Source organism: Streptosporangium nanhuense (genome assembly GCF_059358815.1).
Genome location: NZ_JCADBG010000011.1, coordinates 1 through 55,886 on the forward strand (window position 1 = coordinate 1; position 55,886 = coordinate 55,886).

The 55,886-nt window shown below is 72.9% G+C and carries 51 protein-coding genes (1 of these 51 running past the window's edge); 20 read left to right on the forward strand and 31 right to left on the reverse strand.

What is annotated here, in order from left to right; translation table 11 throughout:
• Nucleotides 1-736: 736 nt before the first annotated feature.
• The 3 genes from AC5L38_RS21315 to AC5L38_RS21325 form a co-directional block, all read right to left on the reverse strand.
• The gene (locus AC5L38_RS21315) at nucleotides 737-1,477 is read right to left on the reverse strand and encodes an isocitrate lyase/PEP mutase family protein (protein ID WP_495244571.1); all 741 of its coding nucleotides are present in this window, start codon (nucleotides 1,475-1,477) and stop codon (nucleotides 737-739) included.
• A gap of 286 nt (nucleotides 1,478-1,763) precedes the next feature.
• Nucleotides 1,764-3,386, reverse strand: a complete 1,623-nt coding sequence (locus AC5L38_RS21320; RefSeq protein WP_495244572.1) for an ABC-F family ATP-binding cassette domain-containing protein — start codon at nucleotides 3,384-3,386, stop codon at nucleotides 1,764-1,766.
• Nucleotides 3,387-3,766: 380 nt separating this feature from the next.
• Nucleotides 3,767-4,714, reverse strand: coding sequence for a PLP-dependent cysteine synthase family protein (locus AC5L38_RS21325; protein ID WP_495244573.1), 948 nt, complete (start codon nucleotides 4,712-4,714; stop codon nucleotides 3,767-3,769).
• Nucleotides 4,715-5,069: 355 nt separating this feature from the next.
• On the opposite strand from AC5L38_RS21325, the gene AC5L38_RS21330 reads away from it, so the two are divergent.
• The 4 genes from AC5L38_RS21330 (at nucleotide 5,070) to AC5L38_RS21345 (ending at nucleotide 9,183) form a co-directional block, all read left to right on the forward strand.
• Complete coding sequence (locus AC5L38_RS21330) at nucleotides 5,070-5,675, forward strand: TetR/AcrR family transcriptional regulator (RefSeq protein ID WP_495244574.1); 606 nt, start codon at nucleotides 5,070-5,072, stop codon at nucleotides 5,673-5,675.
• 504 nt (nucleotides 5,676-6,179) lie between these two features.
• Nucleotides 6,180-7,283, forward strand: coding sequence for an aldo/keto reductase (locus AC5L38_RS21335; protein WP_495244575.1), 1,104 nt, complete (start codon nucleotides 6,180-6,182; stop codon nucleotides 7,281-7,283).
• 338 nt (nucleotides 7,284-7,621) lie between these two features.
• Entirely contained in the window at nucleotides 7,622-8,299 is a 678-nt protein-coding gene (locus AC5L38_RS21340; protein ID WP_495244576.1) for a sulfotransferase family protein, read from the forward strand.
• A 230-nt stretch (nucleotides 8,300-8,529) separates the two neighbouring features.
• Nucleotides 8,530-9,183 carry a TetR/AcrR family transcriptional regulator gene (locus tag AC5L38_RS21345; protein ID WP_495244577.1) on the forward strand — a complete coding sequence of 218 codons (654 nt, stop codon included), beginning with the start codon at nucleotides 8,530-8,532 and terminating at the stop codon, nucleotides 9,181-9,183.
• Between the two features lie 22 nt (nucleotides 9,184-9,205).
• Here the strand turns inward: AC5L38_RS21345 and nhaA are convergent, their stop codons facing one another.
• The 6 genes from nhaA to AC5L38_RS21375 form a co-directional block, all read right to left on the reverse strand.
• Nucleotides 9,206-11,104 carry a Na+/H+ antiporter NhaA gene (nhaA, locus tag AC5L38_RS21350; RefSeq protein ID WP_495244578.1) on the reverse strand — a complete coding sequence of 633 codons (1,899 nt, stop codon included), beginning with the start codon at nucleotides 11,102-11,104 and terminating at the stop codon, nucleotides 9,206-9,208.
• Nucleotides 11,105-11,374: 270 nt separating this feature from the next.
• Complete coding sequence (locus tag AC5L38_RS21355; protein ID WP_495244579.1) at nucleotides 11,375-11,647, reverse strand: hypothetical protein; 273 nt, start codon at nucleotides 11,645-11,647, stop codon at nucleotides 11,375-11,377.
• A 187-nt stretch (nucleotides 11,648-11,834) separates the two neighbouring features.
• Entirely contained in the window at nucleotides 11,835-12,383 is a 549-nt protein-coding gene (locus tag AC5L38_RS21360; RefSeq protein WP_495244580.1) for an NUDIX domain-containing protein, read from the reverse strand.
• The gene (locus AC5L38_RS21365) at nucleotides 12,380-12,730 is read right to left on the reverse strand and encodes a DUF952 domain-containing protein (protein ID WP_495244581.1); all 351 of its coding nucleotides are present in this window, start codon (nucleotides 12,728-12,730) and stop codon (nucleotides 12,380-12,382) included. Before AC5L38_RS21365 ends, AC5L38_RS21360 begins: the two co-directional genes overlap by 4 nt.
• Before the next feature lie 146 nt (nucleotides 12,731-12,876).
• Nucleotides 12,877-13,467, reverse strand: a complete 591-nt coding sequence (locus tag AC5L38_RS21370; RefSeq protein WP_495244582.1) for a GNAT family N-acetyltransferase — start codon at nucleotides 13,465-13,467, stop codon at nucleotides 12,877-12,879.
• A 107-nt stretch (nucleotides 13,468-13,574) separates the two neighbouring features.
• Entirely contained in the window at nucleotides 13,575-13,901 is a 327-nt protein-coding gene (locus AC5L38_RS21375; protein WP_495244583.1) for a DMT family transporter, read from the reverse strand.
• A 143-nt stretch (nucleotides 13,902-14,044) separates the two neighbouring features.
• Here AC5L38_RS21375 and AC5L38_RS21380 point away from each other — a divergent pair, with 143 nt between their 5' ends.
• The 3 genes from AC5L38_RS21380 (at nucleotide 14,045) to fumC (ending at nucleotide 18,541) form a co-directional block, all read left to right on the forward strand.
• Complete coding sequence (locus tag AC5L38_RS21380; protein ID WP_495244584.1) at nucleotides 14,045-15,007, forward strand: radical SAM protein; 963 nt, start codon at nucleotides 14,045-14,047, stop codon at nucleotides 15,005-15,007.
• A gap of 262 nt (nucleotides 15,008-15,269) precedes the next feature.
• Nucleotides 15,270-17,021 carry an NAD-dependent malic enzyme gene (locus AC5L38_RS21385; RefSeq protein WP_495244585.1) on the forward strand — a complete coding sequence of 584 codons (1,752 nt, stop codon included), beginning with the start codon at nucleotides 15,270-15,272 and terminating at the stop codon, nucleotides 17,019-17,021.
• Nucleotides 16,985-18,541 (forward strand): class II fumarate hydratase, encoded by a 1,557-nt coding sequence (gene fumC, locus AC5L38_RS21390; protein ID WP_495244586.1) that lies wholly within the window; start codon nucleotides 16,985-16,987, stop codon nucleotides 18,539-18,541. The genes AC5L38_RS21385 and fumC overlap by 37 nt, the downstream gene beginning before the upstream one ends.
• Before the next feature lie 28 nt (nucleotides 18,542-18,569).
• Here fumC and AC5L38_RS21395 read toward each other — a convergent pair whose 3' ends face one another.
• Nucleotides 18,570-19,262, reverse strand: coding sequence for an HAD family hydrolase (locus AC5L38_RS21395; RefSeq protein ID WP_495244587.1), 693 nt, complete (start codon nucleotides 19,260-19,262; stop codon nucleotides 18,570-18,572).
• A gap of 282 nt (nucleotides 19,263-19,544) precedes the next feature.
• Entirely contained in the window at nucleotides 19,545-20,744 is a 1,200-nt protein-coding gene (locus AC5L38_RS21400; RefSeq protein ID WP_495244588.1) for a L,D-transpeptidase, read from the reverse strand.
• Nucleotides 20,745-21,488: 744 nt separating this feature from the next.
• Here AC5L38_RS21400 and AC5L38_RS21405 point away from each other — a divergent pair.
• From AC5L38_RS21405 to AC5L38_RS21415, 3 genes are read left to right on the forward strand one after another with little or no spacing between them, the layout of a single operon-like run.
• Entirely contained in the window at nucleotides 21,489-22,163 is a 675-nt protein-coding gene (locus AC5L38_RS21405) for a response regulator (protein ID WP_389919760.1), read from the forward strand.
• Between the two features lie 7 nt (nucleotides 22,164-22,170).
• On the forward strand, nucleotides 22,171-23,655 hold the full coding sequence (locus tag AC5L38_RS21410; RefSeq protein ID WP_495244589.1) for an ATP-binding protein: 1,485 nt from the start codon (nucleotides 22,171-22,173) through the stop codon (nucleotides 23,653-23,655).
• Nucleotides 23,652-24,143, forward strand: a complete 492-nt coding sequence (locus AC5L38_RS21415) for a hypothetical protein (RefSeq protein ID WP_495244590.1) — start codon at nucleotides 23,652-23,654, stop codon at nucleotides 24,141-24,143. Before AC5L38_RS21410 ends, AC5L38_RS21415 begins: the two co-directional genes overlap by 4 nt.
• Nucleotides 24,144-24,357: 214 nt before the next feature.
• Here the strand turns inward: AC5L38_RS21415 and AC5L38_RS21420 are convergent, their stop codons facing one another.
• The 4 genes from AC5L38_RS21420 to vanY-N all read right to left on the reverse strand — a co-directional run bounded on the left by AC5L38_RS21420 (nucleotide 24,358) and on the right by vanY-N (nucleotide 28,204).
• Nucleotides 24,358-25,050, reverse strand: coding sequence for an aspartate/glutamate racemase family protein (locus AC5L38_RS21420; RefSeq protein ID WP_495244591.1), 693 nt, complete (start codon nucleotides 25,048-25,050; stop codon nucleotides 24,358-24,360).
• Nucleotides 25,051-25,113: 63 nt separating this feature from the next.
• Entirely contained in the window at nucleotides 25,114-26,493 is a 1,380-nt protein-coding gene (locus tag AC5L38_RS21425) for a UDP-N-acetylmuramoyl-tripeptide--D-alanyl-D-alanine ligase (RefSeq protein WP_495244592.1), read from the reverse strand.
• Nucleotides 26,490-27,446, reverse strand: a complete 957-nt coding sequence (locus AC5L38_RS21430; RefSeq protein WP_495244593.1) for a D-alanine--D-alanine ligase family protein — start codon at nucleotides 27,444-27,446, stop codon at nucleotides 26,490-26,492. Before AC5L38_RS21430 ends, AC5L38_RS21425 begins: the two co-directional genes overlap by 4 nt.
• A 200-nt stretch (nucleotides 27,447-27,646) precedes the next feature.
• On the reverse strand, nucleotides 27,647-28,204 hold the full coding sequence (vanY-N, locus tag AC5L38_RS21435) for a D,D-peptidase/D,D-carboxypeptidase VanY-N (RefSeq protein ID WP_495244594.1): 558 nt from the start codon (nucleotides 28,202-28,204) through the stop codon (nucleotides 27,647-27,649).
• 142 nt (nucleotides 28,205-28,346) lie between these two features.
• Between vanY-N and AC5L38_RS21440 the strand changes: the two genes are divergently transcribed.
• A complete protein-coding gene (locus tag AC5L38_RS21440) occupies nucleotides 28,347-29,102 on the forward strand; it encodes a helix-turn-helix domain-containing protein (RefSeq protein ID WP_495244595.1) in 756 nt (251 codons plus the stop codon).
• A gap of 68 nt (nucleotides 29,103-29,170) precedes the next feature.
• On the opposite strand, the gene recD2 is transcribed toward AC5L38_RS21440, so the two are convergent.
• Entirely contained in the window at nucleotides 29,171-31,387 is a 2,217-nt protein-coding gene (gene recD2 / locus AC5L38_RS21445) for an SF1B family DNA helicase RecD2 (RefSeq protein WP_495244596.1), read from the reverse strand.
• A 337-nt stretch (nucleotides 31,388-31,724) separates the two neighbouring features.
• Between recD2 and AC5L38_RS21450 the strand changes: the two genes are divergently transcribed.
• The 4 genes from AC5L38_RS21450 (at nucleotide 31,725) to AC5L38_RS21465 (ending at nucleotide 36,264) form a co-directional block, all read left to right on the forward strand.
• Nucleotides 31,725-32,666, forward strand: a complete 942-nt coding sequence (locus tag AC5L38_RS21450) for a DUF4394 domain-containing protein (RefSeq protein ID WP_495244597.1) — start codon at nucleotides 31,725-31,727, stop codon at nucleotides 32,664-32,666.
• Between the two features lie 231 nt (nucleotides 32,667-32,897).
• Nucleotides 32,898-34,451 carry a hypothetical protein gene (locus tag AC5L38_RS21455; protein ID WP_495244598.1) on the forward strand — a complete coding sequence of 518 codons (1,554 nt, stop codon included), beginning with the start codon at nucleotides 32,898-32,900 and terminating at the stop codon, nucleotides 34,449-34,451.
• 128 nt (nucleotides 34,452-34,579) lie between these two features.
• The gene (locus tag AC5L38_RS21460) at nucleotides 34,580-34,996 is read left to right on the forward strand and encodes a YciI family protein (protein WP_495244599.1); all 417 of its coding nucleotides are present in this window, start codon (nucleotides 34,580-34,582) and stop codon (nucleotides 34,994-34,996) included.
• Between the two features lie 20 nt (nucleotides 34,997-35,016).
• A complete protein-coding gene (locus tag AC5L38_RS21465) occupies nucleotides 35,017-36,264 on the forward strand; it encodes an RNA polymerase sigma factor (RefSeq protein ID WP_495244600.1) in 1,248 nt (415 codons plus the stop codon).
• Between the two features lie 174 nt (nucleotides 36,265-36,438).
• Here AC5L38_RS21465 and clpX read toward each other — a convergent pair whose 3' ends face one another.
• Nucleotides 36,439-37,725: an ATP-dependent Clp protease ATP-binding subunit ClpX gene (gene clpX, locus AC5L38_RS21470; protein ID WP_495244601.1), complete on the reverse strand. Its 1,287-nt coding sequence runs from the start codon at nucleotides 37,723-37,725 to the stop codon at nucleotides 36,439-36,441.
• Nucleotides 37,726-37,778: 53 nt separating this feature from the next.
• A complete protein-coding gene (locus AC5L38_RS21475; protein ID WP_495244602.1) occupies nucleotides 37,779-39,014 on the reverse strand; it encodes a cytochrome P450 family protein in 1,236 nt (411 codons plus the stop codon).
• A 105-nt stretch (nucleotides 39,015-39,119) separates the two neighbouring features.
• Between AC5L38_RS21475 and AC5L38_RS21480 the strand changes: the two genes are divergently transcribed.
• Nucleotides 39,120-40,280: a TetR/AcrR family transcriptional regulator gene (locus tag AC5L38_RS21480; protein ID WP_495244844.1), complete on the forward strand. Its 1,161-nt coding sequence runs from the start codon at nucleotides 39,120-39,122 to the stop codon at nucleotides 40,278-40,280.
• Between the two features lie 140 nt (nucleotides 40,281-40,420).
• Nucleotides 40,421-41,158, forward strand: a complete 738-nt coding sequence (locus tag AC5L38_RS21485) for a sulfite exporter TauE/SafE family protein (RefSeq protein ID WP_495244603.1) — start codon at nucleotides 40,421-40,423, stop codon at nucleotides 41,156-41,158.
• Between the two features lie 30 nt (nucleotides 41,159-41,188).
• Here AC5L38_RS21485 and AC5L38_RS21490 read toward each other — a convergent pair whose 3' ends face one another.
• Nucleotides 41,189-43,006: a sensor histidine kinase gene (locus AC5L38_RS21490; protein ID WP_495244604.1), complete on the reverse strand. Its 1,818-nt coding sequence runs from the start codon at nucleotides 43,004-43,006 to the stop codon at nucleotides 41,189-41,191.
• Nucleotides 42,996-43,784, reverse strand: a complete 789-nt coding sequence (locus AC5L38_RS21495; RefSeq protein WP_495244605.1) for a response regulator transcription factor — start codon at nucleotides 43,782-43,784, stop codon at nucleotides 42,996-42,998. Before AC5L38_RS21495 ends, AC5L38_RS21490 begins: the two co-directional genes overlap by 11 nt.
• A 126-nt stretch (nucleotides 43,785-43,910) precedes the next feature.
• On the opposite strand from AC5L38_RS21495, the gene AC5L38_RS21500 reads away from it, so the two are divergent.
• Entirely contained in the window at nucleotides 43,911-44,558 is a 648-nt protein-coding gene (locus tag AC5L38_RS21500) for a hypothetical protein (protein ID WP_495244606.1), read from the forward strand.
• A gap of 188 nt (nucleotides 44,559-44,746) precedes the next feature.
• Here the strand turns inward: AC5L38_RS21500 and AC5L38_RS21505 are convergent, their stop codons facing one another.
• The 7 genes from AC5L38_RS21505 to AC5L38_RS21535 form a co-directional block, all read right to left on the reverse strand.
• Nucleotides 44,747-45,283, reverse strand: coding sequence for a GNAT family N-acetyltransferase (locus AC5L38_RS21505; protein WP_495244607.1), 537 nt, complete (start codon nucleotides 45,281-45,283; stop codon nucleotides 44,747-44,749).
• 282 nt (nucleotides 45,284-45,565) lie between these two features.
• Nucleotides 45,566-46,228 carry a response regulator gene (locus AC5L38_RS21510; RefSeq protein ID WP_495244608.1) on the reverse strand — a complete coding sequence of 221 codons (663 nt, stop codon included), beginning with the start codon at nucleotides 46,226-46,228 and terminating at the stop codon, nucleotides 45,566-45,568.
• A gap of 17 nt (nucleotides 46,229-46,245) precedes the next feature.
• A complete protein-coding gene (locus AC5L38_RS21515; RefSeq protein WP_495244609.1) occupies nucleotides 46,246-47,328 on the reverse strand; it encodes a sensor histidine kinase in 1,083 nt (360 codons plus the stop codon).
• A gap of 143 nt (nucleotides 47,329-47,471) precedes the next feature.
• A complete protein-coding gene (locus tag AC5L38_RS21520) occupies nucleotides 47,472-48,362 on the reverse strand; it encodes a glycosyltransferase family 2 protein (RefSeq protein ID WP_495244610.1) in 891 nt (296 codons plus the stop codon).
• Nucleotides 48,359-48,985 (reverse strand): class I SAM-dependent DNA methyltransferase, encoded by a 627-nt coding sequence (locus tag AC5L38_RS21525; protein WP_495244611.1) that lies wholly within the window; start codon nucleotides 48,983-48,985, stop codon nucleotides 48,359-48,361. The genes AC5L38_RS21520 and AC5L38_RS21525 overlap by 4 nt, the downstream gene beginning before the upstream one ends.
• 41 nt (nucleotides 48,986-49,026) lie before the next feature.
• Nucleotides 49,027-50,010: a PIG-L deacetylase family protein gene (locus AC5L38_RS21530; RefSeq protein ID WP_495244612.1), complete on the reverse strand. Its 984-nt coding sequence runs from the start codon at nucleotides 50,008-50,010 to the stop codon at nucleotides 49,027-49,029.
• Nucleotides 50,007-50,987, reverse strand: coding sequence for an acyl-CoA dehydrogenase family protein (locus AC5L38_RS21535; protein WP_495244613.1), 981 nt, complete (start codon nucleotides 50,985-50,987; stop codon nucleotides 50,007-50,009). Before AC5L38_RS21535 ends, AC5L38_RS21530 begins: the two co-directional genes overlap by 4 nt.
• A 166-nt stretch (nucleotides 50,988-51,153) precedes the next feature.
• On the opposite strand from AC5L38_RS21535, the gene AC5L38_RS21540 reads away from it, so the two are divergent.
• On the forward strand, nucleotides 51,154-51,564 hold the full coding sequence (locus AC5L38_RS21540; protein ID WP_495244614.1) for a VOC family protein: 411 nt from the start codon (nucleotides 51,154-51,156) through the stop codon (nucleotides 51,562-51,564).
• A 391-nt stretch (nucleotides 51,565-51,955) separates the two neighbouring features.
• Here AC5L38_RS21540 and AC5L38_RS21545 read toward each other — a convergent pair whose 3' ends face one another.
• On the reverse strand, nucleotides 51,956-53,437 hold the full coding sequence (locus tag AC5L38_RS21545) for a cryptochrome/photolyase family protein (RefSeq protein WP_495244615.1): 1,482 nt from the start codon (nucleotides 53,435-53,437) through the stop codon (nucleotides 51,956-51,958).
• 17 nt (nucleotides 53,438-53,454) lie between these two features.
• Complete coding sequence (locus tag AC5L38_RS21550) at nucleotides 53,455-53,679, reverse strand: hypothetical protein (RefSeq protein WP_495244616.1); 225 nt, start codon at nucleotides 53,677-53,679, stop codon at nucleotides 53,455-53,457.
• Between the two features lie 186 nt (nucleotides 53,680-53,865).
• Between AC5L38_RS21550 and AC5L38_RS21555 the strand changes: the two genes are divergently transcribed.
• A complete protein-coding gene (locus AC5L38_RS21555; RefSeq protein WP_495244617.1) occupies nucleotides 53,866-54,378 on the forward strand; it encodes an HAD domain-containing protein in 513 nt (170 codons plus the stop codon).
• A 151-nt stretch (nucleotides 54,379-54,529) separates the two neighbouring features.
• On the opposite strand, the gene AC5L38_RS21560 is transcribed toward AC5L38_RS21555, so the two are convergent.
• Both AC5L38_RS21560 and AC5L38_RS21565 read right to left on the reverse strand, forming a co-directional pair.
• Entirely contained in the window at nucleotides 54,530-55,471 is a 942-nt protein-coding gene (locus AC5L38_RS21560) for an NADP-dependent oxidoreductase (RefSeq protein ID WP_495244618.1), read from the reverse strand.
• Nucleotides 55,472-55,586: 115 nt separating this feature from the next.
• Nucleotides 55,587-55,886 carry the 3' portion of an MmyB family transcriptional regulator gene (locus AC5L38_RS21565; protein WP_495244845.1) on the reverse strand. Its footprint extends 180 nt past the window's final position, so the window shows 300 of its 480 coding nt (coding positions 181-480); the start codon falls outside the window, past its right edge — the gene reads right to left on this strand; its stop codon occupies nucleotides 55,587-55,589.

Consider the following 55,886-nt stretch of genomic DNA (forward strand, 5'->3'; position numbering starts at 1 on the left):
GCGGGCCCGGCCGGGACGAGGACCGCTGCGAGGGCGATGACCGCCGCCATCAGCGCGCGTGGGAGTGCTGAGCGCATGACCAAGCTCCTTGTCAGACCTGAGACGACAACACTGTCATTCTGCGGGCCGCCAGGGGTTCGTCCGTAGTTTCCAGACCAAAAACATCGAGTAGCACGGCCTGGCGGCCGGGGGATGTCCTCCGGCCGCCAGTTCACTGTCAGATGCTTCGGTGTGGTCTCAGTAGTTCCCCACGCCTCCGCCGAGGCCGTGGAGCTGGTGGGCTCGCGCCTTGGACTCGCACTTTCCCATGATCCACCCCCACGTGTCGTTGCCGCCTTCCCGGTTGGACCGGTGGCCGAGGATCAACCCCCTGCGTTGTTCGTTCTCGCTGTACAAGGGCGATTAGGGCCGCTTGTCGGGTACGGCTACCGGCTACCGGCTACCGGCTACCGGCTACCGGCTACCGGAAGGCGACATCGCCGAGCAGAGCGAATGTGACAGGTCAAGCATGGTTTGGTGTGTTCGCCTGCCGGTGTCGAGCGGTTTCGGACACCTGGGAAGGTCCGCCTCACTCCCCTGCCGCATACGGGCGTACGGGCGGATCGTCCCGCGCCGTCTGGGCGACGGGCTTGCCGCTCCGCTTGGCGGCGGGGGCCGTCACCCCGGCGGACGTGCGGCCCGGCCGTGCGCGCATGGCTGGGTGCGGGCCGCGTCCGCGGGGTGTCCTGGGTGGCTGTCAGGCGTTGTAGGGGTCCTGGCCGGAGCGGATTCGGCCGGTCATGGATTTGAGGGCCTCCAGGGCCGTGAGGTAGGTCATCGGGCCGAAGGACACCCGTGCCACGCCGAGCGCGGCCAGCCTGCCCATGTCCATGCCGGGCAGGAAGGTGACGTTGACCGGTCCGTCGATGGCTTTGACGAGGTCGGCGATCGTCTCCTCGGAGGGGGCCAGGATGGGGAAGACGCAGTCGGCGCCGGCTTCGAGGTAGCGGCGGCCGCGTTCGGCGACCTCCTCCACCGAGGGTGAGCCGGTCAGGAACAGGTCGATCCTGGCGTTGATCACCAGGTCGGGGCTCGCGTCCCGCAGTGCCGCGATGCGGGTGGCTTGTGTGTCCACGTCGAGCAGCCTGCCCGCGTGGTGGTCGGTCTCCTCGATGTTGAACCCGGCCGCGCCGATGGCGGTGAGCCGTTCGACGAGTTGCGCGGGTGGCAGGCCGTATCCGGCTTCGGCGTCCACGGTCACCGGTACGTCCACCGCGTGGATGATCTTTGCTGCGATGTCCAGCATCTCGTCCACGGGGGCGCCCTCGTGGTCGTCGTAGCCCAGCATGGCCGAGATGGACGCGCTGGCGGTGGCCAGGGCGGGGTTTCCCGCCTGGGCCACGATGGTGGCGGAGGCGGCGTCCCATACGTTCGGCAGGATCAGCGGGTCGCCGGTTTTGTGCAGGTCGCGAAGCAGGGCGGTCCGGGTGTTCGTCATCGGCCGTTCCTTGTCGTCGGGGTCGGTGCGTCATAAGTACGAAGAATTCGGGCCTTTGTTTGTGACAGGACCGCGATGTGATTGGCGCCACAGCGGCCGACTCTCCGGGCGGTCGGTCGCCCGGGTGGCCGGGGTGAGCTTCCACGTCGAGGGTCGTCTTCTCCTCGCCGTCGTCGAGCGCCCCGGCATCGCCACCGCGCCCGCACAGAGTCCTGTACGGGCGCGGTGCCTTCGCGATCGCCTCGTCCGCGCCGGTGGGGCCGGTGTCGGTGCCTGCCCGGCGCCTTCACGGTTCGTGGGGCAGGCGGAGGTGGCGGCCCTGCCAGTGTGAGCGCAGCCAGCGGTCGTGGCTGGCGACGACGATCGCGCCGGGTCCCTCGGTGCCCAGCGTCGCCTCCAGCTCGTCGGACAGGCGGGGTGAGAGGTGGTTGGTGGGCTCGTCGAGCAGCAGCAGCTGGGGTGGGTCGGCCACCAGCAGGGCCAGCGCGAGCCGGCGGCGCTGGCCGACCGACAGCTCCCCCACCCGCAGGTTCATGTCGCGGGCGCCGAGCAGGCCGAGCGAGCGCAGGGGCACGGCTTCGGCGCGTTCGGTACCCAGTGCCAGCTCGTAGGTCTGGCGCACCGTGCGGCCGGGATGGTCGAACGTGGTGTCCTGGGTCAGCAGGCCGATGCTCAGCCCGTGCCTTCGCCGTAGCCGTCCCTGGGCGTCCAGGCGTCCGGCCAGTACCGCCAGGAGGGTTGACTTGCCCGCTCCGTTGGGGCCGGTGATCAGCAGCCGCTCCCCCGCTGCCAGGTCGAGCCGGTCGATCGAGAGCCGTCCGGGTACCCGTACGTCGCGTAGTGACAGCAGGGGCTCGTCGGGGGTGGTGGTGTCGGGGATGTCGGTGGACAGGGGGCGGGGGTGGAAGCGCAGGGGTGGCGGTGGGGCGGGGAGCTGGTCGCGTTCCAGTTCGGTGAGCCGGCGGGCGGCGTCGCGTACTCGCCGGGAGATCTGTTTTTGCACGCGTCCCCCGGCGTGCCCGTAGCCCATCTTCTCGTTGTCGCGTCTGAGTGCGTCGGCCGGTGTGCGGCGGGCCGTCACCGTGACGGCGCGGCGTAGTTCGTCGAGTTCTCGTTGCTCGTCGGTGTGGCGTCGTTCCCAGCGTTGGCGTTCGGCGTGCTTTTCCGCCAGGTAGGCGCTGTAGCCGCCGCCGTAGCGGAGGGGGCCGTCCATCGCGGGGTCGAGGTCGATCAGGTGGGTGCAGGTGGCGTCCAGGAAGGCGCGGTCGTGGCTGGCCACGATCACCACTCCGGTCATGGCGCGCAGCTGTTCCTCCATGAACGTCGCGGCGGCGTCGTCGAGGTGGTTGGTGGGCTCGTCCAGCAGGAGTGCCGTGGGGCGTCCGATCAGCAGGGCGGCCAGGGCGAGCCGTCCGCGTTGCCCGCCTGACAGGGAGGACAGGGGGCGTTGGTGTGGTGTGCCGCCGAGGCCGAGCCGGTCCAGGACGATCTCGGCGCGGCGGTCGGCGTCCCAGGAGTCGCGTCGCTGGGCCTGGTCGAGTCTGGTGCCGTACGCGTCGAGCAGGGTGTTGTCGTCGGGGTGTTCGGCGAGCGCCCGGGTGAGCCGGTCGAGTTCGGCCAGGTCCGTGCGGGCCTCGCGCAGGGCGTCGTCGAGGACGTCGGTGATGGTGGCTTTTTCGTCGAAGGGCGTCTCCTGGTGCAGGAAGCCCAGGTCGGCGGGCCGGGTGACGGTGCCGGAGTCGGGTTGGTCGGTGCCTGCCAGCAGGCGTAGCAGGGTGGACTTCCCCGCGCCGTTCTCGCCGATCAGCCCGATGCGCTGGCCGGGGGCGGCGGTGAGTGAGACGCCGTCCAGTACGCGGCGGGTGCCGAGGGTGCGTACGAGGTCGTGGGCGAGCAGGGCGTCGTTCATCGGCGGGCCTGGTGGTCTTCGGTGGCCGGGTGCCGTGTGCCGGTCGGGCTCGCGCCACCTGGGGCGACGTCGGGCCGGGGGAAGGAGCCGGGAAAGAGCGGGGTGGAGCGGGTGGTGGATGCGTCAGGCATGTGGGAGACCTCGTGCGTACGTGGTCCGGGCGTGCCGGAGCCGCCCGGCGCTGCGACAGGGATTCAGGCAGTGACGACCCGGCCACGTCGGCGGCGGTCGTGTGCGCCTGCCGGGGCCGATCGGTCTCCGGTCTCACCCGGAGATGTCGTCGTCGCCTGCCATGTCTGGTCTCCTAGTTTTCGGTCCCGCGCATTTTACATCGTTACGGTCGTCCGGTGGTGGTGGGCGTGTGGCGGGGGACATCGGCGTTATTCGTGGAAAAGGTCACCGCTGAGGTATTTGAGTCCGGTGTCGACGGCGACGGTCACCACCGAGTGGCCGGGGCCCAGCTCGCGGGCGAGTTCGATCGCGCCCGAGACGTTCACCGCGGAGGAGGTGCCGGCGAACACCCCTTCCCGCCGGGCCAGCGGCAGGGCCAGGGCGCGTGCCCGCTCCTCGTCGACGGCCCTGGCCTCGTCGTAGGCGTCGGATGTGAGCAGGGGCGGGATCATGCCGGTGCCGATGCCCTCGACGTGGTGCGGGCCGCCGTGACCTCGGGTGAGGATCGGCGAGGTGGCGGGTTCGAGCGCGATGACGCGGGCCGGGTGGCCTGCGGAGCGCAACGCGGCCGCGACGCCGGTCAGCATGCCCGCCGTGCCGACGCCGGCGCAGAAGGCGTCCACCCTCGCTCCCCCGGCGGCGGCCTGGTCGAGGATCTCGCGGCCCATGCGCTCGTAGCCCCGCAGGGCGTCGGTGTTGTGGAACTGGTCGGTCCAGAAGGCGTCCTGGCGTTCGACGATCCGGCCGACTTCTTCTCGCATGCGGTCGAACAGCGCCGGGGTGATCTGTCCTCCCTCGCTGGGCAGCACGGTCAGGTCGGCGCCGAAGGCCCGCATGGTGTGCAGTTTCTCGGGGGCGAACGCGTCGGAGGTCACGATCGACAGCGGGTAGCCCTTGACCGCGCAGACGAAGGCGAGTGAGGAGCCGGTGCTGCCGCCGGTGAACTCCACCACGCGGCGGCCGGGCCGCAGCGCACCGCTGCGCTCGGCTCCCTCGATCATGGCCAGTGCCATCCGGTCCTTGTAGCTGCCGGTGGGGTTGCCGCCCTCCAGTTTCACGAGGACCTGTGCCGCTCCTTGGGGTACGAGGTGGGCGAGCCGTACCAGCGGGGTGTCGCCGATCGTCTGGGTGACGGACGAGGAGATGGCCGGTGACATCGATGAGCTCCCGGGTTTCGTCGTGAAGTTGTGGTGGGGTTGTGGTGGGGGCGCGGGGTCAGCGCTCGGTCAGGCTCGGGATGTTTTCCTTGGTGAGCGTTCGCCGCGATCTGCCCTCGCGCGAGCCCCCGAAAGCACATACCTGGAAGTGGGCGGGGCTCCTGCCCCGGTGTCCTCGGCCGCCTCCTCACGGCCGCGTGCGAGCCCTGGTTGCGACGATATCGAAAGGGTCGGGCGCCGCCCGGTCGCGGGGGCGCGGGAGGTCGCCGGGGGGCGCGGGGCCGGTCGCGGCCTGATTCGTGCCGCCGGGCGCCCGCACTAGAGTGGGTCGGGAAAGTCCAGCCCTGGGGGTGCCATGCGCTCGCTGACCCGTAAGGGGGCCGCGACGCGCCGGCGCGTTCTCGAGGGGGCGGCCGCGCACATCCGCGAGTACGGGGTGGCCGCCACGACCCTCGACGACGTGCTGGCCGTGACGGCGACGAGCAAGAGTCAGCTGTTTCACTATTTTCCCGGTGGGCGGGAGGAGCTGTTGCTGGCGGTGGCCCGTTTCGAGGCCGACCGGGTGCTGTCGGACCAGCAGCCCCAGCTGGGTGATCTGACCTCCTGGCGCGGCTGGTGGCTGTGGCGCGACAAGGTCGTGGCCCGTTATCGCGATCAGGGCCGTGTGTGCCCGCTCGGTTCCGTCATGTCGCAGCTGGACGGCGGCACGCCCGGTGCCCAGGCCGTGGTCACCGGGCTGATGAGCCGCTGGCAGGCCGAGATCGCCGCCGGGGTGCGCCACATGCAGGGCATCGGCGAGATCGACCCGGGTGTGGATCCCGACCGGGCGGCGGCGGCCCTGCTCGCCGGTATCCAGGGCGGGGTCCTGATCCAGATGTCCACCGGTCAGACGACCCATCTGGAGGCCGCCCTGGACATGGGCATCTCCCATCTTCAGGCCGGTGGGCGGGCGCGGCCGTAGCGGGTGGGAGCCGCCGGTGCCGGTGGCGGCGCCCTCGGAGGGCATCACCTGTCCAGCCGGCGGCGATGCTTGTCGCGCGTTGATCACCTGTCAGGAAGGTGAGGGGCGTGAGGGACTCCCGGCCGGGCCGAAGGAGCGGCGGGTATAGGTTTGACCTGCGGTTATCCGGCTTTCTTAAGGCGGGGAGGCCGCGCTGCCGCGGTTCGTGCCGGTTGAGGCCGACGAGGGGTGCGCCGGGTCGCGGCTGCTCCACCCTCCTTTTTTTGGACTTGACAGTCCATTTTTTCGTGCGCAAGCTGATGAATGGACCGCATGGTTCAGAAAGGACGTGCTTCCGGCTGCCGCCCCGGCCCGCCCGGCTCGTACGGGCAGGCGCCACGGCCGCGAAGGCTCGCCCGTTGTCAACATCGGATTCCCGCCGGAGGGACGCGCGGGCCCCGGCGCCCGCGGGAACCGGCGAGGACCGCTCTGCTCGGCTCCGCTCACGAACGGAAAGTGACACCCATGTCTTTGGATCGCTACTACCTGCTGGGACGCTCCGGGCTGCGCGTCAGCCGGCTGGCCCTGGGCACGATGAACTTCGGCACCGGCGGTTTCCACGCCGCGTACGGCAAGACCGAACAGGAGGCCGGCGCCATCTTCCACCGCTACCTGGAGGCGGGCGGCAACTTCGTCGACACCGCGGACTTCTACACCGCGGGCGAGAGCGAGACCATCCTGGGCAACCTCGTCGCCGAGGCCAAGGTGCGCGACCGGGTGGTGCTCACCACCAAGTTCACCAACAGCGTCGAGGCCGGGGACCCGAACGCGGGGGGCAACGGCCGCAAGCACATGATCAGGGCGGTCGAGGCGTCGCTGCGTCGCCTGCGTACCGACTACATCGACCTGTTCATGCTGCACACCTGGGACCGGATCACCCCCGTGGAGGAGGTCATGCGCACCCTCGACGACCTCGTCAGGGCCGGGAAGATCCGGTACGCGGGTCTGTCGGACGTGCCGAGCTGGTACGCGGCGCGGGCCCAGACCTACGCCGAGGCCCACGCCCTGGAGCCGGTGATCAGCCTGCAGCTGCCCTACTCCCTCATCGACCGGGCGATCGAGACCGAGCACGTCGCGATGGGCCAGAGCCTGGGGCTCGGCATCACCGCCTGGAGCCCGCTCGGCGGCGGCTTCCTCACCGGCAAGTACCGCCACACCGACCAGGGCCTGGCCGGGGAGGGCCGGCTCGCAGGCGCGGACGGGCAGGCGCGGACGGAGCGGGAATGGCGGCTGCTGGCGACCCTGGAGAGCGTCGCCAGCAAGCTCGGGGTGACGATGGCCCAGGTCGCGCTCAACTGGGTCGCCACCCAGCCCGGCATCGCCTCGGCGATCGTGGGGGCCAGCAGCACCGACCAGCTCGACGTCACCTTGAGCGCGCTCGATTTCGAGCTGCCTGCCGAGCTGCGCGCCCAGCTCGACGAGGCCAGCGCCGTGCCCCCCGCGTCGGTCTACCAGATGTTCACGCCCGCCTACCAGAGCTGGCTGGTCAGCCCCGGCCTCAAGGTCGGTGACAAGCCGGCCGAGTACGCGCCGGTCGTGCGCAACTGGGTGCCCGAGGGCAGCGGCTGAGGGGGCGTCACCGGGTCACGGGCGCGCCGAACGGGCGCGCACGGTCCGCACGGTCCGCACGATCCGCCCGGTCCGCGCCGGCGCGGTGACCCGCCGCGGGGGCGAACCTTCCGGGGCGGCCTTGCGGGCGGGCCCATCGAGCGAACTCCCCTCAGGCGGGCCGGGAAGTCAGGCGGGCCGGGAGGTGAGGAGCCGGGTGGTGGCGGGCTCGCGGATCCGCAGGATCGCCCCCATGACCGGTCTGCCCCGTGACCGGCGGGGCTCCTCGCCGATCCTCGCCGAGGGTGAGACATTGCCGAGGTAGCCGCCGCGCGGTTTCCGGGGGAACGGCAGGGATCATGCGGGTCATCGGGGCAGGTTTCGGCCGTACGGGAACGCTCTCGCTCAAGACGGCTCTGGAGCGGCTGGGGTACGGGCCGTGTCACCACATGAAGGAGGTGCTGGAGCGGCCCGAGCAGATCCGCCGGTGGCTCGCCCTGGCCGAGGGGCGGCCGGTGAGCTGGGAGGACCTCCTCGGGGGCTACCACTCCTGCGTGGACTGGCCCTCGGCCGCCTACTGGCGCGAGCTCGCCGGGCACTTCCCCGAGGCCAAGGTCGTGCTCACCGTGCGCGATCCGCAGCGCTGGCTGGCCAGCATGAACGCCACCGTCCTGGCGCGGCGCGGCCACGGGCTTTCCGGCAGGGCGATGCGCGGGCTCTCCTCGCTGCTGGGCACCGACCTGGCCGCGTTCGCGAAGATGACCAGGCTCACCGTCCAGGAGCGGGTCTTCGGCGACTCCTGGGACGATCCCGCGCGGATGCTGAGGGTGTTTCAAGAGCACATCGACGAGGTCGAGGCGGCGGTGGCGCCCGGCAGGCTGTTGCGGTTCGAGGTCGGCCAGGGCTGGGAGCCGCTGTGCGGGTTTCTCGGGGTGGCGGTGCCCGAGGGCCCGTTCCCCAGGGTCAACGACAGCGCCGACTTCACCAGGAACGCCCGGGCGAACCTGGGCGCCATGCTGCTGCGGCGCAGCGGCTGAAGGCCCGCCCGCTGCCGAGGACGCCGGGCTCATGCCGCGCGCCGTCGAGGATCCGCTGCCCACGCTGCCCACTGCCCCGCTGCCTCCGCCGGCCCGCCCCGTCCGGGTGGGAGCCGGTCGTTCGCGGCGGGTGCGCCGGTATGGTGCTCGCGGGCCGCTTCCCCGCCCCACTATGTACACTCTGTACATATGTGTGGTCGCGCCGCGTGCGCGTTACCGGAAGGTGGACCGTGACGCACCCCAGCCCGCCCGCCCGACGCGGGCGCGGGCGCCGCCCTGCCGACCAGGTGCGCCAGGAGATCCTGCGGGCGGCCGGTGAGCTCCTGATGGCCGAGGGCATGGCCGGTTTCACCGTCGAGAAGGTCGCCGCCCTGGCCGGCGCGAGCCGGGTCACGCTGCACAAGTGGTGGCCCTCCAAGGGGGCGCTGGCCCTGGAGGGCTACTTCGGCGTGGTCGGCCCCATCCTGGCCTTTACCGACAGCGGTGACGTCGCCGCCGACCTCACCGCGCAGCTGAAGGCGTTCGTACGCCTGATGCGCGACACCCGGGCCGGCACCGTCGTGCCGCAGCTCATCGGCCAGGCCCAGACCGACCCCGGCCTGGCGGCCGTCTACCGGGAACGCTACTCGGGCCCGCGCCGGGCGCTGGCCGTGCAGGCCCTGGAGAGGGCCAAGGGGCGCGGCCAGCTACGGCCGGACCTGGATCCCGAGGTGGCCGTCGACCAGCTGTGGGGCGCCTGCTACCACCGGTTGCTCATCCCCGACCAGCCGCTGAGCGAGGAGTTCGCCGAAGCCCTGGTCGCCAACCTGCTGGGCGGCATCGGCTCGCCCGCTCCCCCGCCCGGCCCCGCGAAGGAGCACGCGGAGGACCGCGCGGGCAGGTGATCCCGGCCGCGGGGCTGCCCGGCTATCGCCGGGAAGGACCCAGGCCGGCCCGGGCGCGGGCCGACCGGATGGCCGCCGACAGGCTGTCGAGGTCGAAGGCGCCGTGGTGGCGCCGCCCGTTGATGAAGAACGTCGGCGTGCCGGACACCCCGCTGACGTCGGCGGAGTCGACGTCGGCGGCGATGCGCGCGACGGCGGCCGGATCGTGCAGGTCGGCGCGAAAACGCTCGACGTCCAGGCCGAGGTCACGGGCGTGGGCGATCAGGTCGGAGGGACGCAGGCGGTCCTGGTTGACGAGCAGGCGGTCGTGCATCTGCCAGAACGCCCCCTGCGCGGCGGCGGCCTCACCGGCCTGGGCGGCCAGCTGGGCCAGGGGGTGGACGTCGGTGAGCGGCAGGTGCCTCCACACGTAGCGGACGTCACCGAGGTCGGCCAGGACGCGGCGCACGACCGGTTCGGCCTGGCCGCAGTAGGGGCACTCGAAGTCGCCGTACTCCACGACGGTCACCGGCGCGTCGGCGGGGCCGCGAAGGTGGTCGCGGCCCGGGTCGACGGGAGCGGCCAGATCGACGATGGTCTCGGCGGTGCCCAGCAGGGCGCGGGCACGCGACTGCGCCGGGAGCGTCGCGGTCACGCGGGAGACGGCCCAGGTGAGCACGGGCGCGCACACCGCCGCGGCCAGGATGCCGAACTTGGCCTCCTGCAGCCGGGGGCCGTCGAAGGCCAGGGTGGCGATCAGCAGGGAGACGGTGAAGCCGATGCCGGCGACCGCGCCACCGGCCGTCACCGCGGCCCAGCCGACCGGCGGGCGGATGCGGCCACGGCTGAGCAGGGTGACCAGTCCGGAGGAGACGATGATCCCGGCGGGCTTGCCGAGCGTGTAGGCCAGCAGGATGCCCAGGGTGACCGGGGAGAGGACGGCTCGCGCCAGGAAGTCGCCGCTGAGGGTTATCCCGGCGTTCGCCAGGGCGAAGGCCGGGACGACGACGTAGCTCGCCCAGGGATGGTAGAGCTGCTGCAGCCGCTCGTTGAGCGAGACCGCCGAGGTGAGCCCTCCCTGGGCCGAGCGGGCCAGCTCGGGAGTCGGCTGCTCGCGAAAGAGACGGAACAGGTCGGTGGCGCGTTCCAGGTCACCGCGGGAGGCCGGGGAGGCGTAGGTCAGCAGTCCCATCGCCAGGCCGATGATGACCGGTTCGACGCCCGAGCGCAGCAGCGCCACCCACGCCGCGGCGCCCAGCAGGGCGTAGACGAATCCGTGGCGCACGCCGGCGGCGCGGACCGCCAGGATCACGGCGAAGACGGCCACCGCGACCAGCAATGGCACCGGGGTGACGTGCTCGCTGTAGAAGATCGCGATGATCGCCAGAGCGATCAGGTCGTCGACGACGGTGACGGTGAGCAGGTAGGTGCGCAGCCGGGAGGGCAGGCGGGATCCGAACAGGGCGAGCATGCCCAGGGCGAACGCGGTGTCGGTGGACATGGCGGCGCCCCAGCCGTGGACGGCCGGGGTGCCCGCGTTGAACGCGAGATAGATCGCGACGGGGACGATCATGCCGCCGGCGCCGGCGGCGAGGGGCAGGACGAGCCGCCTGCGCTCGCGCAGCTCCCCCATGTCGAACTCCCTGCGGGCCTCGAGCCCCACCACGAAGAAGAAGAACGTCATCAGGCCGGTGTTGACCCACTGGCGCAGGTCTTGCGAGATGCCCGAGTCCCCGACGGTGACCGACAGCGGCAGGCGCCAGAACCGCTCGTAGGCGAAAGGCGCGACGTTGGCCCAGGTCAGGGCGGCCAGCGTCGCGGCGAGCAGGATGACGGCGCTGCCGGTCTCGGTGCGCAGGAAATCGCGCAGCGGGGTGGTGGAGCCGCGCGCCCACACCGTCCGCGCGGGCGGCGGGGCGCCCTCCTGGGCGGAGGCCGTCATCGTCGGGTTCCCCTCGGGCGCATCGTGCTCTCCCCCGTGCCTGGTGGTCGCGCGTCGCGCGGGACGCGGGACCGGTGGATCAGGCGCCGCCCGGCCGGTTCGTGCCGGGCGTGACCTGCGGGCCGTGACCTGCGGGCGGGGGGCGGCGCTCTGGCGCCGGCGTCGGCCAAGGGTACCCAAGGGGCCGGCCCGGTCGTCCTTCCGAAGGGCTGGCAAGGGCGGGGGCGGTGGTCACCTCGGCCGGCGCCCGCCCGGGACGGCGGGGACGGGTCAGGGGGGCGGGGGTGAGGCCTTGAGTTTCCTGACGAAGCGGGCCGAGGCGCGGTGGCTCATGCCGGTCTCGCCCCGGACCAGGAAGACGGCCTGGTCGAACTGGTCGGTGGCTTTGAGCTCCAGGAGTCGCTCGACGAGCTCGGGGCCGATTCCCCCGCCGACCAGGGCGTTTCTGGGGCGCTGGGCCGCCCGCACCGCGAAGACGATCAGGGCGATGACCGCCGCCACGACGACCGCCGTCAGGAGGAGGATGACGATCGGGTTCGACATGGGCTGAGCGTACCGCCGCGAGGTCGTCGTGTGGGGGTGTGATCACCTGTTTTCGAGGGATTCGAGGGAGATGTGGTGATCGGCCGATGCGTGGAGGTGGTGATGCGGCGCCGGTCGTGCCCGGCCGGCCTTTTTCCGGCCCTTTCCGGCCCTTTCCGGCTCCGAGGGGGCGTGCGAGGCCGGTCTCTCAGGCCGCCCCGCGCAGCAGGAGCATGGCGTAGGCGGCGATCGAGTTGCTGTCGGTGATGGCGCCGTTCAGGATCATCCGCTCGAACTCGGCTCGCGAGACCCAGTCCTGGCGCATGTCCTGCTCGGTGTGCTCGCGATCGTGGGCGCCGGCGGTCAGGCCGGTGGCGAGGAAGATGTCGTAGTTCTGGCCCGTGGTGCCGTGCGCGTTGTCCAGGCGTCCCAGGTGGGTCATCGAGGTGGCTCGCAGGCCGGTCTCCTGGGCCAGCTCGGTGTGGGCGGTGAACAGGGGCGAGGGGCTGTCCTTGACCCCGCCCTGGGGGAAGTTCCAGGTGCGGCGCCCCACCGGGTAGCGGTACTCCTCCACCAGGTGGAACCCGTCGTTCTCCATGGGCATGACGATGGCGAAGTCCGGCACGTCCACGACACCGTAGATGCCGTGGGAGCCGTCGGGGCGCTCGATGCGGTCCTCGCGCACGCTGATCCACGGGTTGGTGTAGACGACCATGGAGTCGAGGGTGCGGATGGTCGGTCCGGATAGGTCGGTCATGCGCGGAGCCTACTGACAGGGCCGGAACCGGGCGGGGTGAACGGCTGGACGCCGGTCACCGCGGTGACCGGCAGCGGCCCGTAGATGTGGGGGAACGCCTCGGGCGAGTCGCCGGGCACCTCCTCCATGCGTACGTCGAGCCCGGCGGGGTCGACGCTGAGCAGTACGAGGGGGTCGGTGACGTCGCCGTAGAAGCGCTCCACGACCCCGCGCAGCTGCTCGTGGTCGGCGCAGGCGTGGATGAAACCGACGTCGTCGAGGGTGAGCCCGATGGTGGAGACGCGGTACTCCCCCACCTGCCGGGCGGCGTCCCAGTCGGAGGCCAGGGCGAGATGCAGAATGGTCATCGGATGACATGGTGCCCTGCACGCGCCCGTCGTTCAACCGGAGCCCCTCGGCGGGCGCGGGTCCGGGCCGCCCGTAGCGGGACGGCCACCGGTCGGGCTCATCGCCCGTCGGGCTCATCAGCCATGAGGCTCAGCGCCGGTGAGACTCACCGCCCGTGAGGTTCAGCGCCCGTGAGGTTCGCCGCCGGGCGCCACTCGCGGCGCAGGATGGCGTAGACGAGCTCGCTGGTCCACTCGCCCTTGACCATCTCGTTGTCGACGAAGTGGGCCTCGCGGCGCATGCCGAGTTTCTCCAGCACCCGGGCCGAGGCCTCGTTGCGGGCGTCCAGGCGGCCGGTGACGCGGTGCAGGTCCAGGCCGTCGAAGCCGAGCTCCAGCATGGCCAGGGCCGCCTCGGTGGCGTACCCCCTGCCGTGGTGGCCGGGGTGGAAGACGTAGCCGATCTCGCCGGTGCGCTGTGAGCGGCTGTGCCACATGAGCAGGACGTCGCCGAGCAGCTCGCCGGTGGCGGCCAGCTCCACCGCCAGGGTGAGGGACTGGCCCTCCTCCAGCAGCGCCGTCTCGTTGATCTTTCTTTCCAGCGCCTCGCGGGTCTGCTCGCGGTCGCGCGGCTCCCAGTACAGGTAGCGGGCGACCTGGGGCAGGCGGTGGATGGCGTACAGGGCGTCGAGGTCGGCCGGAGTGTAGGGGCGCAGGATCAGGCGATCGGTCCGTACGGGGTAGGAAGGCTTCAGCACCGGCTCAGATTAGGACAACCGCCGCGCGGCGGGCGAGGCGTTTATCCGGGGGCGCGGGTGCCGGCGCGCGCGTTCACCCAAAGGCGGGTGCGGGGGCGGCGGGGGGCTCAGTGGGCGCCGCCGGCCAGGTTGAGCACCACGACGCCGCCGATGATCAGGGCGATGCCCGCGACCTTGGCGAAGCTGATCGTCTCGCCGAGGAAGAGCACGCCGATGGCGGCGATGATCGCGGTGCCCGCCCCGGCCCAGACCGCGTAGGCGGTGCCGACCTCCATCTGCAGCTTGAGCGCCTGGGCCAGCAGGATGAACGCGGCGGCGTACCCGGCGACGACGAGGACCGACCAGCCCTTGTGGGCGAACCCGTCGCTCAGCTTGAGGGCGGTGGTCGCCACGATCTCCGCGACGATCGCTCCGGCCAGGATCAGCCACGCCATGATTCCCCCACTCCCCCCAAAATCGGTCTAAACATACCATTTTCCGTCGATCGTCAGCCGCCGGGTTCCCGCGGGCGGGGCCGTCCGGCGCCACGACCTGCCCGGCTTGCGAGGGGTGTCGAAAGCGTGTTCCACTGGGCCGCATGCCATGGGACGCGCCCGCCCTGCTCGCCGCGCCGCCCGACGTCAGGCCGCGGATCGAGCGCTCCGCGCTGACCAGGGTCCACGGGGCTCTGACCTGTTACGAGGTGCAGGCGCGCACCGCGCTCGACCGCACCCCCGAAGGCTGGGCGGTCAGTCCCTACCGGGGGTGCGCCCAGGCCTGCCGCTACTGCTCGGTACGCCGGGGGCACCGCTACCTGGGGCTGAACGCCGAGGGCGACTTCGACTCCCGGATCGTGGTGCGCACCAACATCGTGCGCAAACTCCGCGCGGAGCTGCGGTCGCGCTGGGACGGCGAGCACGTCACCGTGGGGGTGGGGGGCGACTGCTACCAGGGCGCCGAGGAGGTCTACCGGCTGATGCCCGGCCTGGTCGGCGCGTTGCGCGAGGCCGGGGCGCCGTTCACCGTGTTCACCAAGAGCCGGTTGATCCTGCGTGACACCGACCTGCTGGCCGCCACCCCGGGGGCCGGGGTGGTGGTCTCGATCGCCTTCGTCGACGACCGGATCCGCCGCAGCGTGGAGCCCGGCGCCCCCAGCGCGCAGAAACGCCTGGAGCTGGTGGCCGAGCTGAACGAGCGGGGGGTGGCGTGCGGGGTGGCGATGGCGCCGATCCTGCCGCTGCTGACCGACTCCCCCGACCAGCTCGCGGCCACCGTGCGCCGCGTCGCCGACGCCGGGGCCGTCAGCCTCGTCCCGCACGTGCTGCGCCTGCCCCCCGGCGCCCGTGAGTGGTACCTCGCCTGGCTGGGCGAGCACCATCCGGCGCTCGGGCCCCGCTACGCCGAGCTGTACGGCAGGGGCGCCGACGCCGAGCCCGGCTACGTGCGCAACCTCACCGGCCAGGTGGCGCGGCTGGCCGCCCGCTACGGGATGGGCCCGACCCGGCCCGAGCAGCCCCTGCCGCTGGCCCTGCCCCGGCAGGCCCAGCTCACCCTCCTGTGAGCCCTGCTTATGAGCCCTGCTTATGAGCCCTGCTTGTGAGTCCTGCTTGTGAGTCCTGCTTATGAGTCCTGCTTGAGCCCTGCCTGTGGTGAGTCCTGCCGCCTTCTCCACCGGCCTCCGGCAAGGACGGCTTTCAGAAAGGACATTAAGCGGCAAAAAGAACCTTTGTCCTGATTGTGGCGTTCTCCACCTTGCCCCGGGGAGGGCATAAACGGGGACGGGCCCGCACGCCGGGCGGCCGTCGACGGGCGGGGAGGACACCATGGGCAAGACGATGTCGCCGGGCAGAAGGCGGCGGCTCACCCGGGCGCGCCGCGGCTTCGCGGAGAACCCCGACGGGAGCTACACCACCCCGGGGCGCGGCCTGGAGGTCCTGGACAACCCGCTGCTGAACAAGGGCACGGCCTTCACCCCGGCCGAACGCCGGGAGCTGGGCCTGGACGGGCTCCTGCCGGTGGCGGTCGAGACGCTGGAGGAGCAGGCGCGCCGCGCCTACGAGCAGTATCTGGCGCAACCGGACGACCTGCGCAAGAACATCTACCTGACGGCGCTGCAGGACCGCAACGAGGTGTTGTTCTACCGGCTGCTCGGCGATCACCTGCCCGAGATGCTGCCGGTCGTCTACGACCCGACGATCGCCCGGGCGATCGAGGGCTACAGCCACGAGTACCGCCGGCCGCGAGGGGTCTACCTGTCGGTCGACGACGTGGCGGACGTCGAGCGGGCCTTCGCCAACCTGGGCCTGGGGCCCGACGACGTCGACCTGGTCGTCGCCTCCGACGCCGAGGAGATCCTCGGCATCGGCGACTGGGGGGTGGGCGGCGGCGCGGGCATCGCCGTCGGCAAGCTGGCCGTCTACACCGCCGCCGCGGGAGTCGACCCCGCCCGGGTCGTCGCCGTGGCGCTGGACGTCGGCACCGACAACGAGAAACTGCTCAACGACCCCCTCTACGTCGGCAACCGGCACTCGCGGGTGCGGGGGCGGCGCTACGACGACTTCGTCGACGCCTACGTCTCGGCGGCCACCGCCCGCTTTCCCGGCGCGATGCTGCACTGGGAGGACTTCGGCCCCTCCAACGCCCGGCGCATCCTGGAGCGCTACACCGCCCGCGTGCCCACCTTCAACGACGACATGCAGGGCACCGGCGCGATCGTGCTGGCGGCCATGCTGGGCGCCGCCCGCGTCTCGGCCACCCCCATGCGCGACCAGCGGATCGTCGTCTTCGGCGCCGGTACGGCCGGCATCGGGATCGCCGACCAGCTGCGCGACGCGATGGTGCGCGACGGCCTGGAGGTCCAGGAGGCCACCCGCCGTATCTGGGCGGTCGACCGGCAGGGCCTGCTGACCGACGACATGTCGGGCCTGCGGGACTTCCAGACCCCCTACGCCCGCCCGGCCTCGGAGGTCACCGGCTGGCTCAGGGACGCCAAGGAGAACGGGATCGGGCTGGCCGAGGTCGTCGGCCGCGTCCACCCGACCATGCTGCTGGGCACCTCCACCGCACACGGCGCCTTCACCGAGCAGATCGTGCGCGCCATGGCCGCCGCCGTCGAACGGCCCGTCATCTTCCCCATCTCCAACCCGACCAGCCGCATCGAGGCGATGCCCGAGGACCTGATCCGCTGGACCGACGGCCGCGTCCTGGTCGCCACCGGCATCCCGGTCGCCCCCGTCACCCACGACGGCCTCACCCACGTCATCGGCCAGGCCAACAACGCCCTGCTGTATCCGGGGCTGGGACTGGGGGTGATCGTCTCGCGCGCCCGGCGGGTCAGCGACGGCATGCTCCAGGCCGCGGCCGAGGCGGTCGGCTCGATGGCCGACCTCTCCTCGCCCGGCGCCTCCCTGCTGCCCCCGGTCGGCGCCCTGCGGGAGGTCTCGGCCACCGTCGCCGTCGCCGTCGCCCGCCAGGCCGCCGCCGAGCACCTGGCCCGCGTGGACCTGCCCGACCCCGTCCAGCAGGTGCAGGACGCGATGTGGCAGCCGTGCTACCGGCCGGTCAGGGGGGCCTGACGGTGGCCGCCCGCCATCCGCGGCGCGTGAAGGAGAACGCGCCCACGATCCTCGACGTGCCGATCGGGCTGCGGGCCTCGGGCACCCGTACCGAGAGCGACTCGATGGGTGAGATCCAGGTCCCGGCCGACCACTACTGGGGCGCGCAGACGCAGCGGTCGCTGATCCACTTCGACATCGGCGAGGACCGGATGCCCAAGGCCGTCTACCACGCCTACGGTGTCGTCAAGAAGGCCGCGGCCCTGGTCAACGGCGAGGCCGGGCGCCTGCCCGGCTGGAAGGCCGACCTGATCGGCCGGGTCTGCGACGAGGTCGTCGCCGGGGAGCTGGACACGGAGTTCCCGCTGTACGTCTGGCAGACCGGCTCCGGCACCCAGTCGAACATGAACGTCAACGAGGTGATCTCCAACCGGGCGATCCAGCTGCTCGGCGGCCGGCTCGGCGCCAAGGAGCCGATCCACCCCAACGACCACGTCAACATGGGGCAGTCCTCCAACGACACCTTCGTCACCGCCATGCACATCGCCGCCGCCCGGGCCGCCACCGGCCACCTGCTGCCCGCGCTGGCGCGGCTGAGGCAGGCCGCCGAGGCCCGCAGCCGCAGGTGGGAGCACGTGGTCAAGATCGGCCGCACCCACCTGGAGGACGCCACGCCGCTGACGGTCGGCCAGGAGTGGTCGGGCTACGCCGCCCAGCTCCAGGACGCCGAGGACGATCTGCGCCACGCCCTGGCGGGGGTGTACCGGCTGGCGATCGGCGGCACGGCGGTGGGCACCGGGCTGAACGCGCCGCCCGGGTTCGGGGACGCGGCCGCCGCGCGGATCGCCGCCCTGACCGGGCTGGCCTTCACCGGCGCCCCCAACGCCTTCGCCGCCCAGGCCTCCTGCGACGCGCTGGTGCGTTTCTCGGCGGCGCTGCGCACCCTGGCGGTGCCGCTGTTCAAGTTCGCCAACGACATGCGCTGGCTGGGCTCGGGGCCCCGTACGGGCCTGCGCGAGCTGGTGCTGCCCGCCAACGAGCCGGGCTCGTCGATCATGCCGGGAAAGGTGAACCCGACCCAGGCCGAGGCGGTGCTGATGATCTGCGTCCAGGTCGTGGGCAACGACACGGCGGTCTCGATGGCGGGCGCGGAGGGCAACTTCGAGCTCAACGCCTTCCGGCCGGTCATCATCGACAACGTCCTACGCTCGGTGCGGCTGCTGGCCGACGCGATGGACCACTTCCGCGTCTATCTCGTCGAGGGCGTCCGGCTCGACACCGCCAGGCTGGCCGACAACGTCGAGCGCTCGCTCATGATGGTCACCGCGCTCAGCCCGGCCATCGGCTACGACAGGGCCGCGCGCATCGCCCACCGCGCGCTGCGCGAGGACCTCACCCTCAAGGACGCCGCCCTGAGATCGGGCGTCGGCGAGGCCCTCTACGACAGGGTCGTCGATCCCGAACGCCTCACCCGGCCCGGCGTGGCCGCCGCCGACCCCGCCGACCCCGCCGACTCCGCGAACCCCGCGCACGGGAGCTGAGGCCGCGCCCACAGGACCCCCGGAACCGTCAGAAGTGGTCCAGCAGCTCGGGGAACCTGCCCAGCCGCAGCACCCGCTCGTCGCCGGGGTCGAGATCGGTCTGCTCCAGCGCCCAGGTGTGGTCGTTGGGGATGAACACCGCGTTCATCCCCGCCTGCCGGGCGGGAAGGATGTCCGACTTCGGGGAGTTGCCGATCATCCAGGTCGTCGCGGGCGCCAGCGCGTGCTCGCGGGCCAGCCACCGGTAGATCCCGACGTCCTTCTCGGCCACGATGTGCACGTCGCGGAAGTGGTGGGCCAGCTGCGAGGCCTCCAGCTTGCGCCGCTGCTCGTCCAGGTCGCCCTTGGTGAGCAGGAGCAGCTCGTGGCGCTCGCCCAGGGTCGTGAGCGTCTCGGCCACGCCGTCGACCAGCTCCACCCGGCGCTCGACGAGGGCCAGGGCCAGCTCGTCGATGCGGCGACGCTCGGCCGCGGTCGCGGGGCGCTCGCTCAGCCGCTCGAAGCACTCGCCGAGGCTGCGCAGGAACATCGTGCTGCCGTAGCCGTGGGTGACGGCGTTGGCCGCCTGGATGTCGTCGAGGAGGGCGCGGATGTGGGCCCGGTCGAGGGTCGGATGCGCCAGCCAGTCGAGGAAGTCCTCGACGACCCGCTCGAACAACACGTTGTTCTCCCACAGCGTGTCGTCGGCGTCGAAGATGAGCACCTGCTCCTGGAGCCTCACACGGTCCTCCCCCGAGAACGTCCCCACCGGCGGCGCCCCCGCGCCGCCGTCGTGTTCGCCGCACACGCTACCGCGCCCGCCCGGCCGGGCGCGGCCCGTTTCCCACCATCCCCGCACCGCCCGGGACCACCGGTCCAAGGCCACCGGCCAGGGCCCGCACGCGAGCCGCCGAGGCCGGGACGGGGCCGGTCCGGGACCGGTCGAGGGGTCAGGCCAGGTCAGGGCGCCAGGCGGGGTGGCCTGACCCGACCTGACCTGAGCGGTGGGGCGGCGCCGGAGCGGTCAGGCCCGGGTCAGGGCGCTGCCCTTGCGCCATTCCTTGAACGACAGCTGCCAGAAGCCCCAGCCGTTGTTCCACTCCATCTCGCGGTTGGTCCCCCTGATGGTGATCACGTCGCCGCGCTGGACCTGGTCGTAGTACCACTTGGCCTGGTCGGGGCGGGAGTTGATGCACCCGTGGCTGACGTTCTGGCGTCCCTGGGCCCACACGTTGTTCAGCGCGTGCACGTACTCGCCACTGTTGGAGAAACGGACCGCGTGATTGATCATCAGGTCGTAGTAGCCGGGGTCGCCCTTCTTGCGGCCCGGGGAGATCATGCGCTCGGGGTTGGCCTTGCCCATCGCCAGGTGGACACCGCTGGTGGTGGTGTACTCGCGGGTGCTGGCGTTGCCCGCGCTGATCAGCATGGTCTGCACGACCTTGCCGTCCCGCTTGACGATCATCTTGTGCTTGCGGGTGTCGATCGTGGCGATCTGGGCCGCGCCGATCCGGATGACCTTGGTCATGTCCTTCACGCCGTACATGTCCTTGCCGCCCTGCACGCCCTTGAGGCGGGCGGTGAAGGTCACCTTCTGGTGCGGCTGCCAGAATTTCGCGGTCCGGTAGATCACGGTTGTGTCGTTGATCCACCGCCACGCGCCCTGGGCCGGCTTTTGCGCCTTGACCTCCAGGGCCTTCTCCACCCCGGCCTTGTTGGCGACCTGCTGGTTGAAGGTGACGATGATCGGCGCCCCCACGCCGACCTTCTCCCCCTTGATCGCCGGGGTGACGTCCGCCACCTCGAGCTCGTGCTTGGGCTTGAGCGTCCTGAAGGAGCTGCCGGCGGTCGTGCCGTCCACCGCCCGGACCGAAACGCTGTAGTCGCTGTCCGGCATCATGGGCGTGGAGGAGATCCACTTCGTGCGCTCGGCGTCGAAGTCACCCGCCAGCTCGCGGCCGCCGCTTTCCACGGTGACCTCCTCCAACGCCCCGTTGGAGGCCGCGACGACGACCTTCTTGTCCGGGCGCACGGTCTTGCTGCCCTTGGCCGGGCTGATCCTTATCTCCGTCACGGCCGGGGCGGTGGCGGAGACGGCGCCCGATCCGGCGCCCGGACCGGGAGAAGCCTCCGGGGCCGCCCCTCCGGAGCAGGCGGTGACGAGCACCGCCGCGGTCGCCAGGGCCAGACCGGCCAGCGGCGTCCTGAGGTATCGGCGTTCCACGATCAGCACAATTTCTCTCCCCAACTACAGCAAACTGCTCTTAAAACACTAATAGGAGATGCATGATGACTGAACATGGTTGCGCCTGATTTGGTAACGTTTCGGTCTCTTCCTAAAGTCAAAAAAAGGCCAACCGGCAGTCAGGAAAAGGCAAAACGACCAGGTGGGTGCCCCCTTGGGCGGATCTCGGTGAGAGCGCGGCATCGGGTACGCGAGATCGCGCCGCCGCAGGTCAGCGCTTGACGGTGGTCGTCGTGGCGCCGAAGTGGCCGGGTGGGGGGCGACGCCGGGGCGGAGTTCGCCGTGACGCACGGCGGCGCGGAGGTTCTCGCGGCGGATCTCGCCCGTCATGAGCAGCGGCCGTACCGGCGCCTCACCGGGGTGGGGAACGGCGCTGTGGCGCGGATCGGGCCCGGCGCGCCTTTCCCGTAGAACGCGGGCACCGTCACGGCCGAAACGGGGGCGACCGGCCGACGAGCCGGGACGGGATGCCGCCCGGATGAGCACGGACGGGCACGGACGGGCACGGATGGGTGTGGATGGGCGCGGATGGGTGCGGTGCCGACGAACTACGATTGGCGCCGCGGGTCACCGTCCGCCGATGACGGCCACCGCCGGCGAGGCCGTGACACAACCATGACATGGCGAAGACGAGGCGGGCACACGGGCGGCCGACAGTGAACAGGGTTGACCGGCGGACGGGTCGCGGGCGAGTTACGGGGGCGTGCTGTGAAACGCGGGGGCGTGTCGCGAGTGTTGCTGATCGAGGACGACCCGGCCGTGCGGGAGGGCCTTGAGCTGGCCCTGACCTTGCACGGCTACCGGGTGCGCGCGGTGGAGTCCGGCGAGCAGGGGCTGGAACGGCTGCGCACGGACCTTCCCGACGTCGTCGTGCTCGATCTGATGCTGCCCGGCATGGACGGGTTCGAGGTCTGCCGCCGCATCCGGGCCGCCGGCCAGCTACCGATCATCATGCTGACCGCGCGCGGCGACGACATGGACGTGGTGGCCGGGCTGGAGGCGGGCGCCGACGACTACGTGGTCAAGCCGGTGCAGCCCAGGGTGCTCGAGGCGCGCATCGGCGCCGTGCTCCGGCGCATCGGCCGCGACCAGGCCGAGCTGGAACGGCACGGGGACCTGACCATCGACCGGGCCGGGATCGTGGTCGCCAGACGCGGCGTGCCGGTGGACCTGGCCCCGACCGAGCTGCGCCTGCTGCTGGAGCTCTCCGGCACCCCGGGCCGGGTGCACAGCCGCCAGCAGCTGCTGGAGTCGGTGTGGGAGCACGGCTACTTCGGCGACTCGCGCCTGGTGGACGCGTGCGTGCAGCGGCTGCGCGCGAAGATCGAGGACGACTCGGCGGCACCCGTCTACGTGCAGACGGTGCGTGGGTTCGGGTACCGGTTCGGGCCGGTGTGAGCCGCCGGTGACCCCTTGGCCGAGCCTGGGGCTGCGTGCCCGGCTGCTGTTCGCCTTCGCGCTTTTGTGCGTGGTCACCGCGGCGGCGGTGGCCGGCGGGCTCTACGTCCAGGCCCGCAACGACATCCTGCAGCGGACCCAGGACGCCGCGGTGCAGGCGATGACCAGCCGCCTGGAGGCGCTCTACCCGTTGCGGAGCGCGGCGCCGGGCCCGGAGGAGCTCGGCGAGATCGCCGCGGCCGCGGCCGGCCAGAACAGCTTCGCGGTCGCCGTCTACCGCGACAGGCACTCGCCGCTCCCCCCGGGCCCGCCCCCGCCGCCGGGACACGGGGTGCCGGGCGAGGAGCCCCAGAGCCTGGATCTCAAGGTGATCCCGCCGGAGCTGCGGCAGGTGGTGGCCGGCGGCGACATCGCCTGGCAACGCGTGGTGTGGCGCAGCGGGCCCATCCTGATCATCGGCTCGCCGCTGCTGATCATCGAGCGGGACCGGACGACGCGGGTGTCGGGCATCGAGGTCTACAGCGCGCGCAACCTGCTCCCCGAACAGCGCAGCATCGACGCGCTCGCCGCACGGGCCTGGCTCACCGGCGGGGCGGCCCTGGCGTTCGCGATCCTTCTGGCGCTGCTGGCCACCCGTGGCGTGCTGGGCCCGGTGCGCGAGCTCGGCCGGGCCGCACGCCTGCTGGGCGAGGGCGAGATGCGCACCAGGATCGCGGTGCGCGGCTCCGACGAGCTGGCCGAGGTGGCGCGCACCTTCAACGACACCGCCGCCGAGCTGGAACGGCACGTCATGCAGCTGCGCGAGATGGAGGCCGACGCCCGCCGGTTCGTGGCCGACGTGTCGCACGAGCTGCGCACCCCGCTGGCCGCGCTCGCCGCGGTCGCCGACGTCCTCGACGAGGAGGCCGACCGGCTGCCCGAGCCCGCCGACAGGGCGGCCAGGCTGGTCAGCCAGGAGACGCTCAACCTCACCGCCCTGGTGAACGACCTCATCGAGATCAGCAGGTTCGACTCCGGCGTCGCGGCCCTGGCGCCCAACGAGGTCGACATGGCCGAACTGGTACGCGCGACCCTGCGCGTCCGCGGCTGGTCGGAGCGGGTGCGCACCGAGGTTCCGGCCGGGGTGACGGCGTGGCTGGACCCGCGCCGGGTGGACGTCATCCTCGCGAACCTGGTCGGCAACGCCCTGCGGCACGGCGAGCCACCGGTGTCGGTACGGCTTCGCGCCGACCCGCACCTGATCACACTTGAGGTCCGCGACCACGGAGCGGGACTGCGGGAGGCGGTGCTGCCCCACGTGTTCGACCGGTTCTACAAGGCCAGCGCGGCCAGGGCCAGGTCCGAGGGCAGCGGCCTGGGCCTGGCCATCGCGCGGGAGAACGCGCGCCTGCACCGGGGCGACCTCACCGTCACCAACGCCCCGGACGGCGGCGCCCTCTTCACGCTGCGCCTGCCACGCCGGGCACCCGATCCGGACGGAGGCCCCGAATGAGGACCGCACCCGCCCGCCGCGTGCTCGCCGCGGGCCTCGTGTCGCTCGTCGCCGTGACCGGCTGCGGCGTGCAGCCCAGCGGCGTCATCACCGGAGAGGCCCCGCCGAGCGGACGCGTCGCACCGACCACGACGATCACCCTCTACCTGGTGAAGAACGGCCGGCTCGGCGCGGTGACGCGACCGCGGCCCGGTGGCCTTCCCCTGTTCGAGACGGACACGCTCGCGCTGCTGGCGGCCGGGCCCACCGCCGGGGAGCGGGCGCAGGGATTCACCTCCGACGTCCCGTCCGACGCCGGCCCGTTCTCGCTGACCGCCAAGCCGGCCGACCACCTGGTGGTGACCCTGTCCACCCCGCCCGGCGAGCTGTCCGCGCCGGCCCTCGGGCAGATCGTGTGCACGGCCGCCGCCACGGTGCCGGAGAGCGCCGCCCAGGTCACCGTCGTCGGCGCCGGGCAGAGCGTCGGCCCCCGGAGCTGCCCGGGGTGACGACCGCCCCGGGCGGTCCGCCGCGCTCCCGGGAAGGCCGCGCTCCCGGGAAGATCGCGCTCCCGGGAAGGCCGTGCTCCCGGGAAGATCGGGTGATGGCGACGGCCGGGGCGGCGACCGCGCACGCCGGTGCCGAACGTGCTCACGCCCCCCGCGCCGTCTGGGGCCGCCGTACGGCGCCGCAGCGCCGTGAGGGAACGCGGCCGAGGGCGCCTCAGCCGGTCAGCGCGAAGCCGGCCGCCGCCTCCGCGTGCAGCCGGGCGCTCGGCAGCAGCGGGACGGCGGTGTCCTTCTCGGTGATCAGGAGCTCGATCTCCGTGCAGCCGAGGATGACGCCCTCGGCCCCGTCGGCCGCGAGATCGGCGATGATCTGGGCGTAGGCGTCCCTGGAGGATTCCCGGAGCACCCCGCGCACCAGCTCGTCGAAGATCACTCGATGGGCCAGTTCCCGCTGCTCGCGCCCGGGGACGACCACGTCGAAGCCGTGGGCGGCCAGCCGGTCCCGGTAGAAGGGCTGCTCCATGGTGAAGCGGGTGCCCAGCAGGCCGACCCTGCGCATCCCCCTGGCGGCGGCCTCCGCGCCCACGGCGTCGGCGATGTGCAGCACGGGCACGCTCGCGGCCCGCGCCACGTCGTCGCTCACCCGGCTGAAGGTGTTGCTGCAGACGAGCAGGACCCCGGCGCCGAGATCCTCCAGTTTCCGGCCGGCGCCGGCCAGCAGCGAGCCGACCTCGTCCCAGCGGTCGGCGAAGATGAGGTCCTCCACGGTCGTGTAGTCGACCGACCAGATGAGGCTGTCGGCGGAATGGCTGCCGCCGAGCCGCTCGCGTACCCGCTGGTTGATGATCTGGTAGTAGATCACCGTCGACTCCCAGCTCAACCCGCCGATGAGACCGATGGTGCGCATGGAACCCCGTTTCTGTGTCTCTGTGTCTCTGTGTTCCGGCGGGTCGACGGCTCGTGCCGGCGGTCAGGCTCCGGCCAGCGCGCGGGCGCAGGCGCCCAGCCCGATCTCGCTGGAGGCCTTGACGAACACCACGTCCCCCGGTTCGACAAGCGCGGTGGCCAGCTCCACGGCCCCGGCCACGTCCTCGGCGGTGTGGACGGTCACGCCCCGGTCCGAGGCCCGCGCCGCCCGCGCCATCGCGAGCGGATCTCCCGTCCCGACCGCGATCAGCACGTCGAAGCGGAGGTCGGCGACGAGCCGGCCCACCTCCGCGTGCCGGGCGCGGGAGGCGTCCGCCTGCTGCCCCATCGCGCCGAGCACGGCGACGGTACGGCGGGTGCCGGCCAGGGCCCTCACCGCCCGCAGCCCGGCCAGCACGGATTCGGGGCTGGCGTTGTAGGCGTCGTCGACGACGGTGACGCCGTCGGGTCGTTCGACGATCTCCAGGCGGCCCGCTGAGCGCCGCCGCGCGGCGCTCAGCCCCTCGGCGATCTCGGCCGCGCCCAGGCCGAGAGCGGTGGCGACGGCGGCGGCGGCCAGGGCGTTGCCCACCTGGTGCTCGCCGATGAGGCCGAGCTCGACCGGGGCGCGGCCGGAGGGCGTCACCAGCTCGAACGCGGCTCGCGCGCGGCCGCTCATCCGCACGTCCTCGGCCCGCACCGACGCCCGCGCCGACCGGCCGTACAGCAGGATCGGGGCCCTGGTGCGACCGGCCATGCCCATGACGTACGGGTCGTCGGCGTTGAGCAGCGCGAACCCGTCCGCCGGAAGTGCCTCCACCAGCTCGCCCTTGGCCTCGGCCACGTCGGCCGGCCCGGTTCCCATCCGCTCCACGTGCGCGGTGCCCACGTTGAGCACCAGCCCGACCCGGGGCGGTGCGATCCCGGTCAGGTACCTCAGGTCGCCCTTGCGGCCCGCACCCATCTCCAGCACCAGGTACCGGGTGCCGGCGTCGGCGCGCAGCACGGTGAGCGGCAGCCCGAGCTCGTTGTTGAACGACCTGTCGGTGGCGACCGTCGCGGCGTGCCGTTCCAGCACCTGGGCCAGCAGGTCCTTGGTCGTGGTCTTGCCCACGGAGCCGGTCAGGCCGATCACGGTCGGGCCGATGCGGTCGAGCAGGTGCCTGGCCAGCAGGCCGAGCGCGAGCTGGACGTCCTCGACCACGAGGGCGGGCACGCCCACGGGCCTGGATGCCAGTACGGCGACGGCGCCGCCCGCGACGGCACCGGCCGCGTGGTCGTGACCGTCGGAGCGGGCGCCGGCCGTCGCGGCGAACAGGCCGCCGGGCACCACCTCGCGGGAGTCGACCGCCGAGGGCGCCGTCACCAGCGCCCGCACGTCGCGCACGTCGTGCGGGCTCGCGCCGACGACCCGCGCGATCTCGTCCAGCGTCATGGGGATCATGAGCCGCTCCTGGCGAACGCGAGGTCGATGAGGCGGCGCAGCAGGTCCGGGTAGGCGACGCCGCTCGCCCCCCAGGCCCTGGCGTAGACGGAACGGGAGGTGAAGCCGGGCATGGTGTTGATCTCCAGCACGTACAGGCGTCCGGTGTCCTCCTCGTGGAGGAAGTCGACACGGGACAGGCCGTAGCCGCCGATCGCCCGGAAGGCGCGCAGGGCCAGCTCGCGCACCTCATCGGCCACCCGTTCCGGCAGCACGGCGGGGATGGCGGCGATCTCGGCCCGGCTGAGGTACTTGGCCTCGTAGTCGAGCCAGTCGCCGGGCACGATGAGCTCGCCGGGCACCGAGGCCTGCGGGGTGTCGTAGCCGCCCAGCACGCCGCAGATGATCTCGCGCGCGCTCACGCCCTGCTCGACGACGACCACCCGGTCGTAGGTCAGCGCCAGGTCCACGCCCGCGCGCAGCTCCTCGATGGAGGTGACCCGTGAGATGCCGATGGAGGAGCCCATGTTGGCCGGTTTGACGTACATCGGCCACTCGAGTGACTTCACCAGATCCCAGGGGTCGGTGGTGGTGCGCCATTCGTGCTCGGTGAACCACACGTGCGGGGTGATCGGGATGTCCTCCGCCAGGAACGCGCGCCGCATCGCGACCTTGTTCATCGCAACGGCGGAGGCCATGACGCCGCAGCCCACGTACGGGACGCCCAGCGTCTCCAGGTGACCCTGGACGACGCCGTCCTCGCCGAACGGCCCGTGCAGCACGGGGAAGACCACGTCCGCCAGATCGCGCCGCAACTCCACCGGCCACCTGCCCCGCCGGTCGATGATGACGGGGACGGGCTCGTACAGATCCCTCGGCAGAGCGTGGAGCACGGCCTGCGCCGACTGCAGCGACACCTCGTGCTCGGCGGACGGCCCACCCGCCAGCACGGCCACGCGTACGCGTTCGGTCACGATCGATCAGCCTTCCTCGGTGGTACGGAGACAGCCGGACCCACCGCTCCACTGTCGGGTGACCATGTCCCCGGCTCGTCAGCGCCGTGTCATGGTTGTGTCACGGCCGCGCCCGCCGCCGCCGTCCCACCCCGGTGAGCCCGATGAGCCCGATGAGCCCTGTAAGCCCGGTGGCCTTGGGGCCCGGACGCGGGGGCCGTTCACTCGCCGGCGTGGCCCACGCCGGGGTGGGGCCGTCGTCGCGGCGGTCTGCCGCCGCTGCCGGGGCGGTGCTCGAAGTGCCACCACTCGTTGTCGTAGATGCGGTACAGGTCGTAGCGGGCACCGTGTTCCTCCAGCCAGCGCGCGCCCTCGTGGGGGCGCACGTCCAGCGCGACCCCCTTGACGTGGCCGGACTCCGCCGGTGGCAGCACGAGCATGCGTGCCAGCGCCGGGGAGCCGGCACGGCGCACCTCCTCCTCGAACATCCGCTGCTGGACATGGGGATCGCGGTATCCCGAGGTGAGGCCGATGAGCTGGCCGTGACGCCAGAGCGCCCGGGTGCGCGCCGCGGTGAACGCCGCCAGGGCGCCGTCGGTGAGCCCGGTGAGGTCCTCGGCGGGGAACCGCAGCCGCAACGCCCAGCGGCAGGCCAGCTCGCGGGCACGGCCGGGACACCGGACGAACGCCACGGGCAGCAGGGACACGGCGAGCACCAGCGTGGCCGCGGCGTACAGCCGGTCACGGGGCCGGGAGGGGATCGTGCGTGGCTCGTTCATGACGAATCACGATCGGCGCCGAACATGCGCGCCCCGTCCGCCGCATGTCACCGTTTCTCGACGGCGGCCACCGCCGGGGCGGGAGCGGCGGCCCGGGCACGTTTCGGCCGGCGCCGAACCGTTCCGGGCCGATGATGGGACCATGACGCCGACCACCCAGGTCCCGCTGGCGGCGCTGGCCGCCCTGCTCGCCGACGGCACCCGCGCCACGTTCTGCCTGGCCCTGCTGGACGGGCGGGCCTGGAGCGCCGGGGAGCTGGCCCGGTACGCCGGGGTCGCGCCCTCGACCGCCAGCGAGCACCTGTCCCAGCTCGTCGCGGGCGGGCTGCTGGCCGAGGAGCGCCAGGGACGCCACCGCTACGTGCGCCTGGCCGGGCCGGGGGTGGCCCAGCTCGTCGAGGACCTGGCCGCCCACGCGGCCCACGCCGGCCTCGGGGCCGCTCCCCGGCCCGCGTCACTGCGCGCCGCGAGCGCGGCCCGCGCGCTGGCCGGGGCCCGGACCTGCTACGACCACCTGGCCGGGCGGCTCGGCGTGACGATCGCCGACGCGCTCACCGCCCGGGGCCTGCTGCGCCGGGACGCCGGGTTCGCGCTCAGCGACGAGGGGCTGTCGTGGTTCGCCGCCGAGCTGGGCGCCCCCCTGCCCGCCACCGGGCGCCGCCCCCTGGCCCGGCCCTGCCTGGACTGGACCGAACGCCGCCACCACCTGGCCGGCACCGCCGGGGCAGTGCTGTGCGCGACCGCCCTGGAGCGCGGCTGGGTCGCCCGGATCGGCTCCGGGCGTGCCCTGAACGTCACCCGCGCCGGGCACGAGGCCCTGGCCCGCCTGCTGGGCCTCACCGATCCGAAGACCGGCCTCGACCGGCCTGAGACCACCGGCCTGAGATCACCGGCCTGAGGTCGACGGGGGTCTCGGCCGGAGCCCGCGCCGACACTCACGGGCGGGCGACTCCCCGAAGGGGCCTCTCAGCGGCCGCGCAGGCGGTGGGTGAGGCTGGTGTGGCGGCGCCCGGCACCCCGGGTGCGTACCGCCTGGGCCAGCGCGCGGCGCGAGCCGACGATGACGACGAGCTTCTTGGCCCGGGTGATCGCGGTGTAGAGCAGGTTGCGCTGCAGCATCATCCACGCGCTGGTGGACAGCGGGATGACCACCGCGGGGTACTCGCTGCCCTGGGAGCGGTGGATCGACACCGCGTAGGCGTGGGCCAGCTCGTCCAGCTCGTCGAAGGCGTACTCGACGTTCTCGTCCTCGTCGGTCAGCACGATCAGTTTCTGGTCGTCGGGCTTGATGTCGACGACCATGCCCACGGTGCCGTTGAACACCCCCGCCGCGCCCTTCTCGTAGTTGTTGCGCAGCTGGGTGACCTTGTCGCCGACCCGGAAGACCCGCCCGCCGTAGCGGCGCTCGGGCATGCCCTCCCTGGAGGGGGTGAGCGCCTCCTGCAGCGCGTTGTTGAGGTTTCCGGCCCCGGCGGGGCCCCGGTGCATCGGGGAGAGGACCTGCACGTCGCGGCGCGGGTTGAGGCCGAACTTGCGCGGGATGCGGTTGGCGACCACGTCCACGGTCAGCGCCGCGATCTCCTCGGGCTCCTCGCAGGGGAACAGGAAGAAGTCGGTCATGCCCTCCAGTGCCGGGGGCAGGCCGGTGTTGACCCGGTGGGCGTTGACGACCACCCCCGACTCCTGGGCCTGGCGGAAGATGTGGGTCAGCCGCACCCGGGGGATCTCCTCCTCGGCGGCCAGCAGGTCGCGCAACACCTCGCCCGCGCCGACCGAGGGCAGCTGGTCGACGTCGCCCACGAACAGCAGGTGCGTGCCCGGGGCGACGGCCTTGACCAGCTTGTTGGCCAGCAGCAGGTCCAGCATCGAGGCCTCGTCGACCACCACCAGGTCGGCGTCCAGCGGGTTGTCGCGGTCGAAGGTGGCGTCCCCGCCGGGACGCAGCTGCAGCAGCCGGTGCACGGTGGTGGCCTCGTGGCCGGTCAGCTCCGCCAGGCGCTTGGCCGCCCTGCCGGTGGGCGCGGCCAGGATCACCTTGGCCTTCTTGGCGCGGGCCAGGGTGACGATGGAGCGCACGGTGAAGCTCTTGCCGCAGCCGGGGCCGCCGGTCAGCACCGCGACCTTCTCCGTCAGCGCCAGCCGTACCGAGTGGGCCTGCTCCTCGGCGAGCTCGGCGCCGGTCCTGGTGCGCAGCCATTTCAGCGCCGCCTCCCAGTCGACGGAGGCGAAGGCGCCCAGCCGGTCGTGCTCGCAGGCCAGCAGGGAGCGCAACGCCCCGGCCAGGGACAGCTCGGCGCGGTGGAAGGGCACCAGGTAGACCGCCGGGACGCTGCCGTCGCCGACCGGGACGTCCTCGCGGACCACGCCCTCCTCGGCGACCAGCTCCTCCAGGCAGCGCGCGGTCAGCTCGGCGGGAACCTCCAGGATCTTCACCGCGTCGCCGATCAGGTTGGGCGCCGGGAGGTAGCAGTGGCCGTCGTCGGCGGCCTGGGACAGGGTGTAGCGCAGGCCCGCCTTGACGCGCTCGGGGCTGTCGTGCGGGATGCCCACGGCCTGGGCGATGGTGTCGGCGGTCTTGAAGCCGATGCCCCACACGTCGTCGGCCAGCCGGTAGGGCTCGCTCCTGACGACCGTGATGGACCTGTCGCCGTACTGCTTGAAGATGCGGACCGCGATCGAGGTGGACACGCCGACCCCCTGCAGGAAGATCATCACCTCTTTGATGATCTTCTGTTCCTCCCAGGCGACGCCGATCATCTTGGTCCGCTTGGGGCCGAGGCCGGGGACCTCGACCAGCCGCTCGGGGGTGTTCTCGATGACCTCCAGGGTGTCGACGCCGAAGTGGTCGACGATCCGCTCGGCCATCTTCGGCCCGATGCCCTTGATCAGCCCGGAGCCCAGGTAGCGGCGGATGCCCTGGATGGTGGCCGGCAGCACGGTGTCGTAGGACCACACCTCGAACTGCTTGCCGTACTTGGGATGGGAGGCCCAGCGCCCGGTCAGCTTCAGCGACTCGCCGGGCTGGGCCCCCAGCAGCGGCCCGACCACGGTCAGCAGGTCGGCGCCGGAGCGGTCGGTGGCCACCCGGGCGATGGTGTAGCCCGTCTCCTCGTTGGCGTAGGTGATGCGTTCGAGCACGGCGGAAATGGACACGCCCGCCACCCCGCGTTGCTCCGGCTGCACGCCGCCTCCTCCGCGCTGAACCCGCTCGCGCAAGTGTAGGACAGCCGCCGAAACCCCGAACGCCCGTTCCCCGCGCCCTCGCCCCTGCCCCGCCCCCCGTCTCCGAACGGTCGCCGAGGAGTCCGCGCCCACGACGCGGGGGGCGGGGTTTCGCGGGTTTCGCCGGGCTCCGCCCGAATGCGGGCGGGCCGATCTCCGGCCGTTCCCCAACACGCGGGCGGTACGCCTCCTTTTCACGAGCCCCGGCGCCACTTTTTGTGATGGGGTGCTTACGATCTGTAACGGCCTTGTCGCCGAAGTACGGGTGCAGCGGCACCCGGCCACGAAGGAGAGGCACATGCGAAGGACACTCATCGCCACCGTGATGGCACTGAGCACGGTGGCGGCCGGTGCGACGAGCGGCGCGGCCGACAGCGCGGCGGACAGTGCGGCGGGCGGCGCCGCGAGCAACACCGCGAGCAACACAGCGAGCGGCGCCGTGCCCGCGGCGGCCGTGCCCGGCTTCGACGCCATCGGGCTGACCGACAACCAGCGTCTGGTGGGTTTCGAGATCCGCTCCCCCAACCGCGTCCGCGACCTCGGCAGGGTCAACGGGCTCGTCGGTGACACCGCGCTCGTCGGCATCGACTACCGCGTGCAGAACGGCAGGCTGTACGGCGTCGGCAACCAGGGCGGCGTCTACACGCTCAGCGGGCCGTCCATCGCGGCCAAGGTCTCGCAGCTGACCGTGCCGCTGAGCGGCACCGGCTTCGGCGTCGACTTCAACCCCGCCGCCAACCGGCTGCGCGTGATCAGCGACAACGGGCAGAACCTGCGCCACAACATCGACGACCCGGTGGGCACCCCCGCGGTGGGCCAGACCGTGGCCGACGCCCCGCTGGCCAACCCCTCCACGGCGCCGAACGTCCCGGGAACGGTCGTGACCGGCGTGCTGGGCGCCGGATACACCAACAACGACCTCAGCCCGGCCACCGGCACGACGCTCTTCGACGTGGACACCACCGCCGACCGGGTGCTCCTGCAGTCGCCCGCCAACGCGGGCGTGGTGGTGGCGACCGGCAACCTGCGGGTGGCCGCCACCGGCGCGGCGGGCTTCGACGTCTACAGCTCGCTGCGCAACGGCGTCACCGTCTCCAACAGCGCCTTCGCCTCGCTGAGGGTCGGCGGACGCTACCGGTTCTACGGCGTCAACCTGCTCACCGGCGGCGTCAACTACAACTACGGCGCCTTCCCCGCCGGCCGGCAGGTGGTCGACATCGCCCTGCGGCTCGACCGCTGAGGCGGGCCCGGCACCGAGCCGGGTCCGGCGGCGCGGCCTCTCCGCCTCCGGGCGGGCCTGCCCGCCCCGCGTCGTACGGCGTCACCACGCCGGTCCGCCCCGCACGCCGGTAGGTGACGCCGTACGCGAGGATCCGGGGTCTTCCCAGCGCCCGAACGGGGCGATATGACAGGGAGGCGCCGGATGCCGGGGGCGGCATGGCCACCGGCACGCCGCGACGGGGAGGCCACCGTGACCGTAAAAGTGATCATCGAGGCAGTCGGCCGGGCGGAGCTGGCGGCCGAGCGGGTACGGGAGGTGGCCGCGGCCCACCCCGGCGTGCTCGCCCACCTGGAGGGCGCCGAGGCCGGGCGGCTGATCGTGGGGCCCGCGGTGGCGCTCGGCCACGACCCGGACGCGGGCGCCCCGTTCCGGGCGGGGGTGTTCGACCCGGTCTCCAACCGGGGGGTCGAGCTGCGCGGCACCCTGGACCGGCCCGAGGAGGCGCAGGTGCTGCCCAGCGCCCACCGGCCCAACCCGCGCCACGAGGAGCTGAGGGCCGCGGCGGCGATCCTGCGCGCCGACGAGCGCTTCCCCACCGGGGACGACGTGCTGGTCTACCAGCCCATGCCGCCGCTGGCCGACCTGGACAACCCCGACGGCACCACCACCCGCCGTCCCACCCTGGGCGTCTACGACCCCTCGGGCGCCACCCGGCACCGCATCGTCGCGGTGGACGTGGCCGGCGGCGTCGTCGACTGGTCGCCCGCCGGTGTCGGCGTCGCGATGCACCACCCGGGCGACTGCGAGTCGCACCTGCCCGTCCCCGTGGAGAAGCTGCGCGACCGGGGCGGCCCCGACCAGGTGCGGCTGCGCGTGCTCGACGGAACCACCGAGCTGTGGAACATGATCGTGGTACGGCCGCGCGCCTCGACGCCCACCGACCCCGGCGACGGCTCGGGGGTCGAGCTGAGGGAGGTGCGCCACCGGGGCAGGCTCGTGCTGCGCCAGGCGCACGTGCCGATCCTCAACGTCCAGTACGAGGAGGACGGCGTCACCTACCGCGACTGGCAGTACGAGGAGACCCGCTTCTCGGCGACCGGCACCGAGCCGGTGGGCTGGGGATGGCGCGTCTGCGCCGAGCCGCCCCGGACCATCCTGGAGCGGCCCGACAACGACGCGGGCAACTTCCAGGGCGTGGCCTTCCACCACGACGGCCACGAGCTGCGGATCGTCAGCGAGATCGCGGCCGGCTGGTACCGCTACGCCTCGGAGTGGCGCCTGACCGACGACGGCACGATCAAGCCCCGCTTCGGTTTCGCCGGGGTGCGCAACCCGCGAACCTGCATGCGCCACCGCCACCACGTCTACTGGCGCTTCGACTTCGACGTGGAGGGGTCGGCCAACGACGTGATCGAGCAGTTCGACGACACCGGCTCGACCGTCCCCCAGGGAGTGCCGATCGTGCGCGAGGTCGCCCGCAAGCGCCGCCACCCCGCCCTGTTCTGGCAGGTGACCGACGGCACCAGCGGCCGGGGGTGGCGGATACACCCCGGCGAGCACGACAACACCACCGACCCCTACGGCGTCGCCGACCTGTGGTTCCTGCGCCACCACCCGGCCGAGCTGTACGACGGCAACACCGGCCCCGACAACCGGGCGATGCTGAACCGCTTCGTCGACGGCGAGAGCGTCAGCGCCACCAACGTCGTCGTCTGGTACGCCGGGCACTTCCGCCACGACCAGAACGACCCCGAGCCCCACCAGGGGCACGTCGTGGGCCCCGACCTGGTCCCCGTCACCTGAGCCGCCGTCGAATACCCTGGGGAGCCGGCGCCGGCGATCCGGTCGCGCGCGGATGTCCGGTAGGGGTCCGCGGCTCCGACGTCTCCGGTGCCGGGCGCCACGGCGGCGCCGGCGGAGAGGAAGACACCATGAAGTACATGATCTTGATGTACGGCTCGCAGCGCGACTACGACGCCATGGCGGGCAAGGACGACGACCGCCCGGCCCTGTCCCCGGAGGACTTCGCGCCGATGCACGCGTTCATGGAGGCGTTCGCCAGGGACCTGGAGGAGTCCGGCGAGTTCGTCGAGACACGCGGGCTGGCCGCCCCGGTCCACACCCGCAGGGTGGGGTCGAAGGACGGCGTCCCGGTCGTGACCGACGGCCCGTACGCCGAGACCCAGGAGGTCCTGGCCGGTTACTGGATCGTGGAGTGCGAGAGCTTCGACCGGGCGACCGAGATCGCCGCCCGGCTGGGCGAGTGCCCCGCCCCCGGCGACATCGCCGCCAACTCCTACGCCGACGTACGGCCGGTCGAGGAGTTCCAGGGCGAAATGGCGATCTGATCGCCCCTGAGCCCGGCACCGTGCCCGGCACCGAGTTCGAGGACCTGCTGCGTCATCTGGCGCCGCAGGTCCTCGGCGCGGTGGTACGGCGCTACGGGCACTTCGACGCCGCCGACGACGCGACGCAGGAGGCGCTCCTCGCCGCCGCCACGCAGTGGCCCAAGGAGGGCCTCCCCGACAGCCCGCGGGGCTGGCTGATCACGGTCGCCTCGCGCAGGCTGACCGACCTGCTGCGCGCCGAGCAGGCGCGCCGGCGCCGCGAGGACACCGTCGCCCGGTGGACGCTGCCCGACCAGTGGCTGGCACCGGCCGCCGACCGGCCCGCCGCCGAGTCCGACGACACGCTCATCCTGCTGTTCATGTGCTGCCACCCCTCGCTGTCGGCGGCCTCGCAGATCGCCCTCACCCTGCGGGCCGTCGGCGGCCTGACCACCGCGGAGATCGCCCGGGCGTTCCTGGTGCCGGAGGCGACCATGACCCGGCGCATCACCCGGGCCAAGCGGAGCGTCAAGGACAGCGGCGTCCCGTTCGGCATCCCCTCGGGCACAGAGCGCGCCGAACGCCTCCGCGTGGTCCTGCACGTCCTCTATTTGATCTTCAATGAGGGCTACGCGAGCACCTCGGGTCCGAACCTGCAGCGTGTCGAGCTGTCGGCGGAGGCGATCCGGCTGACCCGGATGGTCCACCGGCTGCTGCCCGACGACGGCGAGGTGACGGGGCTGCTCGCGCTCATGGTGCTCACCGACGCGCGCCGGCCCGCGCGCACCGGGCCGGACGGCTCGCTGATCCCGATGGCCGAGCAGGACCGCGGCCGGTGGGACGCCGGCGCCGTCGCCGAGGGGGTGGCGCTCATCACCGGCGCGCTCCCCCGGGGGCCGGCCGGCCCGTACCAGCTCCAGGCGGCGATCGCCGCGATCCACGACGAGGCGCCGAGCGCCGAGGCGACCGACTGGCCGCAGATCACCGCGCTGTACGAGCTGCTGATGCGGATCTCCGACAATCCGATGGTGGCGCTGAACCACGCGGTGGCGGTGGCCATGGCCCGCGGCCCGCACGCCGGGCTCGGCCTGCTCGATCCGCTCGCGGCCGACGAGCGGATCGCCGGGGACCACCGGCTGCACGCCGTCCGCGCGCACCTGCTGGAGATGGCCGGTGATCACGTGGCGGCGCGCGAGGGCTACCGGGAGGCGGCCCGGCGCGCCACCGGCCTGCCGCAGCAGCGCTACCTGCACGCCAGGGCGGCACGCCTGGCCGACACCCGCCGCTGAGGAAGACCGCCGGCGAGGAGAACCGGCGACGAGGAGAACCGGCGGTGAGGAAGATCGCCGGTGAGGAGGACCGGTGCCGTCATCACGCTTCATGGACGCCCGCCGGCAGGGAAACCGCGCGTTGACGACTCCTCCCGACAGCGCGCCGGTGAGGGAGGAAGGCCGGGGAGCCTTTCAGGCCGACCTGTCGCGGCGCTCGGGGCCGCGGTCGGGGTGGCGGCGCGGCACCAGGGTCGGGTTGACGTTGCCGAGCACGGTGTCGCGGTCGATCACGACGCGGGCCACGTCCTCGCGGCCGGGCACCTCGTACATCACGTTGAGCAGGATCTCCTCAAGGACGGCGCGGGTCGCGCGGGCGCCGGTGCGCCGCAGCAGCGCCTGGTCGGCGATCGCGCCGACGGCCTCCTCGGTGAACTCCAGCTCCACCCCGTCCATCTCGAAGAGCCTGCGGTACTGCTTGATCAGGGCGTTGCGCGGTTCGGTGAGGATCCGCACCAGCGCCGCGCGGTCCAGCGGCCGCAGGGTCGCCAGCACCGGGAGCCGGCCGACCAGCTCGGGGATGAGCCCGAACCTCAGCAGGTCCTCGGGCATGACCTCGGCGAGGACGTCCCGCCCCCGCCCGGGACCGATCGGGGCGCCGAACCCAGCACCACCCTGGCCGGTCCTGGCCTCGATGATCTGCTCCAGGCCGGAGAACGCGCCCCCGGCGATGAACAGCACGTCCGTGGTGTCGATCTGGATGAACTCCTGCTGCGGGTGCTTGCGGCCACCCTGCGGCGGCACGCTCGCGACGGTGCCTTCCAGGATCTTCAGCAGGGCCTGCTGCACGCCCTCGCCGGAGACGTCGCGGGTGATCGACGGGTTTTCTCCCCTGCGGGCGATCTTGTCGATCTCGTCGATGTAGACGATGCCGGTCTGGGCTCTCCTGATGTCGTGGTCGGCGGCCTGGATCAGCTTGAGCAGGATGTTCTCGACGTCCTCGCCCACGTAGCCCGCCTCCGTCAGGGCGGTGGCGTCGGCGATCGCGAACGGGACGTCGAGCATCCGGGCGAGCGTCTGGACCAGGTGGGTCTTGCCGGAGCCGGTCGGGCCGACCAGCAGGATGTTGGACTTGCCCAGTTCGACCGGCTCCCCGCCCGCGGCCTGCCGCGCGTCCGCGCGCACGCGCTTGTAGTGGTTGTAGACCGCCACCGCGAGCGACCTCTTGGCGCCCTCCTGCCCGACCACGTACCGCCCGAGGAAGTCGTGGATCTCCCGCGGCTTCGGCGGCCCGCCGCTCCCGCTCCCCGAGGGGGCGGAGGTCTCCCCGAACTCCTCCTCGATGAGCTCGTTGCACAGCCCGACGCACTCGTCGCAGATGTAGACGCCGCCGGGACCGGCGATCAGCCTCATGACCTGCTTCTGGCTCTTGCCGCAGAACGTGCATCTCAGCAGGTCGCCGCGCTCACCGGTGCGTGCCATGGGAAAACGTCTCCTCGACGGTCGTACGGAACGGCAGGAGGGGGTCAGAGGGGTCAGAGGGTCACGAGCAGCGACGCCAGGCGCCAGGTGCCCGGGTCGGGCGCGCGTCCCGCGTTCTCCGGGGCCAGGGCCAGGCCGGGAAAGCGGCGCAGCAGCGCCGTGAGCGCGACCTCGGTCTGCACGCGCGCCAGCGAGGCCCCCAGGCAGAAGTGCGGCCCGTGGGCGAACCCGAGGTGCCCCGCCGAGCCGGGGGGACGGCCCAGGTCGAGCAGGTCGGGGTCGGCGAACGCGCGCGGGTCGCGGTTGGCGGCGGCGATCGCGGCGGTGACGGGCTCGCCCTCGCGCACCAGCGTGCCGTGCAGCTCGACGTCCTCGCGCGCGTAGCGGGGGATCGACAGCAGCGTCGGGCCGCACCAGCGCGTCAGCTCCTCGACGGCGCGCGGCATGAGCCCGGCGTCCCCGCGCAGCGCGGCCAGGTGGCCGGGGTGGGTGAGCAGGACCTCCACCGCGTTGGCGATGAGATTCGTGGGCGTCTGCCCCGCCAGGACCAGGTGCCAGACCATGGTGACCAGCTCGGTGTCGCCGAGCCGGTCCCCGTCGTCGGCCTGGGCGCGGATGAGGTCCGACAGCAGGTCGTCGCCGGGTTCGGCGCGCCGGCGCGCGACCGCCGCCCTGGCGCCTTCCATGATGCCCGGGATGGCCTCGGCGAACCTCTGGCCGCCGCCTCCCACGACGGTGGCGCCGTACTCGCGCCAGCGCGGGCGGTCGGCGCCGGGGATGCCGACCAGCTCGCAGATGACGTCCATCGGCAGCGGCCGGGCGAAGTGACCCAGCAGGTCCACCACGCCGTCCTCGGCCCGGCCGGGCAGGCCGTCGAGCAGGGCGTCGACGATGGGCTCGATCCGGGGCCGGAACTCGGCGGCGCGGCGCGCGCTGAACGCCGGCGACACCAGCCTGCGCAGCCGCAGGTGCTCGGGCCCGTCCATCTCGCTCATGGTCCGCATGTAGGGCAGGCAGTCCTCGGGCACGTCGGGCCGCATGAAGCTGGAGGCGTTGATCTCGAAGCGCGGGTCGCTCAGCATCGCCCTGACGTCCTCGTGCCGGGTGAGGGCCAGCATCGGGCCGAAGCCCGGGGCCACCAGCCGTGCCAGCGGCGAGACCTCCCTGGCGCGCCCGTACGCGGTGAAGGGGTCGCGCAGCACCTCGGCGTCGGTGAGACGGATCTCGGGAACCTCGGGAATCTCGGGAATCTCGGGAACGTCACTCACGTCCTGGTCGGCGGCGGCCATGGGGTCTCTCCCGAATTTCAGATGATGTGAACAGATGATGAGATCATCTGAGTGGTCACGGTATCTTGGATCGGGATCGACGGCAACGCGACGACGAGGAGGGCGATGAGCCGGCTCAGCAGGGCGCAGCTGCAGGAGCGCAACCGTGCCAAGGTGCTGGCCGCGGCCCTGCGGGAGTTCGCCGAGCGCGGCTTTCGCGACGCGAAGATCGACGCCATCGCCGAGCGTGCCGAGCTCACCCGCGGCGCGGTCTACTCCAACTTCCCCGGCAAGCGGGCCCTGTACTTCACGGTCCTGGCCGACCTCGCCGAGCGCGCTCCCCGGCCGCCGAACCCGGAGCCGGGCCTCACCCCCCGCGAGGCGCTCGGCGCGCTCGCCCGCGCCTGGCTGGCCCGGCTGCCCATGACCACCGACGAGCCGAACGCCCTGGCCAGGATCGGCGTGGACCTGCTGCCGGAGATTCTCGCCGACGAGCGGACCCGGCTGCCGTTCGCGCAGCTGATGAGGCTCGACGCGATCCTGCTCGGCCTCGCCCTGGAGCGCCTGCGCCCGCCCGCCACCCCCGACGGCCGCCTGGTGCGCCTGGCCGAGGCCGCGCTCACCACCCTGCACGGCGCGAGCCAGCTGGCCGCCGCCGCCCCCGGCTTCACCGACCCCTTCGCCATCGTCGGCGCCTGCGAGCAGCTCGCCGGCCTCGACCTCGACGACAGGTGGCCCTACACACCGTGGATCCCGCGGGCCAGGCCCGCCGACGAGGCGTGGTCCCCGCCACCGGCGCTGGACGCGGTACGCGGCGAGCCCGCGCGGCTCACCGGCGACAGCGGCGACGGCGTGGTGGCGATCCTCGGCCTGCACCGGCTCGAGGCCGTCGAGGAGGCGGTACGGGCCGCGCCGGCCGGTGCCGCGATCACCGCCGTCCTGGTCACCGGCGACCCCGGCGAGCTGGCGCCGCTGGCCCGGCTGGCCGTCGCCGACCTCTGCGGCTGCCTGCGCCAGGCCTTCCCGCCCTCGGCGTGGCCGCGCCTGCAGGTGGTGTTCGACGACTCGGGTGCCCTGGCCGCGGCGGCCGGCGTCCTGGCCGTCAGCGACGCGACCGAGGCCGCCGTCCGCGTCGAGGCGGGCCGGATCGTCGTACGCGCCGACGGCCGGGGCGCGTGCCACACGGCTGCCTCGACGCCGGGTGAGGCGGCGGCGGGCGGGGGTGCGGCGAGCGACGCCGGGCGCGCCACGCCGGCCCGGCCCTCGACACAGGCCCCGAGGCGGTGAAGCCGTCGGTCGCGGCGTGGTGAAGCCGTCGGTGCCCCCGCCGGAGGACATCGGGAGCCCGGCCAGGGGATTCGCCGGTTGAAGCATCATGTACGGTCATCTGTGACCTCATCTCCCGCTTCCTCCCGCCGGCGAGGCTGATGCCCTCCCTCGACGTCGTCCAGTGGGTCATCCTGCTGGCCGCCCTGTTCCTGGTGGGCTTCTCCAAGACCGGCGTCTCCGGTGCCGGGACGGTGGCGATCGCCCTGTTCGCGCTCGTGCTGCCGACCAAGGAGTCCACCGGCACGCTGCTGCCGCTCCTGCTCGTCGGCGACCTGGTCGCCGTGGCCTCCTACCGGCATCACGCCGACTGGCCGAGGCTGATCAGGCTGTTCCCGTGGGTCGCCCTGGGCGTGGTCGCCGGCGCCGTGGTGGTGCGCTGGGTCGACGACGCGCAGATGAGACGGCTCATCGGGGCGATCCTGATCGTGATCATCGCCGTTCACCTGTGGAACCGGCGCCGGGCGCCGGAGGACTCGCTGGCCCACCGCCGTTCGGTGGCCGCCCTCGCGGGCGTCTTCGCCGGTTTCGCCACCATGACGGCGAACGCGGCCGGCCCCATCATGGCCGTCTACTTCCTGGCGGCGGGCCTGCCGATGCTGGGCTTCCTGGGCACCAGCGCCTGGTTCTTCCTGACGATCAACGCCTTCAAGGTGCCGTTCAGCGTCGCGCTGGGCCTCATCACCCCCGCCACCCTCGTCTTCGCCGCGCTGGGCGCCCCGGCGGTCCTCGCCGGAGCCGCGACCGGGCGGGCCGTCATCAGCCGCATCGACCGCAAACGCTTCGAATGGATCACACTGGGACTCACGCTGCTCGCCGCGGTACGCCTGCTGCTGTGACGCCCATGGCGGTCGCCGCGGTCGCCGCGGTCACCGGGAGGCCGGTTCGGCGCGCCGTGGCAGCCGGATCGTGAAGGTCGAGCCCCGGCCGGGGACGCTGGTCGCGTGCAACGTGCCGCCGTGGGCCTCGGCGAGCTTGCGGGCGATGGGCAGGCCGAGCCCGCTGCCCCCGGTCCGCCGGTTGCGCGACTTCTCCACCCGCCAGAACCTCTCGAAGATCAGGGGCAGGTCCTCGGCGGCGATCCCGGCGCCGGTGTCGGCGACGTCGATCACCACGTCGTCGCCCGCGTGGCGGGCGAGCAGGCTGACGGCGCCGCCCGGCGGGGTGTGCCGTACCGCGTTGGACACCAGGTTGCCCACCGCCTGGCGTAGCCGCACGGGATCGGCGAGCAGTCGCGGCTCGCCGTCGGCCCGGGCGGTGAGCGCGACACCGGCGGCCTCCGCGCCTCCCCGGTGCGCGGTGGCGACCTGGGCGAGCAGGTCGGCCACGTCGACCGGTTCCCGGCGCAGCCTCAGCTCGCCCGCGTCGGCCACCGCCAGGTCCTGCAGGTCGTCGATGACGTGCTGGAGCAGCACGGCCTCCTCCAGCAGGGACGACACCAGCTCCCGATCCGGGGCGACGACCCCGTCCTCGGTCGCCTCCAGCCAGCCTCGGATGTTGCTCAGCGGGGTCCGCAGCTCGTGGGCGATGTCGCTGACCATCGCCCTGCGCAGCTCCTCCAGCCGTTCCCGCCGCTCCGACATGGCGTTGAAGGCCACGGCGAGCCGGTAGATCTCGTCTCGTCCCGTCACCGTGACCCGCGCGGTCCTCCCCTCCTCCATGAGTCGCACGGCGTCGGTCAGCTCCCGCAGCGGCCTGCTCAGGCGGCCGCCCGCGACGACGGTGGCGCTCACGGTGATCAGCAGGATCAGCGCCGCCATGCCCGCGATGCGGGCCTGGTTGGCCGGCGACAGGTCGAAGATGGTCGACGCGCCACTGCCCCGGCTGCTGATGAACAGCAGTGCGGGCGGCGCGACGTACGGCGCGAGCTGCTCGCGGCGGCCGCCGGAGACGCAGTCGGGGACGGCGGTCGCGGCCCTGCCCGTCGCCGGGCGGGTTGCCGGCGCGACGGGCGCGGGCACCCGTGCCCAGGTGAAGTCCGGGTTGAGCCGCACCTCGGGCTCGCCCCGCCGGACCAGGCAGGTGTTGACGAGCTTGCCGAGCACCGCGAGGGCCTTGCGCTCGGTGGCCGTCGGCCGGTCCAGGACGGTGCTGGAGCACCTGGTCCGGGCGTACGGCTGCGCGTCGGTGGTGTCGAGCACGGGACGCCCGCCGGGGCCGTCGGTGATCGTCACCGCGGCGCCGAAGCCATCGCGCAGGCAGGCCACGCGCCGCTGGGCGGCGGAGCGCAGCTCGGCCCGCTCACGGCCGGTCAGCCGGTAGGGGCCGACGGCACGGAGGTCGATGTGATCTCCGGAGGCCGCCCCGCCCGCCAGGACGGTGTCGACGGCCAGGGGGTCGACGACCGCGGCGGGTCTGGCGGGCAGCGCGGGCGATCCGGCGCCGGAGTCCAGGAGCGGCGTGCGCCGCTGGTCGGTGAGCGTGATCCGGCGGCCGGTCTCGCCCGCCAGGCGGCGTACGATCCGCTCCGCGCCGTCCCAGCCGGGGTGGGTGGCCGCGTAACCGAGCAGGGTGTCGTAGGTACGGGCGTCGTCGGCGAGCGCGCGCCCCTGCTCCCGCTCGATCGCCACGGTGGTGCTGCGCGCGGTCAGCCAGGCGGTCGCCGCGATGGAGCAGACGGAGACCAGCACCGACACCGCGAGCAGCCGGAGCAGCAGGCTGCGGTGCAGCGGCACGTCAGACCGCATCGTCGAAGCCCTTCGCGACCTCGGCGGTCTCCGTGGTCCCGGTGCTCTGCGTGCTCTGGGCACTCTCGGTGGTCTCGGTGTCGCCGTCGACCAGCTTGTAACCCACCCCGTAGACCGTGACCAGCCGTACCGGTCTGCGCGGCTCCGGCTCGATCTTCCTGCGCAGGTTCATCACGTGCACGTCCACGCTTCTGGAGGTGATGTAGCGATCGAACCCGTGAAGGTGGCTGAGGATCTGCTCCCGGGTGAACACCCGCCCGGGTTGCGTGGCCAGCAGCTCCAGCACCTCGAACTCGCCGGGCGTGCACTCGACGCGCACGTCGTCCACGCTGACCTCGTGCCGGTCCGGATCCACGACCAGCGTTCCGGCCCGCAACACCGGCGCGCGCGTCGGCCCCGGCCCCGCGGGTGCCCCGCGGGCACGCCTGAGCAGCGTGCGGACGCGCGCCATCAGCTCGCGCGGGCTGTAGGGCTTGGTCATGTAGTCGTCGGCGCCGAGGTCCAGGCCGAGCAGCAGGTCGTCCTCGGTGGAGCGCGCGGTCAGCATCAGGACCAGGACGTCCGACTCCGCGCGCAGGATGCGGCACACGTCCAGCCCGTCGACCCTGGGCATCATCAGGTCGAGCACGAGCAGGTCCGGCTCCTGGCGGCGTGCGGCGTCCAGCGCCGCGCGCCCGTCGTGCACGACGACGACGCGGTGGCCCTCCCGCTCCAGATAGCGCCGGATCAGCTCCGCCTGCTTCACGTCATCCTCGGCGACCAGGACATATGACCCCATAACCGGCGATGGTAATCCCGGAGGAGAGCTCCTCGTACCGGGTGAGGCACCGGCCGGAGAACGCCTCACGTGATCGCCAAGGGTTCCTGACGACTTCCTGACATCACCCGGCCATCCTTCTCCGGCATGAGACATTCCACCCCGTCCCCCGTGAAGCTCGCCGTCGCGGCCCTGGCCTGCGGCCTGCTCGGCGCCTGCGGCGCCGCGACGGCGGCCACCGGCGGCCCCGGCCCGGCCCCCGCTCCCGCCGGCGGCCCCGGCTCGGCCCCCGCGGCTCCTGCGGCCCCCGCTCCCAGCGGCACGCCGAGCGAGGCACCGGCCCCGGCCCCCGCACCGGCTGAGGCGCCGGCCGAGGCGAAGCCCGCGCCCCGGCCCCAGCTGCGGCTGGACAGCACCGCCGCCGAGGTGCGGAAACACCGCCTGGCCTACGCCGGCTGCCTGAAGGAGCACGGCATGCCGAGCAAGGGCACCTGGACCAGGAAGGCGGAGAAGGACGCTCGGCGGGCGTGCGAGAGCCTGCGCCCGCTGCTGCCGCCGGAGCTCGACCCCAAGCGGAACCCGCGCTACGCCGAGAGCGTCCGGATCGAGGCCGGATGCCTGCGGGATCACGGGTTCGACGTCCACCTCGTCCCGCCCACCGGCTCGGACCCGAACACGATCGGCTGGCGGTACGAGAGCGTCCCCGGACCCGACGTCGACATCGAGAGGATCCAGGACGACTGCCGGGTGAAGGCGTTCGGCGGCGGCCGGGCGATCCAGCCGGGCCCCGAGTAGGACCCGGACCAGCCGGACGACGGCCCGCCCAAGGGCGTCAGGGCGGGTTCCGGGAACCGAGCTCGCCCGCGGGGACGTCCTCGCCGGGCGAGCCGCGACCATGCCGTGAACGACCACGAGGCCGCCGTGGCGCGGGGCCCGGCGGGCCGTCCACGATGGTGAAGGTGCTCCGAGGAAGGGGGAGCGGGTCACGCGCTTCCCCGCCCCCTCCCCCGGCACCCGCCCCGACCTCGGGTGAAGGAGATCCACACGTCCGGGGGAACGTCGGGCCGGTCCGGGACGGGCCGGCGTTCCTCCGTCCACGCGTCACCGGCGATCTCGGTGGCGACGCGCCGCCAGAACGCGACGGCCGCCGTGTTCGAGTCCTGGAAGGCGACCTTCCAGGGGCCGGGATGCCGGGAGATCACCTCTCGCGCGAGGTCCGTCCCGATCCCGGAGCGGCGCGCGCCGCGTACCACGAAGAAGCTGTTCAGCACGCGTTCCGGGCCGGACAGCGCGCGCACGAACGAGAACCCGACGGGCCGGTCCCCGCTGGTGAAGAGGTAGGCGACCCAGTCGTCGTCCTCGAACGCCAGGCGTAGCCGGTCGCCGTGATAGGTGGCGTCGGGGGCGGGCAGCCCGCCCTGGAACTCCGCCATGTCGTGGCGGAACATGAGCCAGAGCCGTTCGACGACGGGGCGGTCCGCGGCGCTCACGAGCCGTACGGCAGCTTGAAGAGTTGTCATACAAGCACTTTCCGGCCGGGGACAAACCCAGCCGGAAAGGTAAAAATATCAGATTCCGGTATAAGTGCGTCCGGAAGAGGACCGCACAGCGTCCCGGCACGCCCAGAGGCCCGGCGCCGCCCGGGAAGACCGGCACGTCCGGAGGCCCGGCGCCGCTGCGAGGAACCCCCGCGTCCGGGGTCCGGCGCCGTTGCGGAGGACCCGCGCGTCCGGGGCCCGGCACGGCTCCGGAAGACCGGCGCGTCCGGGGGGCCGGTGTGACTCCGCGCGGCCCGCGCGGCCTCAGCGCGGGCGCGGCCGGACCAGCCCGAGGTCGTACGCCATGACGACGGCCTGTACCCGGTCTCGCAGCCCGAGCTTGCGCAGCACCGCCGACACGTGCGTCTTGACGGTCGCCTCGGTGAGCACCAGCCGTTCGGCGATCTCGGCGTTCGACAGGGCGAGTGCCACCAGCCGCAACACCTCCACCTCCCGCTCGCTCAACCGCCCCAGCCCGTCCGGGGGTCCCGCCCCGTCGGGCAGCGCGGCGGCGAACCGGTCGAGCAGCCGCCGGGTGACCGACGGCGCCAGCACCGCGTCCCCGCGCGCCACCACCCGCACCGCCTCCACCAGCTCCGCCGGCCGCACGTCCTTCAGCAGGAAGGCGCTCGCCCCGGCGCGCAACGCCGCGAACACCGACTCGTCCAGGTCGTACGTGGTCAGGATGATGACCCGGGCCGCGCTCCCCGAGGCGATGATCCGCCGCGTCGCCTCCAGCCCGTCCATACCGGGCATGCGCACGTCCATCAGCACCACGTCGGGCCGGAGCCTCTCGGTCAGCGCCGTCGCCTCGTGCCCGTCGGCGGCCTCACCGACCACCTCCAGATCGTCCCGGGCCTCCAGGATCATCCGGAACCCGCCCCGGATCAGAGCCTGGTCGTCGGTCACCAGCACCCGGATGTTCATCTCGATCCCTCAGGTCCTCATCGCGAATCCGGCAACGGCAGCCGGGCGTGCACCCGGAAGCCGCCGCCGGGCGGGGTGCCTGCCTCCAGCGTGCCCCCGAGCAGCGCGGCCCGCTCCCGCATCCCGGCGATGCCGCGCCCGCTCCCGCATCCCGGTAACACCGCGCCCCGCCCCTCGTCCGTGATCTCCAGCTCCAGCAGGCCGCCGGACGCGCGCACCGTCACCTGCGCCCGCCCCGCCCCGGCGTGCCGCAGCGTGTTGGTGAGCGCCTCCTGCACGATCCGGTACGCGGACAGGTCGATCCCGGCCGGCAGCGTACCGGTGACGCCCTCCCGCCGCACCACCACCTGCAGCCCGGCGTCCCGCAGCCGCTCCACCAGCTCCTCGAGCCGGTCCAGCCCCGGCTGCGGATCCGCGGGCCCGCCCTCGGGCCGTACCGTGGACAGCAGCCGGCGCAGCTCGCCGAGCGCGTCGCGGCCCGTCGCCTCGATCGACCGCAACGCCGCGCGAGCCTGGTCCGGCCGCTCGTCGAACACGTCGTCGGCCGCGGCGGCCTGCACCACGATGACCGAGACACTGTGCGCGATCACGTCGTGCAGCTCGTGCGCGATCCGGGCCCGCTCCTCACCGGTCGCCCGGCGGGACGCCTCCGCCACCGCCGCCCGCCGGTTTCGCACCGCCTCGCCGAGCGACCAGATCACCACCGGGAACAGCATCACGAACTGCGCGTCATCCACCGGCGCGACGTTGAAGTTCAGCGCGGTGAGACCCAGCAGCGCCGCCAGCGCGGGCAGCGACACCTTCGGCGGCCGGGTGGTGGCCAGGGAGCCCATCGCCACCAGGGCCGCGACCGGGAAGAGCGCGTACGGCGCGAGCAGGTGCACCACCAGCCCGCCGGCCAGCGTGACCGCCATCACCGGCACCGGGTGAGCGTGCCGCCACCACAGCGCCACCGCCTGCGCCACGGCCGCGAGCTCGCCCAGGAGGACCAGCACCGGGGGATGCGCGGCGGGGCCGCTCCGCACGATCGCGAGCAGGAGCAGCCCGACGACGACCACGAGCGCGACGTTGGCGATTCTGGAGAGCCGGACACGGCGCACACCGGGAGTATCGCACACCGGAAGCACCGGCCGACCTGGCGTTTTCGGCACGCCAGGGTGCTTTCGAGCACGTCAGGGTACGAACGATACGTTCGGCATGAACGACATCGCGCGGTCTCGCGCCGGCGACGGCGAGCGGTGGCTCAGGCCGTCCTTCCGGAGGTCCGGCGCGCGGCGAGGGCGGTGTCGCGTTCGAGCCGGGCGAGGAAGTGGCCGAAGCCGTCCGGTGCCCGGGGGTCGCGCCGCGCCGAGGTCACCACGCTCACACCGGTGGTGCGCAGGACCCGCTTGCCCGCCGACTCCAGGGCCTGGACCAGGGCGTCGTCCTCACCGGTCGGCAGCGCGCTGAACCCGCCGACCGCCAGGTAGGCGGCGGCGGTGACACCGAGGTTGGCGCCGTGCACGTGCGGATGCCATCGCGCGCCGCCCGCCTCGCCGCCGGTCGCGTTCTCACCGCCCGTTTCGGTGCCGGTCGCGTTTCCGCCGCCCGTCTCGGTGCCGGTCGCATTCCCACCGCCCGTCTTCGTGCCGGTCGCGTTCCCGCCGCTCGTCCTCGGTCCGGTCGCCCCGGTGCCGCTCGTCTCGGGTCCGGCGGCGTACCCCTCGGCGTAGGCGGTCCGGCACAGGGGCGGGTAACCGGACCAGTCGGTGACCACCACGGTGCCGACGATGGCCTCCCACCCCTGGGAGGCGTGCCTGAGCTGGCGGCCGAGCCAGCAGGGCGGCACCAGGGTGTCGGCGTCGGTGGTGGCGACCCAGACGGTGGCGGGGTCCAGGTCCCGGGTCCGGTGCAGGAACGCCTGCGTGCCCGCCAGCCGCGCCTGCCCGACGTTGGTCATGGTGCCCTCGACGACGGTCGCCCCGGCCTGCGCGGCCAGGGACGCCGTACGGTCGGCGCAGGTGTCGGCGACGACGATCAGGTGGACCTCCACGCCGGGGACCATGCGCCCGGCCAGGTCCACCGAGGCCAGGCAGGCGGGCAGCAGCTTCTCCTCGTCGCGGGCGGGCACCACGACCCCGACGGCCTGGATCACACAAGTCCTTCGGACTCGGCCACCGAGGGGGCCCCGGTACCGCGCAGGTAGACCTCGGCGAGGAAGTCCGGCTCGCGGTGGTCGACGAGCCGGGTCAGCTCGCCGCGCCCGGCCAGGGCCCGGTGCACCTCCTCGCCGCCGCGCGGGTACTCCGCGACCGGATGCCTCCAGTGCACCGCGAGCAGGGTGCCCCCGGGACTCAGCGAGGCGACCGTCAGGTCCAGCATCCGCTCCAGGTCGGCCCCGCCGAAGTAGTAGAGCACCTCCGAGAGCACGACGAGGTCGAAGGGCCCCTCTCGCTCGGGCCACTCGTCGGGCAGGACGCGCCGCTGCACCCGCGTGCCCGGGTGGCCGGCGGTGCGTTCCGAGGCCGCCGCGACCGCGACGGAGGACAGGTCGCAGGCCAGCAGCCGGTCGCAGCGCGGGGCGAGCATGGCGGTGAACACCCCGATGGAGCAGCCCGCCTCGAAGGCGTCGCGGTAGCGTCGCGCGGGCAGCAGCGCGGCGCTGACGGCGTACTTGCGCTCCTCGTACCAGCGGGAGGTGAATCCCCACGGGTCGGAGGAGGCCGCGTACATGTCGTCGAAGTACTCCGGACCGAGGGTCGCCGGATGGGTCGTCATCGAATACCTCCAGCGTGAAGTCCTCCGAGGTGGGGAGGGTGTCAACGGAAGAGCACCTCGTGCTCGCGGGTGAAGTGGGCGACGATGCCGGGGGGCAGCACCGCCTCCAGGCCGGCGCCGCGGGGCTCCAGCTGGCTGGCGAAACAGCCGATGGCCGCCCGCTTGCGGGCCAGGACCTCCGGTGGCAGCGGGATCCGCAGCGCCCGCTCCCAGGGCAGCCGCGCGTCCCCGGGCTCGGCCCAGTGCCAGGCCCAGATCGGGTAGAAGTACGGGTGCAGCCCCGCCGAGGCCGCGGCCCGGCCGGCGGCCTCGTGGTCGGAGTGCACGTCCGCCTCCCATGGGGCCAGGCACACCTCGAATCCGGAGGCCGCCCGCCTCAACGCCCCGGCGAGCTCGCCCTCGCGCTCGGCCAGCCCGGTGTCGGGCATGCCCAGCCGTACGATCTCGACGCCGCCCGCTCCCAGGGCCGCCAGCGCGGCCCCGGTCTCCCCCACCCGCCGCGCCACCAGCGCCGCCACGTCGGCGATCCCCGGATGGGAGGCCTCGCCGTCGGTGACGGCGACCAGGCGCAGCCGTACGCCGGAGGCCGCCAGCAGCGACAGCAGCCCGCCGAGCCCCAGCACCTCGTCGTCGGGATGGGCGGCGATCACCACCGCGCTGCGCCAGCCGCCGTACGCGAGCTCCGGGAGGGCGCCGAACCCCGGCCAGGCGCGCCACTCGGCCTCGGAGGTGCCCGGGGCGTCGATGGCGTTGGGAACGGGATCGGCCCGGCCGGTTCTCCCTGCCTGGTCGGTCCTGTCGGTCCTGTCGGTCCTGTCGGTCCTGTCGGTCCCGTCGGCCCAGCCGGTTCTCTCGGCCTGATCGGTCCTGTCGGTCCTGTCGGTCCTGTCGGTCCTGTCGGTCCTGTCGGTCCTGTCGGTCCCGTCGGCCCAGCCGGTTCTCCCTGCCTGGTCGGTCCTGTCGGTCCGCCCGGCTCCGCCGGCCCAGCCGGCTCGCTCGGTTCTCTCGGTCCGGTCGGTGCTCACCAGCCGGCTCCCTGCTCGGCGACGATGGCCCCCAGCGCGGCGAGATCGCGTTCGGCGTGGTGCTGGCGCAGGTAGACCGTGAGGTCGGCGACCCGGCGCCCGTGCGCGGCGTCGTGGCCGAGCGGCCCGGCGCCCAGCGCCCTGCCCACCCGGCCCATCACGTCGGTGGCCACGGCCTCCACCAGCGCCTTGAGACGCAGGGACCGCGTCCTTCCCGCGTTCTTGAGGTCGTGGGGGTCGGCGTCGATCTCGTCGGCCGCCTCCTCCAGGGCGGCCCTGGCGCTCCGCAGCGCCACGTCGACCGCGCCCAGGTGGGCCAGGGCGTGCGGGCCGACATCCCGCTCGGCGGCGGCGGCCAGCAGCGTCTCGGCCACGCCTCTGGCTCCCCCGTACCAGCAGGCGGCCACGCCCGCGCCGCCCTGGTGGAAACCGGGCCTCCTCACGTATCCGTCCACCGGTCCCACCGGCTCGGCGGGAACCTCGTCGAAGCGGACGTCCAGGGTGTCGCTGGCCGCCATTCCCGTCGCCGGCCAGCTGCCGTCCACCGGCCGCAGGCCCTCGACCGCCACGGCGAACAGCCGGGGGCCGTCCGGCGCCTCCGCGGTCACCAGGGCGTGGGTGCACACCCGCGCCCCCGAGCAGTACTGCTTGGTCCCGCTCAGCAGCCACCCTCCCGCCTCGGGACGCGCCGAGAGGAACGGGCCTGGAGGCTGTGCCGCCCACACCCCCCACCGGCTGCCGGCCGCGGGCGCGGGACCGGCGAGCTCGGCGAGGATCGCCACGGCGTCGGTGTGCCCCTCGCACAGCCGCGCCAGCGACAGATCCCGCCGGGCCAGGGCGCTCAACGCCTCCCATCGCCGCCTGGTCTCCCCCGCGCCGGGCAGCGGGAGGTCCAGCCGCCCCGACTCCACTTCGGCGGCGAACTCTCTTTCGACCTCACCGCGCCAGGCGGTCCCACCCTGCCGTTCCCCGTCCATGGACCGGGGCCTACCCTGCCGGGGGTATTCATATCATTCCCGGTAAAAGGGTTAGTTCTGCTCCGGCAAGATCTTCACTGAGTTTCCGGAAAACGAAATCCGTAAGCTCTTCGATGTTTTCGTTTACCCTCCTCGGCAAGTATTCGCGGCGATGAGGGGAGAGCCGGTGTTACGAGGACTTACCACCGTCAGATTCCACGCCGCCGACCTGGACGCGGCCAAGAAGTGGTACACCGAGCTGCTGGGCGTCGAGCCGTACTTCGACAAGCCCGGCTACGTCGAGTTCCGCTTCGGCGACTACCAGCACGAGCTGGGCCTGCTCGACAGCGGCTACGCGCAGCAGCTGGCCGACGACGTGGAGACCGGCCCGGCCGGGGTCGTCACGTACTGGCACGTCGACGACGTGCCCGAGGCCCTCGACCGGCTGCTGTCCATGGGGGCCGAGGAGCACGAGCCGCCCCGGGAGTTCGGCGAGGGGTTCGTCGGCGCCTCGGTGATCGACCCCTTCGGGAACATCCTCGGCATCATGTACAACCGGCATTACCTGGATGTTCTCCATTCGGCCGAGAAGGCCTGACCCGCTTTTCCCGTTCCTCTCCGGCGGCTGGAACGGGCGGGCGGCATCCGGCTACCGTTGCCCGGCGTGACCCACGCCGAGATCGAGATCACCGCGGAGCTGGTGCGGGATCTGCTGCTCGACCAGTACGGAGTCGGCGGACGGCACGGCCGGCCGCTTCCATGAGGCCTACCGGCCGGCTCCGGACGCCGCGGCCCTGCGCAGGGCCCGCGGATGGGCGGCGGGACGCGCCCTGGCGGGCATCCTCGTCGGCGACGCCGGCGTCCGCGGCCGGCCCGGCGGCAAGGCCACCTGGGGCCCACCCGCCCACGCCGCGCTACGACGGCCCGCCGCTGACCGGCCGCCTCCCGCCCTCGCGCACCTTCGCGCCCGGCCGCCGGGCATGCCGGGGTCAGGGGGGCGCGTCGCCGCGTGCGGCCTCCTGGGCGCACACCTCGTCCAGGTCGTCGAGCCGCCGCATGCCGTACACGCCGCGGGCCGTGCGCGGGTTGGCGGCCAGCCACTCCTGGTTGCGGGCGAAGAACCACCAGTAGCCCGCGGTGAACGGGCAGGCGTCCTCGCCGGTCCGCCGGGAGGGCCGGTAGCGGCAGGGCGCGCAGAAGTCGCTCATGCGGTTGATGTACGCGCCCCCGGCCGCGTACGGTTTCGTCGCCAGCATGCCGCCGTCGGCGTGCTGCGACATGCCGATCACGTTGGGCACCATCACCCAGTCGTACCCGTCGACGAAGCAGCGGTGGAACCACTCGGTCAGCCGCAGGGGGTCGTACCCCCGCTGGAGCGCGAAGTTCCCGAACACCATCAGCCGGATGATGTGGTGGGTGAACCCGGTGTCGCGCACCTGGGCGAGCGCCCACGACAGGCAGCGCGCCTCGACGGCGCCGGCGTCCAGATCCTCGAACCAGGCGGGCGGCGCCACGCGGGCCGACAGCCGGTTGAGGTCGCGGTACTCCTCGCCGAAGTACCAGTACAGGTGCCAGATGTAGTCACGCCAGCCGATGAGCTGCCGCACGTAGCCCTCGACGCTCGCGAGCGGCGCCTGGCCCGCCCGGTAGGCGGCCTCGGCGGCCCGCACGCACGTCATGGGGTCGAGCAGCCCGAGGTTGATGGCGGGCGAGAGCATGCTGTGCGCCATGAACGGGTCGTCGGCGAGCATCGCGTCCTGGTACGGGCCGAAGACGGGCAGCCGGTGGCCGACGAAGCGCCGCAGCGCGCTGTGGGCCTCCGCGGTGGTGGCGGGGAACATGCGCGGGCCGTCGCGCCCGACGAAGGACACCTCGCCGTCGCGTTCCCACCGGTCGAGGTCGTGGCGCACCCGCTCGTCGATCTCGTCCTCCTCGGCCGTCCACGGGCCGGGCACGTCCAGCCCTCCGGCGGGCGGCGGCTCGCGGTTGTCCGCGTCGAGGTTCCACCGCCCGCCGGCGGGCTCGTCGCCGTCCATGAGCACGTCCAGGCGGCGCCGGGCGTCGCGGTAGAAGTCCTCCATGAGCAGCCGGTGGCCGTCCCTGCTCTTGGCCCAGGTGGCGAACTCCTCCGCGGTGCTGGTGAACCCGCGCGAGGGCAGGACGGTCACCTCGGCGCGGCTCCGGACGAACGCGTCGGCCGCGTGGCTGGTGGGTCCGCAGACGGTGACCCGGCCGCCGGCCCGGCCGAGAGCCTCGGAGAAGGTGGCGGTCCGCAGGAACAGCGCGCGGTCGCCCAGCTCGGCCGCCCGGTGCCGCAGCGCCGAGAGCACCAGGTGCGCCTTCTGCCGGTGGTAGCGCCGCCGCCGCAGCGCCGACCTGGCCTCGACCAGCAGCACCGGCTGGTCATCGGAGTCGAGGAAGTGGTCCCCGAGCTGATCGGCGAAGAGCCATCGCCTGCCGTGTTCCCCCATACCGCCATCTTGGCTGCTCAGCCCGCTGTTTCCCGCGCGCCTCGCTGGTCGGGCCGCGTACGCCGCAGCTCCTCCTGGCAGCTCCTCGTGGCGGCCGCGCCGGCCGGCGGCTGCCGGAGCGAGCAGGACGACAACATCAGTACCGGCCTCAGCCGCCGGCCCCGGGAGGGCATGATCGCGCTGGGCACGCAGAGGGTGCCCACCGTGGCGGGCGGCTCGGGAAGCGCGAGGAGAAGTCTCATCCGATCTTGGTTTGCGGGTGACGGCGGTGAAGGCTTGAGGCCGTATCCTCGGTCAGGTCGCGGCCAAGATCGGCAGCCCCGAGATGTCCCCGCACCGCCGCCTCGCCTCGTACCCCGAAAGAAATGGATCGTGAACGCGGTGTCCTCCCCCTCCTCCGACCGCCGGCACGAGGAGCCTTGAGGTTGATGAGCCGGCCGGTGTGGTTGCTCGACGTCGACGGGGTGATCAACGTCTCGCGGCCCGGCTGGGGGGCCGCCCCCCGCGGTGGCCACGCCTCCTCCGCCGGTGAGGCGTACCGGATGCGCTGGGCGCCGGCCCTCATCGACCGCATCCGCACGCTGCACCGCGCGGGCACCGTCGAGATCTGCTGGTGCTCAACCTGGTGCCCCGACGCCGACCAGGTGGAGCGACTGTTCGCCCTCCCCCGGCTGGACCGCGCCTGGTCCGACCACCTCACCGCCACCGCCGCGAAGGCGGCGAAACTCGCCGCCGCACGCCAGGTCCTCACCCAAGGACGACGCCTCATCTGGACCGATGATGTCGAAGTGCCCACCCGCGGAGTCGTGCACGACGAACTGACCCGCACCGGCCGGGCCCTGCTGATCGCCCCCTCACCACGCCGCGGGCTGCAACCCGACCACATGGACGCCATCGAGGCGTTCGTCTCCGCTTCCTCGGCCGCGGGCCTCGGCGATTGACGCCCTGCCCTACCCGGCAGGTTCGGATTCGGCGGGAGGAGCGCCGAGCGTGAGGGCGATCCGCCGGAGGGTGACGTCGACTTCGATGGTCCTCACGCTGAGGACGTCGCCGGTTTCCACGGCACCGCCGGCCGGTTCGGATCGCCTTCCTCTAGTCGAGGGTGGCGCTGGGGGCGACAAAGACGATCTTGCCGTTGATCGGGGCGGTGGCGACTTCGGCGTGCACCTGCGCCAGTCCGGACAGCGGCACCCGCCGGGTCGCGCCGAGGCGCAGCTCGCCGGCGTCGAACAGGGTCGCCAGCTGGGCGAGCTGTTCGGCGTCGGGACGGAAGAAAAGATTGATTCCCCGTACGCCGCGGGCCTCGTCGGAGGCGGCGGGCATCCACACGGTGGTGTTGACCAGCACGCCGCCGTCCCGGATCACGGCGGCCAGGGCGGCCATCTGCTCCGGGGCGATCGGGGCGAAGTTGAGCACGACGTCGACCGGCTCGGACAGCTCCGGGATCCCGGGGCCGTGGATCTCGTCGGCGCCGGCCGTCTTGGCCTGCTCGGAGCTGCGCGGGCCGGTCGTGGCGATCACGTACGCGCCGGCGTTCTTGGCCAGCTGCACCGCGTAGCCGCCGACGGCGCCGCCCGCGCCGTTGATCAGCACCCGCTGGCCGGCGGTCAGCTTCGCGTGGTCGAACAGCGCCTGCCACGCGGTGAGCCCGACCAGCGGTATTCCGGCGGCGTCCACCAGCGGGACGCTCGTGGGGGCTGCCGCCAGAATCCGGGCCGGGGCGATGACGTACTCGGCGGCCGCGCCGGTGCTGGTCAGCGGCAGGGCGCCGATCACCCGGTCACCGACGTCGAAGCCGGTCACGTCCTCGCCGAGCGCGTCGACCGTGCCCGCGATGTCGATGCCGGGGGTGTGCGGCAGCCGGATCGGGATGGGGCCCTGCATGACACCGGCGCGGATGTTGCCCTCGACCGGGTTGAACGACGTCGCCGCCACCCGGATCCGGACCTCGCCGACGCCGGGGACCGGCTGGTCCACGTCTTCGTAGCGCAGGACCTCGGGGGTGCCGTACTCGTGGAAACGCACTGCCTTCATGGGGAGCCTCGTCCTTCTGAATCCGTTGTGCTTCGATTTCGAAGCACTCTAAAACTAGCACGCTTCGAATTCGAAGCAAGTGTGATGCGGCGGGCGACAGCCCTCCCGGCCAGGGTTACCGCCGGTCGGCAGAACTCTCCTCGTTGCTGCCGGCGGCCAGAGCACGGAGCTTGGCGTGGCTGGCGGAGCCGGGGACAGCCGTGAAGACCAGCAGCGTCTGGCGCTCCGCCGGACAGACCAGCAGGTGGCGATACAGTGCCAACCCGCCCAATGCCACATGCCGATAGCACCTCGGGCGGTGCCGAACGGGGACGTCCACCTCGAGGAGGTAGCGTTCACGCGCCGACGGGTCGCTCAACCAGCGATCGACCAGAAAACGTGACGATCCGCCGGTCCGGGTGTAATCGCCGAACAG

Bases quoted from the DNA above. Each gene is read 5' to 3' on its own strand.
- AC5L38_RS21315 (WP_495244571.1), bottom strand. From the start codon at position 1,477: ATGACGAACACCCGGACCGCCCTGCTTCGCGACCTGCACAAAACCGGC.
- AC5L38_RS21320 (WP_495244572.1), bottom strand. From the start codon at position 3,386: ATGAACGACGCCCTGCTCGCCCACGACCTCGTACGCACCCTCGGCACC.
- AC5L38_RS21325 (WP_495244573.1), bottom strand. From the start codon at position 4,714: ATGTCACCGGCCATCTCCTCGTCCGTCACCCAGACGATCGGCGACACC.
- AC5L38_RS21330 (WP_495244574.1), top strand. From the start codon at position 5,070: ATGCGCTCGCTGACCCGTAAGGGGGCCGCGACGCGCCGGCGCGTTCTC.
- AC5L38_RS21335 (WP_495244575.1), top strand. From the start codon at position 6,180: ATGTCTTTGGATCGCTACTACCTGCTGGGACGCTCCGGGCTGCGCGTC.
- AC5L38_RS21340 (WP_495244576.1), top strand. From the start codon at position 7,622: ATGCGGGTCATCGGGGCAGGTTTCGGCCGTACGGGAACGCTCTCGCTC.
- nhaA (WP_495244578.1), bottom strand. From the start codon at position 11,104: ATGACGGCCTCCGCCCAGGAGGGCGCCCCGCCGCCCGCGCGGACGGTG.
- AC5L38_RS21355 (WP_495244579.1), bottom strand. From the start codon at position 11,647: ATGTCGAACCCGATCGTCATCCTCCTCCTGACGGCGGTCGTCGTGGCG.
- AC5L38_RS21360 (WP_495244580.1), bottom strand. From the start codon at position 12,383: ATGACCGACCTATCCGGACCGACCATCCGCACCCTCGACTCCATGGTC.
- AC5L38_RS21365 (WP_495244581.1), bottom strand. From the start codon at position 12,730: ATGACCATTCTGCATCTCGCCCTGGCCTCCGACTGGGACGCCGCCCGG.
- AC5L38_RS21375 (WP_495244583.1), bottom strand. From the start codon at position 13,901: ATGGCGTGGCTGATCCTGGCCGGAGCGATCGTCGCGGAGATCGTGGCG.
- AC5L38_RS21380 (WP_495244584.1), top strand. From the start codon at position 14,045: ATGCCATGGGACGCGCCCGCCCTGCTCGCCGCGCCGCCCGACGTCAGG.
- AC5L38_RS21385 (WP_495244585.1), top strand. From the start codon at position 15,270: ATGGGCAAGACGATGTCGCCGGGCAGAAGGCGGCGGCTCACCCGGGCG.
- AC5L38_RS21415 (WP_495244590.1), top strand. From the start codon at position 23,652: ATGAGGACCGCACCCGCCCGCCGCGTGCTCGCCGCGGGCCTCGTGTCG.
- AC5L38_RS21420 (WP_495244591.1), bottom strand. From the start codon at position 25,050: ATGCGCACCATCGGTCTCATCGGCGGGTTGAGCTGGGAGTCGACGGTG.
- AC5L38_RS21425 (WP_495244592.1), bottom strand. From the start codon at position 26,493: ATGATCCCCATGACGCTGGACGAGATCGCGCGGGTCGTCGGCGCGAGC.
- vanY-N (WP_495244594.1), bottom strand. From the start codon at position 28,204: ATGAACGAGCCACGCACGATCCCCTCCCGGCCCCGTGACCGGCTGTAC.
- AC5L38_RS21440 (WP_495244595.1), top strand. From the start codon at position 28,347: ATGACGCCGACCACCCAGGTCCCGCTGGCGGCGCTGGCCGCCCTGCTC.
- AC5L38_RS21450 (WP_495244597.1), top strand. From the start codon at position 31,725: ATGCGAAGGACACTCATCGCCACCGTGATGGCACTGAGCACGGTGGCG.
- AC5L38_RS21460 (WP_495244599.1), top strand. From the start codon at position 34,580: ATGAAGTACATGATCTTGATGTACGGCTCGCAGCGCGACTACGACGCC.
- clpX (WP_495244601.1), bottom strand. From the start codon at position 37,725: ATGGCACGCACCGGTGAGCGCGGCGACCTGCTGAGATGCACGTTCTGC.
- AC5L38_RS21475 (WP_495244602.1), bottom strand. From the start codon at position 39,014: ATGGCCGCCGCCGACCAGGACGTGAGTGACGTTCCCGAGATTCCCGAG.
- AC5L38_RS21480 (WP_495244844.1), top strand. From the start codon at position 39,120: ATGAGCCGGCTCAGCAGGGCGCAGCTGCAGGAGCGCAACCGTGCCAAG.
- AC5L38_RS21485 (WP_495244603.1), top strand. From the start codon at position 40,421: ATGCCCTCCCTCGACGTCGTCCAGTGGGTCATCCTGCTGGCCGCCCTG.
- AC5L38_RS21490 (WP_495244604.1), bottom strand. From the start codon at position 43,006: ATGCGGTCTGACGTGCCGCTGCACCGCAGCCTGCTGCTCCGGCTGCTC.
- AC5L38_RS21495 (WP_495244605.1), bottom strand. From the start codon at position 43,784: ATGGGGTCATATGTCCTGGTCGCCGAGGATGACGTGAAGCAGGCGGAG.
- AC5L38_RS21500 (WP_495244606.1), top strand. From the start codon at position 43,911: ATGAGACATTCCACCCCGTCCCCCGTGAAGCTCGCCGTCGCGGCCCTG.
- AC5L38_RS21505 (WP_495244607.1), bottom strand. From the start codon at position 45,283: ATGACAACTCTTCAAGCTGCCGTACGGCTCGTGAGCGCCGCGGACCGC.
- AC5L38_RS21510 (WP_495244608.1), bottom strand. From the start codon at position 46,228: ATGAACATCCGGGTGCTGGTGACCGACGACCAGGCTCTGATCCGGGGC.
- AC5L38_RS21525 (WP_495244611.1), bottom strand. From the start codon at position 48,985: ATGACGACCCATCCGGCGACCCTCGGTCCGGAGTACTTCGACGACATG.
- AC5L38_RS21535 (WP_495244613.1), bottom strand. From the start codon at position 50,987: ATGGACGGGGAACGGCAGGGTGGGACCGCCTGGCGCGGTGAGGTCGAA.
- AC5L38_RS21545 (WP_495244615.1), bottom strand. From the start codon at position 53,437: ATGGGGGAACACGGCAGGCGATGGCTCTTCGCCGATCAGCTCGGGGAC.
- AC5L38_RS21550 (WP_495244616.1), bottom strand. From the start codon at position 53,679: ATGAGACTTCTCCTCGCGCTTCCCGAGCCGCCCGCCACGGTGGGCACC.
- AC5L38_RS21555 (WP_495244617.1), top strand. From the start codon at position 53,866: ATGAGCCGGCCGGTGTGGTTGCTCGACGTCGACGGGGTGATCAACGTC.
- AC5L38_RS21560 (WP_495244618.1), bottom strand. From the start codon at position 55,471: ATGAAGGCAGTGCGTTTCCACGAGTACGGCACCCCCGAGGTCCTGCGC.